The organism is Halorussus salinisoli, assembly GCA_005239435.1.
In the GTDB taxonomy this organism is placed as follows: Archaea; Halobacteriota; Halobacteria; order Halobacteriales; family Haladaptataceae; genus Halorussus; species Halorussus salinisoli.
The window spans coordinates 839,713-894,402 of the sequence record ML241305.1; the positions used below are offsets into that span (position 1 = coordinate 839,713).

Consider the following 54,690-nt stretch of genomic DNA (forward strand, 5'->3'; position numbering starts at 1 on the left):
TCGTAGAGGTCGGGGTGGTCTCCGTCCACGCCCGAGTCGATGACGACCGAGTGGACGCTCGACCCGGTGTGGCCGAAGTCGGCGTGGACGTGGTCCGAGCGGGTCGTCTCCTGTGCGTCGTCGTTGAAGTACTCCAGTTCGACGTTCTTCTGGACGTAGCGGACCTCCGCCCAGTCACCGACCGTCTCGATCTGGTCGTTGGTGAGTTCGGTGTACCCGATAGGAAGTACGTCGAACCTGTGGTAGCCGCTTTCGAGGTCGAGGTGCCGAAGCCTATCTACCTGACCGTTGCTCTCGAAGACGACCAGCGCCTCCTTCAGGCCGGAGGAGGTGAGGTCGAAGGTGTCGTCGATGGTGTCTCCAGTGCTCGTGGTCGCGGCGGTGGCGCTGAAGGGGAGCATCGTGGCGACGCCGGCCGCGCCGGTCGTTTTCAAAACGTCTCGCCTGTTGAAATTTCGACGTTCGGGCATGCAGACTTCGGTTCACCGCCGCAAGCAACTAAAACCGTATCTCTGTTTCAGTGGTCGAAATCGAATCGGCGGAAATTTTAAGGGGTGAAACGGTTGGAAGTGTACAACTTCCGCGAAGGCCGACGAACCTCGAGACCGAGTCCGACGCTCAAAACTCGTCCAGTCCGACGTTCTCGCCCTGGTACGACCCGGCGTAGGTGCCCTCGTGGTCTGCCTCGGCGAGAACGAGTTGCGCGATGCGCGCGCCCGTCTCGATTTCGATGTCGCGGTGGACTTCGAGGAGACCCTCACCTTTGCCCTCGTATCCGGCGTCCCAGACCGCCGTGTTCAGCATGCAGGAGTTCCGGAGGAGCGACGACCGGGGGTAGATGTAGCCCACGTGCCCCTCGGGAATCCGGACGGTTTCGGCGTACTGGACGACGTAGCCGCCGGGCGTCAGGTAGTAGGTCTCGGGGGCGTCGTCGGCGACCTGCTCGGTTTCGAGACGTCGTCGTTCGCCTATCTCCTTGCCGTCCTGTCCGATTCGGCCGGGTTCGCGCTGTTCGTACACCGCCTCCAGCGTGAGGTCCACGCCGTTGGGTTGAACCTGATCGTCGTCGGTTTCGGAAACGTGTTCGGCCACGAAGGGACCGCTCTCGAACATGTACGTCCGGTTTCACTGGGAGAATATAGCGTTGGCGGAGTCGATTCCGGAGTGCCACGGACCGGTAATTCCCGCAGTTTTTGCCACACAGCGTCGGGATTTACGATCGGCCGAAAGAACGGAAACACGCGGGATTTATACCCTTGGAGGGTCGATATTCGCTCGATATGGGACAGACATTAACGGAGAAAATCCTCGAGGACCACCTCGTCGAGGGAGACCTCACGACCGGCGAGGAGATCGGAATCGAGATCGATCAAGTTCTCACGCAGGACACGACAGGGACGCTCGTCTGGCTCCAGTTCGAGGCGCTGGGCCTCGACGAAGTACAGACGGAACTGGCGGCTCAGTACTGTGACCACCAGACCTACCAGTTCGACTTCAAGAACACCGACGACCACCGCTTCCTCCGGTCGGCCGCAGGGACGTACGGTGCGCACTTCTCCCGGCCCGGAAACGGTATCTGTCACAACGTCCACAAGGAGAACTTCGCCGCGCCCGGTAAGACGATGCTCGGGTCGGACTCCCACACGCCGACCCCCGGCGGACTGGGCGAACTCGCCATCGGTTCCGGCGGTCTCGACGTTACTGTCGCCATGGGCGGCGGTGCCTACTACATCGAGATGCCCGAAGTCGTCAGCGTCCGCCTCGAAGGCGAACTCCCCGAGTGGGCCACCGCCAAGGACGTCATCCTCGAGATGCTCCGACGCCTCAGCGTGAAGGGCGGCGTCGGCAAAATCTTCGAGTACACCGGTCCGGGCGTCGAGAGTCTCTCGGTTCCCGAGCGGACGACCATCACCAACATGGGTACCGAACTCGGTGCCACGTCCTCGATCTTCCCGACCGACGAGAACACGAAGGACTACCTCGAACGCCTCGGTCGCGGCGAGGACTACGTCGAACTCTCGGCCGACGAGGACGCCGAGTACGACGACGAGATCGTCATCGACCTCTCGGACATCGAACCGCTCATCGCCAAGCCGTCGATGCCCGACAACGTCGTGCCCGTCAGCGAAGTCGAGGGCACGGAAGTCGATCAGGTCATGATCGGTTCCTGTACCAACGGCGCGTACGAGGACATCCTCCCGGCCGCCAAGATGCTGGAAGGCCGCGAGACCAACAAGACGACCGAGATGATCGTCGCGCCCGGTTCCAAGCAGGCCTCCGAGATGCTGGCCCGCGAGGGCTGGGTCTCCGAGATGATGGCCGCAGGCGTCAACTTCTCCGAGGCGACGTGCGGTGCCTGTATCGGCATCGGTCACGTTCCGGCCAGCGACTCGGTGTCGCTCCGGACCTTCAACCGCAACTTCGAGGGTCGCTCCGGTATCGAAGACGACAACGTCTACCTCTGCTCGCCCGAAGTCGCCACCGCGGCCGCCATCAAGGGCGAAATCGTGGACCCGCGCAACCTCGCCGACGAACTCGGCGACCTGGAGGACCCCGGCTTCGAGATGCCCGACGAGTACACGGGTAGCAAGGCCGACCTCATCGCACCCGACGAGGCCCCCGACGACGAACTCATCAAGGGCCCGAACATCGGCGACGTGCCCCTGAAGGACGAACTCGGCGCCAAACTCGAAGGCCCGAACCTCCTGAAGATGGAGGACAACATCACGACCGACCACATCATCCCGGCGACCAGCGACATCCTGAAGTTCCGGTCGAACATCCCGAAGCTCTCGGAGTTCACCCTCTCGCGAGTCGACCAGGACTTCGCCCAGCGCGCGCTGGACGCCGACGGCGGCTTCCTCGTGGCTGGCGAGAACTACGGTCAGGGTAGCTCCCGCGAGCACGCGGCACTCTGTCCGATGTACCTCGGCGTCGAGGGCGTCCTCGCCCAGAGCTTCGCCCGCATCCACAAGGCGAACCTCTTCAACTTCGGTCTCATCCCGCTGACCATCGACGAGGAGACCTACGAGAAGATCGACCAGGGCGACAACATCGAAATCGTGGACGACGTGGCCGAAGCAGTTCGCTCCGGCCAGGAAGAGTTCACGGTCCGTGTCAACGACGAGTGGGAAGCGACGGCCCACCTCGACGCCTCCGCCCGGGAGCGCGAGATTCTCGCCGACGGTGGCAAGCTCTCGCACACGAAGAAGCAGGCCGAAGGCGGTAGCTCCGGCGCGACCCCGGCAGACGACTAATCGACGCAATCTTCTCCCTTTTTTCGCGTCTCCATCGGCGGTAGCTGTGTCGAAATCACCGAATTGCTCCGAAGATGGCGGGGTTACCCTCGGCCGTCCGAACGATTACGACGGTTATAGCGACCAACTCGCTGACCGACGCGGACGACGTTCGCGTCGGGGGCTCCGGTCGATGCTCTGCAAGCGAATCACCGCCGCTAGCGGTGCTGAGTGGTTGAAACGGTCGTATCGTGGCTCGCAAAAGGTGGGGGGTGGGTGGGGGAGATTTCGGGAGCTTGCACCTCCGGCCGGAGAGTGCAATTCATTCTTATGATTCGTCCTACTAAAGAATTACGGGGTAGGCGTCGGGCATGACACTCTTAAGCGTCGGGCGAGAAACCGCGGGCAGTGACAACGACTCACGCGGAAGACGACGGCGACGTGCGGGTTCGGCAGGCGGTGCAGGCCGACTTGCTCGCCGTGCTACGCATCGAACGAGCCTCGTTCGACCAGCCGTGGCCGTTCTCCGCGTTCGAGCGATATCTGGGCGACCCCGGCTTTCTGGTAGCAGTCACCGGCGGGGAGTCGACGGGGACGCTGGCCGACGAGCAGGGCGAACCGCGAGCGGACGAGAGCGTCGTCGGCTACGTCGTCGCCAACCTCGTCCCGAACCACGGGCGGTCGTTCGGACACATCAAAGACATCGCCGTGCATCCCGACCACCGCGGTGAGGGCGTCGGGGCGGAACTACTGGAGCGTGCGCTCCACGTGCTGGAGGTCCGAGGCGCGCAGAGCGTGAAGTTGGAAGTGCGGGCGAGCAACGACCGCGCGCTGTCGCTGTATCGGAGCTTCGATTTCCAGTACCTCCGGACCATCCCCCGGTACTACGACGACGGCGAAGACGCGCTAATTCTGGTCGTGGACGTTGACGAGTAGGAACTCTGCGGTTCGTAGTCGAGCGACTTCGCCACGACCTCGAGCGTGGTGCTTTTCGGCGCGGGCGACCTACGCCCGAGTATGGGATACGCCTGTCCGGTCTGCGAGACGCCCCAGTCCGACGCCGAACACCTCGCCAACCACCTCGCGTTCACGGCGATGCTCGGCGACGACGACCACGAGGCGTGGCTGGACGACCACGCGCCCGGATGGCAAGAACAGGGCGAAGACGAACTCGCGGCCCGCGTCGAGGAGTACGCCAAGGAGGTCGGCTTCCCGCAGGTCTTCGAGGATACCACGGGTCACGACCACAGCCACGGCGACGAACCCCGCGGTGGCGACCTCTTCGAGGACGAAATCGAACGCGCCAACACGCAGGGCCGAGGGTCGATGGCCAGCGACGCGGACGGCCGCGGCGGCGCGGGTGCGGGCGCGCTCGGCGGCGAGGCACAGGAGATTCTTCAGGAAGCCCAGGAGATGACCGAGGAGATGCTGGACGACGAGGAGAGCGACGATGAGACGACCGGCGATAGCGAGGAGTGAGACGGACCACCGGTAAACGCTCGACTGACCAAGCCACCGGCAAACGCTCGGCGACACAACCCACCGGAAACGCTCAGCCAATTTTCTTCCGGGTGGGATGAAGGGGCCGCGCGGTCGCGTACAGTTCAGTCGCTGAGTGGCCCCTATCCGACGCAACTACGTCCGTCGGATATGTCGCTCAGCGACCGCGAGCGCGCGGGGCTTCAAAAGACGACACTCCAACTCGGTTCGCTGCGGTTCGGCTCACGTTTTCCCAAAGCGGATCAACTCGTAACGCACCGAGGACGAAAAGGAATAGTCCCCGGCCTGCCAACTCCCGAGTATGAACACGCACGGCTTTCTCGCACCCGAGACCGAGACCGACGCCCGCGACCGATACGAAGCGGTCGGTCCCGCGGCCCAGACCGTCGTCAAGGAGGCCGCGAAAGCGATGGCGTTCGACGCCGACGAGTACGACGAGCGCGTGACCGGCGACGTGGTCGAGACGGCCCGAGACGCCCTCTTCGCCTCGCTCCTCGAAGTCCGGACCGGCAGTCGGGCGGAGTACGACGAGTGGCTGGCCGACCGCGACCGCGAGGTCATCGTACACGGCAACGAGAACGTCTCGCAGGTGGCGTGGCACGACGCACTCGGTGACACCGTCGTGGCCGCGACCTACGAGAGCGAACGGCGCGCGGCGGTGGCGACCCTCCGACGGCAGGCGTTCGGTCGCGTCTACCGCGACCTCCTGTGAGCCTCGAGAACGATTTTTGTTTCTCTAGTAATTATATTCGATTCCCTAGGAAACGTTTTCGGTTCTCTTCCGAACGAGAATATTTCTCCAGTACTCCTTTCCGAGTATCGCCTCCGTCGAGCGGTCGCTACGATTCGGCGTCGGCGTCCCCGGGCGTCTCCCGCACGTCGTCGATACACGAGTCGTACTCGGCGCTCGGGCCGCTACACTTCCCGTCGCAGGGGTGGTCCACGAGGTCCTTGAGTCGGTGGACCGCCTCGTCGGAGAGCGCCTGTCCGATGGCGAGGGGGTCGTCCGCGACGTCGTCGTCCCGTAGCACCGCCAGGTCGAGACCGAGGTCGTCTTCGAGGAAGTTCTCGGTAACGCACCGCCGCCACGTGAACTCGCGGGCCGCCTCGGTCCCGTCGTCGGTGAGCCTGACGCCCTCGTACTTCTCGTAGGTCACGAGGCCCCGGTCGTCCAGCGACGTGACCATCCCGGTGACGCTCGCGGCGCTCACGTCGAGGAGTTCGGCGAGTTCGCTGGTCTGGGCCCGCCGGTCTGCGTCGGCTGTCAGCAGGTAGATGGTGCTGAGGTAGCGCCCGACGCTCTCGGATACCTCGGTCATGCTACGTGAGTGGTCGGTGTGGGCGAGTATAAGCTTGTTCCCAGTCATCTTCGGCGTTCTCTCCGGGTACCTGCGACGTTCTGCGGTACCGAAAAGTGGACGGCGTGGAGCGAAGTTGGAAGGTCAGCCGATAGCTAGCTACTGCCGACACCGAGAGGTCACCGCTCCGCACAGCACCGCAACCGCACTGCGAGGGCCTCACGCCTCCCCAACCGCCTGCGTTGCTCGGTCGTCGCTCCCTTCGGTCGCTTCTTCGTGCGCTACTCGTCCCTCGCGCGCATGGGCGCGACCTCGAACAGCGAGGTCGCGCCAGCACGCGCCGACCGCAGGTAGTGAAGGTAGGAGTCGCCCACCGAATCCGATTCCACGTCCGAGTAGCCACGTTTTAGCTTCCAGACGGCGACCGACCCCACATGAGCGACGACTGGCGCGTCATCGAGTCGGTCGCGGAGTACGAAACCGGGTGGTACACCGGGGGCTACGACCTCGTGGAGCAACCCGACGGCTCCACGAAGAAGTACTACTGGGCCGAACTCCCGCCCGCGGTCGTGATTCTGGCCGTCACCGACGGACAGGTCGTCTTCGTCGAGCAGTACCGACCCGTCATCGGCGAGGAGTGTCTGGAGTGTCCCGCCGGAATCGTGGAGGACGGCGAGTCCTACACGCAGGCCGGAGCGCGCGAACTCCGGGAGGAGACCGGCTTCGACCCCGCGGGCGTCAGCCTGCTCGAGGACTTCTACTGCGCGACCGGCGTCCTGCGGCACGAGCGCGGTATCGTCTTCGCCGAGGGCCTGACGCCCGTCGAGCGGGACCTCGACGGCAACGAGTTCCTCTCGGTCCGACCGATGCCGGTCGAGGACGCCCTCGACGCCGCCCGCGAGGACCCCGCCAACGACGCCACCATCGAGGCGCTGCTGCTCGCCGAGGAGGACGGCCTGCTCTGAGTCGCTCGGCGGTCTCTCAGGTGTCGGTGACGAGCGTCCGAGTGATGAGTTTCGCCTCGGCGCGACGCATCCGACCGGAGACCGCCGTCGGCGAGAGTCCGAGACGCTCGGAGAGTTCTTCGAGCGTGATGTCGCGGGGTTCCTCGAAGTAGCCGTGTTCGAGCGCGGTCAGCAGGGTGTCGCGTTGCTCGGACGTCAGGTCGTACTTGTCGTCGGTGTCGATTTCGGTCAGCGAGTGGAGTCGCCGGAGTTCCAGCGAGATGTCGTGGTCGGTGCAGTCGGCCTGAAACGACCGCACCCTCTCGTTGGACGCGAACCGGAGTTCGAACTGCCACGTGTCGGACTGTCCGCTGGCTTCCAGCACGGTGGCGTCGGTCTGCCGGATGATGCGCCCGAGGTCGGTCATCACGTCGGACCACTCCACTCGGTAGAGTATCTGGTCGTCCACGCCGTCTACGACCTCCAGCGACTCCACGAGCGACTGGTCGCGGACCGTCTCGGCGAACGCGTCGAGGTCGTTGCCCCACGCCCAGAAGAAGGGGAGAATCTGCTTTCGCGTCGGAACGACTTTCTCCAGTTCGACCCGCACGTCCGGATGAGCGGCGAGTGCGTCACCCAGCGCGAACTCTCCCGCGGGCGTCGTAAACTCCGCGATGATACTCATTACATCGCATATGAACGCGCTTCGTTAAAAAGAAACCCGCCATATATTGAAACAGATGTCCGAGCCCTCAGCGCCGCGCCGCCACGACCGCTCGAATCTCGGCGACGTACTCCTCGCGGGAGAGTCTGATTCGGGGCAACCAGACGTTCTGATAGGACGGGTGCAACAACGGGAGGACGGTCGCCTCGAACCCCGTGACCTCCCGCGGTTCGAGGACCGAATCGAGGAAGCCACCGGGTAGTTCACCCGACAGCGCCAACGTGGCGTGCTTGCCGGTCGTCGCCACCACCGCAGGGGAGACCTGCTCGATCTCGGCCGCGAGGTGGTCTCGGCAGTTCGCGCGCTCCCCCGCAGTCGGTTCGCGGTTGGACGGTGACTCGTCACCGTCTGTTCGGCCGCCGTCTTCGCCCGCTACCGCCGGGAAGCACTTCACCGCGTTCGTGAAGTAGAGTTCCTCGTCGGCGAGCCCGGCGTCCGCGAACAGGTCTCGTACCGTCCGGCCGGAGTGTCGGGAGGTGTAGGCCATCCCGGTCCAGTTACCGCCCTGCCAGCGGTCGGCGTCGGGGTTGCCGAAGGCGGGCGCTTCGCCCACGACCACGACGTCGGCGTCGAGCGACCCGTTTCCCCACGAGATGCACTCGCGGGACTCGACCAGCGCGGGACACCGCGAACACCCCGGTTCGAGGACGTTCCGCGAGTCGGGGTCGGGATACTCGGTCACGTCTCGACCGTGGCGACGGACGGTACTCAATCCCACGCTCGCGGAAGCTATTTGCCGCCGGTCGTACAGCCACGAACCATGGACGAGGTGAGCGTTCGACCGGCGACGCCCGGCGACGTGGCCGACGTTCGGCGCGTCGCCCGCGAGTCGTGGCACGCCGCATACGACGACGTTCTGGGCGCGAAAACGGTCGAGTCGGTCGTGAGCGACTGGTACGACCTCTTCGACCTGCGCCAGTCGGTCGAGCGCGAGGACGGCGTGTTTCTGGTCGCGGAGCGCGAAGTGGACGACGACGCGGGAACGGAACTACTCGGATTCGGACAGGGCGTCCTCGACGACGAGGACGCGGCGGCCCAACTCCCTCGAATTTACGTCCACCCCGACCACTGGGGCGAGGGCGTCGGCTCCGCGATTATCGACCGGATCGAGACGTGGGTGGCCGAGCGCGGGGCCGAGCGACTCCGCCTCGTCGTGCTGGCCGACAACGAGGTCGGCAACGCCTTCTACGAGAGGCGAGGCTATCGGACGGTCGGCTCCCGCGAATCGGAGTTCGCGGGAGAGACCGTCACCGACTACGTCCGCGAGAAAGAGCTGTAGTTACTTTTCGACCACTTCCAGACCACGGTTGTTGACGGCGGCGGCGTCGAGACCGACCTCTTCGAGGAACTTCTTGTACTCGCGCTCGCAGGCCTCTGCGTCGGCCTGCTTGTCGCTGGCGCGGTCGCAGAGCGCCACGAGGTCCTCGGGCACGTCGTTGGTGTAGACTATCCAGTGGTTGATGAGGTCCGAGAGGCGTCGGATGGGGCTGGTGAAGTGGCCGTAAATCTCGAAGTTGAGCGCGTGGTGGCCGCCGAAGGGGTCGTTCATGTACCGAGCGCGGGGCATCACCTTCATCACGGCCCACTGGATCTTGTCGAGTTGACGGTCGGGGGCCTCTTCGAGCGTGGCGTTGACCGCCTGCCGGGGGTCGTCCCACTTCGAGCCGGGAATCGAGACGCCGTCGAGGTCCTGAATCTCCTGGAGGGCTTCGCTCCACTCGTCGGGACTCGGTTGCGGGTGGACCCGATACATGGCTTCGACGCCGCGGTCCCACATGAGGGTGTGCGTGACGGCCTTGTTGGCCTTCAGCATGCACTCCTCGATGATGGTGTGGGCCCGGTCACGCCGGGGGTTGAGGACGAGACTCCCCTCCTCCTTGCGCTGTTCGTGCATCTTGTCGGCCAACTCGAACGCGAGTTGGTTCTCCTCGTGGAGGTCGGCGTCCTCGTCGTCGATGCGCTTCTCGGCCTGCGTGTAGGTGAGTCGCTCGTCGCTGTTGATGACCGACTTGTAGATCTCGATGTCCTCGTAGCCCAAATTCTCCTTGTCGAGGTGCATCTCGACGGTGTGGGCCAGTCGGTCCTCGTTGGGCACAAGCGAACAGACCGTCTCCGCGAGGACCGGCGGGAGCATGTGGATGGTGTAGGCGGGCAGGTAGACCGTGTTGGCGCGTTCGACCGCCTCCTCCCACATGTTGGTCTCGGGGTTGACGTAGTGGGTCACGTCGGCGATGTGGACCCAGAGGACGTACTCGTCGTCGCGCTCCTCGATGGAGAGGGCGTCGTCGAAGTCCTGAGCGTCGATGGGGTCGGTGGTCCACGTCGTCATGTCCCGGAGGTCCCGGCGCTCGTCGACCTCGTCCTGAATCTCCTGTTGGATGTCCTCGGTGCGTTTCTCGGCTTCGGTCAACACCGCCTGGGGAAACTCGTCACGAATCTCGAACTTCTCGAAGAGTTCCTCGCGCTTCTCTTCGAGTCGGTCGGCCAGTTCCGGCGAAATCTCGACCGGGCCTTGCCCCTCGGGAGTGCCAGCCTCGGCCTGCGCGTCGCTCGTCATGCTGTTGACTAACGGAGTCGAGTAGTTAGGCGTATCGGAGGAATCCGGACGCCGTCTTCGGCCCGCAGTCTACCGCCACGGACGGGAGCGATGCCTCCGGACGGCGGCAGTGCCTCCGGATGGGGCAGTCGCTCAGCGTTCGTGGTCGAGTGGCCCGTACCGCTCCTCTACGGCCCGACAGTACCGGTCCAGAAACTCGACTTCGGTCAGTCCCCCGGCGTCGATGTCTACCAGCAGGTCTTCGAGTTCGTCACGTGGTTGGTGGCAGAGGTCGGTGTGACACTCCTTGCAGAGGTGTTCGAATTTCTTACCTTTCCGGTCCCAACGGTCGCCCTCCTTGTCGTACTCGCGGGCGTCGGCGCGACGGATAGTCTCGCCGCACGCGATGCAGTCGACCGAGTCGTTCCCCCGGTTACTCCGGGAACCCCACATACTCGTACCCACGGGACACGATTACTTGCGGTTTTTGGTCAACACACCGGTAAGTTCGGGCGGTTTCCGGCGAAAGTAACGGGGGCTTAACTCCGACCGCCTCTCGCGACAGTCTCGCCGGTCCACCACCGCGACCCGCGGCCCAACCGTTCCGCGACTGCCCGGCTGTCTCGACCCCGAACGTCCACTCTCGAAGCACCGCGGGGCTTATTCGGCCGGAAAGCCAAAGGGGAGTCGATGGACGCCGAAATCTCCCCCGAGGAGGTAGACGAACTCCTCGACGCGGACGAAGCGGTCCGCGTCGTGGACATCCGTTCGGAAGCAGAGTTCGACCGCGGGCACATCCCCGGTAGCGAGAACATCCCGTTCCACGCGCTCGCCGACGAAATCGAGCGGCTCGACGGTGCCGAGCGCGTCGTCACCGTCTGCCCGCACGGCAAAGCCAGCGTGCAGGCCGCTCGACTCGTCGCCTCCTACGAAGGCGTGCCCGACGACGCGCGCGTCGAGAGCATGGAAGGCGGACTCTCCGAGTGGGAGTACGAACTGGAGCGGTCCGGCGCGAGCGGAGGCGAAGCGGACGGAGACGGCGCGGGCGGAGACGACGAAGAAGTCGCCGACGGTCCCGGCGCGCCGTTCTGAGCGGCGAGCGTTTCGAGTCGCCGACGTTTCGAGCGGGAAACGCACCAATAAATGCGTTTCTAAGACATGCCTATTTATTTCGTAGCGATTGCAATACACTCGTTAGAGAAATAAAAATAGTTCTTTCGTTCGGATTCCGAAGCTCCGAGACGAGCGCGCGTGTCTCCCGAACTCGGGGCCGATTCGAGCCGCAGAAGTCACTCAGTGACCCTCTACGACATCACAAAACCGACGTGAGATTAGGCTACGTTGAACCCTTTGTCACGGAGGAAATCCTCGACGCGCCCGGTGTGATTGCCCTGGAGCTCTATTTGGCCATCCTCGACAGTCCCGCCGCAGGCGAACTTGGACTTGAGGTCTGAGGACAAACTGTCCAGATCCACGTCCTTGGGGTCGAATCCTTCGATTATCGTTACCTCTTTACCGTAGCGTCGCTCGTCGATGCGGATATTGATCTGCTGGGACTCTTTGGCAACGTCTTCGCAGACGCAGAGCTCCTGAGGCAGCCCGCACGTCGAGCACACTTCCGACATTACAATTCGGGAATTGGTCGTAGGGGTACAAAACTGTGTCGCTAATTAACCGCGTTGGCCCACGATAGAAACCGAACGCGACCGCCAACCGCGATTCCGAACGCGATTTCGACGGCGAACGACCGAAGCAACCGGGAGGTCGGTCCGACGGAGGCCTGTCGTCACCGGTCGCCGCGGAGGCCCGGGCGTTCGCGGACCAACTCGTCCACCAGCGAGACCGCCTCCTCGGCCAGACCGTCTTCGACCTCTCCGGCGTAGCGGACGCGCTCGTAGATGGTCCCGACGCGTTCGGCTCGGTCGTCCAAGTCGTCGGTCGTCGCCAGCGCCGCGAGGTACTCGCGCGGCGTCTCGCCCGGCCGACGCTCGCGGTACTCCCGACCGAGCAGGTGTTCGAGCCGGTCGAACGCTCTCGTCACGTCGGTCTCGGGGTCCTGCCGGGGCTGCCATCGCAACCAGACCGCGCGGCGAAGGCGGACGAGTAGCCCGGCCCGGCGCGCGGCCGCGAGCAGGCCCACGACCACGAGCGCGCCCAGAACCGCCTGTTCGCGCGACGGCGTACCGACCGGGAGTCCGCCGCTCCCGTCGCCGGACTCCCCGCCGACCGTGCCGTTTCCGGCGGTGGTGAACCCGTCGACCGTTCCGTCGAGTTCGTCCTCGCCGGGGTCGATGGGCTGTGAGTCGCCGAGTCCCGGCGGGGACGTGCTCGGCCCGGTCGTCTCGTTCTCGTCGGGACCGGACGTCTCGTTCTCGTCGGGAGTAGTCGTCGCCGTGGTCGTCGGCGTCCACGTCCCCTCGTCGCTCTCGTCGGTGTCCACGTCCGAGACGTTCCCCTCGCGGGCCTGGTCGACCTGCGAGCGTTCGGCCTGTTCGCGCGGACCGCCCGGCGTCGGGTCGAACTTCACCCACCCGACCTCCGGGAAGTAGACCTCGACCCACGCGTGGGAGTCGAGTCCGCGGACGACCCACTCGTTCCGGTCGACTCGCTGGCCGGGGGTGTAGCCGACCACGAACCGGGCCGGAACCCCCTGCGACCGGAGCATCGTGACCATCGAGGTGGCGTAGTAGGTGCAGTAGCCCGACTCCATCTCGAAGATGAAGCTCTCGGCGACGTTGCCGTCGGGTCGCGACACGTCGAGCGAGTAGCTCTTGTTGCCTTCGAGCCACCCTTCGATGGCCTTCGCCTTGGCGTAAGGCGTTTCGGCACCCGCCGCACTGGTAATCCGGTTCGTCCGCGTCCGAATGCGCTCGGCCGAACTCCCCGGTAGTTGGAGGTAGCGACTCTCGACGCGGTCGGGGTAGTCGGTCCCGGCGCTCCGGAGTTGGCTCGTGGAGGGGTCCGGAACCCGGCTGACGACCGTGTAACTCTCGCCCTCGCGGAGCGAGCCAACCGGCTCGAACGCCCCGAGCGAGGTGACGCGAGTGTTGGCGCGGTCGCCGGACTTCAACCGAGTCGGTTTCCACGCCGCGGGCATCGCGCCCATCCGCTCGGCTTCGACCTCGACGGTCTGTTCCACGGTCTTCGTCTGCCCCGGTGGCGCGGACTGAGAACGGTAATCTCTGCCTTCGCCGGTTCGAATCCAACCGTCGCCGTCGTAGCGGTCGTAGGCCGCGACCCGCCAGTAGTCGGATTCGGTCGACTCGACGGTGAACCGGACCTTGGGCGAGAGCCGAATCGACCCGACGATAGACACCCGGTCGCCGCTACTGACGAACGCCTGTTCGACGGTCGGCGTGCCCGCGCCGCTGCCGGGAAGGATGGGACTCGCGCCGCCGCCAGGCACGACGCTGGCGGTCGAGGCGAGGACGATCATCGCCACCAGCACGACCGCCAAGGTGTCGACCTGCGCGGACGTACCGCCTCGGCGCGCGAGCGTACCGAAGCCGAGGGTCGCCGTGGCTCCGAGCATCCCGACCAGCGTGGCGAAGTTACCGAGGTCGCCGGTCAGGACGAAGAAGCCGAACGCCGCGCCGGCCGCGCCGACCGCCAACGCGTAGCGCCGCCGGAGGACGAGATACCACGGCGCGAACACCATGGCTGGTGCGACCCCGAGCGCCCACGCGCCGACCTCGGTCATCCGGAGGACCGACAGGCCGGTCAGCAGGGCCACGTTGTCGGCCACGACCTTACCGAGCGACACCGCGACGAGGTAGGCGCTCGGTACCGCGAGATAGTAGGCCACGAGACCGACCGCGAGCAGGCCGACCGCGAGCACGGCGGCCTGGAGCGGCCGGAGCCGACGAGCGGTCGCCGTGGCCGCGAGCAGAGTCGCGGCGACCAGCGCCAGCAGTGCGGTCGTCCCGCCCACGATGTCGGTGACGTGATGGAGGACCCAGAGGTAGGTGGCCATCATGACCGCGAGCGACCCGACCGCGAGCCAGTGGTACGACACCTCGACGTCGCCGAGGTCGAGTTCGTGGCCGACCCGACCACCTGCGCCCACGCCGTCCGCACTCGCACCGTCTGCGCTCATCGGCGCTCGCCTCCCGCACGTCGGTAATCGTCGAACGCTCCGTCTCGGTCACCGTCGAGGTCCCCGCCGCGGCCGCCGTCCGCGAGCGCGGTTCGCCCGTCGGCGTCGGTCGTCGATCCGCCGGAGCGGTCGGCGTCGCCGGACAACTGCCCGAAGGTGACGGTGCGGTCGCCGACGGTGACCCGAACGTCGTCCTCGTCGGTTCGGCCCTGCACGAGCACGTCGGCTCCCTCCCGGCGCCTCTCGCCCACCGTTCCGGGGTTGGTCCGGGCCAGCAGGGTCAGCAGGTCGGTCCGATGGTCGGGTCCAGCGCCGGGTTCGACCCGGCCGCCGGGGACGGTCAGTCCGACCGCGAACCCGGCGTCGAGCAGGTAGCTCAGGATGCTGGCGGCGGCCTCGGCCACGTCGTCCATCCGGCCGCTGTCGGCCTCCGCGAGGAGTTCGACCTGCTCGCGCTCCTCGTTGGCCTCGAACTCCATCACCACGAGGTCCTCGTTCGGTCGCTTGGCGCTGGACTTCCAGTGAACGTCCCGAAGCGGGTCGCCGCGCTCGTACTCCCTGAGTTGGTCGAACCGGTCGCGGCCGCCGACGCCGAACCGCTGGTGGAGCGCCGCGAGGTCGCTGGCGTCGTTCAGCCGGTGAATCTCGGGGAAGACGACGATTTCGCGCGCCACGGGGTAGGTGTAGGTCTCCTCCCAGACGCCCAGCACGTCCTCGGCGACGACCTCGACCGGGCCGACCGACTGGAACCCCCGGTCGCGAAGCGTCACGTCGAAGGTGACCGATTCGTCGGCCACGGTCGTCTCGACCTCGGCGTCTGCGATTTCCAGACCGTCGCCAGCGTCGAGACGGACCGTCGCGGCCAGCGGTGGCGTCGCGTCGAAGTCGAGCGAGACCGTCGCCGTCTCGCCAGCGAAGCCGTAGTCGGGCGTCTCGGTCCGGAGTTCCGGCTGTCCGGCCCGTCTGACTTGCAACCATCCGGCCGCGAGCGCGACGAGCGCCGGGCCGACCACCGCGTTCAACGAGCGGGCGCTGAACCACGCGGCCATCAGAAACGCGCCGACCGCGACGGCCGCGAGCGCCCATCCGCGTCGCGTCAGCATCTCACTCCACCGGAACCGAGTCGAGCGCCTCGGCTATCAGGGCGCGGCCCGACTCGCCGCCCGACTCCGCGCCGGTTCGGACGCGGTGAGCGAGGACCCCCTCGGCCTCGGTCTGCACGTCGTCGGGAATCACGTAGTCCCGGCCGTCGAGGACGGCTCTGGCCTGGGCCGACCTGAGGAGCGCGATGGACCCGCGGGGGCTGACGCCGAGGTCGGCGTGGTCGCGGGTGTAGTTGGCCAGTCGGGTCACGTACGCCCGGACCGGTTCCTCGGCGGTCACGTCGGCGACCGTCTCGCGGGCCGCGAGTATCTCCTCGGCGGTCGCCACGGGTTCGAGTTCGTCGATGGGGTGACCGCCCGTGACCCGGCGGAGGACCTCCGACTCGTCCTCGGGCGAGGGGTAGCCGAGCGTGAGGCGCTTGGCGAATCGGTCCACCTCGGCGATGGGGAGTTCGTAGGTCCGGTCGGCTTCCACGTCGTTCTGGGTGGCGATGACGGTGAAGGGTTGGTCGAGCTCGTAGGTCTGACCGTCTACGGTGACCTGGGCCTCCTCCATCGCTTCGAGCAGGGCCGACTGGGTCTTCGGCGGTGCGCGGTTGATTTCGTCTGCGAGGACCACGTTGCCGAAGACGGGACCGGGCCGGAACTCGAACTCGCGGGTTCGCTCGTCGAAGACGTTCACGCCGGTCACGTCGGACGGCATCAGATCGGGCGTGAACTGGACCCTGGAGAACTCGCAGTCGATGGACCGGGCCAGCGACCGGGCGAGCATCGTCTTGCCGACGCCGGGCACGTCGTCCAGCAGGAGGTGACCGCGCGCGAGGATGGCGGTCACGATGTGTTCGGTCACGTCGTGGTGGCCCACGATGACCCGCTCGACGTTCTCGACCACTCGCTCGGCCACGTTCGCGGCTTCGTCTACCGGCAAGGGGTCTGGTGACGCATCGGTTCGGCGCTGAGAGGGGTTGGCTTCCGTCATGGGTAGCTCTGTCTGCACGCGGAGGGCGAGAAAGTCGGCGAACGGAGGGTCGGCCGCCGGAGGCGTGCGTGTGCTATCGTGTACCTTTCGCGTCCACCTTTGAAACTTTTGTCCCGACGAGAATCGGTCCTCGGCGTCGCCGACTACCTCGCCGTCGCGGAAACCGTCGGTTTCTCGCAGATATCGTGACAGTCAGATTATAGGTATGTGGTCGGGAAAGACCGAGATTTAATACGTTGGTTGGTCGTACGTAGATATCGAACCACATGCCGCCCGAGGGTCTTTTCGAAGAATCGGCCGACGACACCCGCACGGCCATCATGGAAGCCACGTACCGGGCGTTGACCGACTACGGGTACGCCGACCTCTCGATTCAGCGCATCGCCGACGAGTTCGACAAGAGCAACTCCCTGCTCTATCACCACTACGACGGCAAGGACGACCTGTTGGTCGATTTCCTCGAATTCACGCTCGACCACTTCGAGGGCGGCGTCTCGCTCGGCGACGGAGACAGCGCCGACGAGCGACTCCGCACACTCGTCACCGCGCTCGTCTCCGCGAACGCCGAATCGGACGAGGAGTTCGTCGGTATCGTCGTGGAACTCCGAGCGCAGGCGGTCAACGACCCCGATTACCGGGACTACTTCACCCGGAGCGACCAGTTCTTACGCGACCGAATCGCGGCGGTCGTCGCGGAGGGAATCGAGACGGGGTCCTTCCGGGAGGTAGACCCCGAGCAGACCGCCTCGTTCCTGGTCACGCTGGCCAACGGCGCGATGACCGAGCGCATCACGACCGACGCCGAGGCGGTTCGACGGGTGCAGGCGGAACTCGACGAGTACCTCGACGCTCGACTGCTCGCCGACTGACGCCGGAACACCGACCGACGCGAGGGAGTCCCGATGCGGGGAGAATCCCGACGCGAGGCGAATCCAGATGCGGAGAGCGACCGCTACGCACTCGAATCGCCGAAATCGAAACCCGCGTCACCACTCCTTGCACTCGGGACAGACCAGCGCGCCGCCTCGCTCGCCGTCCGACCGCCAGCGGCGCTCGCCCGATTCGCCGCAGGCGGCGCACTCGCCGCCCGCGGGCGACCACTCGAAGGTGGAGACGGCGGGGTCGGCAGACGCCGGTTCCGAAGTCGCCGCGTCGGGAATCTCCCCGTCGGCGCTTTCCGAACTGTCGGTCCCCGAGTCGTCGGACCTCGGAGCCTCGGCGGCCGAATCGTCGGAACCGGACGCCGACGAGTCGGCGTCCGGTCCGGCGTCGTCGCTCTCGGACGCGTCCGTCGAAGCGAACGTATCGAGCGATGCGTCTTCGGTCACGCGCCGGACTACGGAGGCCCCCGTGGTAAGCGTGCCGGAGCGTCGTCTCGATAGCGCCGGCCACGCTTGGGAAGGCAGGTCGTGCGTTCGCCCACTCGGACAACGGAAGACGTGTTTGGGATAGAAATATGATTTCTAAACTACTTCACTTACGTTTTATAGACGGGTATACAATTCTCGCTCCCTCGAGACCCATTCACGACCGCAGCGATAGCCGGAACGAAGTCGAGGAACTCGACTGGCGAAGTTGCGCGACTGTGGGGAGCGAAGTGGAGGTACGACTCCGAATCGCGGGTCCCGACTCGCCCGCAGACGGAGCAAACAAGTATCCCCGCTACACACGTCTACGCATGGCAAGTATCATCCAGGACGTCGTGGACATGGTCGGCTACTTCACCGACGCCGCGTTCGCGTTCCCGACCTCGATACTCCTCTTGGCGGTGGGGTTCGTGCTGGTCGTCGGGTCGTCGCTCGTGATGGCGTATCTCACCGCGGGCGCGGTCGTGGACCTCATCACTCCCGAGTCGCTCGGTCGCAGGCCTCAGCAACGAGGCTGACCGCTCGTTTCGGGTCGGGCCCGAGCGGCGACCCGGCGACGAAGCTATCGGCGTACTCCAGCACTCCCGAAATCTTTTCCGCGGCGGCGTCCGGCGTGCCAGCGATGCAGAAGGCGTCTATCATCCCGGGCGTGACCGCCTCGAACGCCGTCGAGAAGTCGCCCGACTCGATGGCTTCGCCGATCTCCTCCGCGCGTGCGTGGTCGATGCCGTGTCTGTCGAGGACCGGCGGTGCGGCCCCGCCCGCGATAAAGGCCACTGGAGGCCGTGCGGCCTCGCGTGCGGCGTCGGCGTCCTCGGCCACGCTGACACTGGCGAAGGCCGCGAAGTCGAACGCCTCTCGGTCGCCGCGAGAGGCGGGCCTCTCGGCCAGTCCCTTCTCGACCTGCTCGTCGGCCCACGCGAAGTCGTCGGGATGCGAGGCGTTGACCAGCACGCCGTCGGCGTGCTTCGCGGACATCCGAATCATGTGTGGGCCCTGCGCGCCGACGTAGACCGGGATGTCGCCCTCGCCGTCCTCGCCGACCTCGTAGTTCAGACCGGCGTCGGTCGCTCGGAAGGTGCCGTCGTGGTCCACGCGCTCGCCCGCCCAGAGCTTCTGGGAGACCTTCATCGTCTCCAGCACGCGCCGGAGGGGCTTGTCGCGGTCGAATCCGAGATTCCGGAGCGTCGAGCGGTCGCCCGCGCCGAGTCCGCAGACCGCCCGGCCGTCGCTGGTCTCGTCCAGCGTCGCCACGCGCGAGGCGAGCGAGACCGGGTGGCTCTCGTAGGGGTTGGCCACGCCCGGGCCGACCAGCAGGTCGTCGGTCGCGGCGGCCACTCTGTCGAGGACGACGAACGGGTCGCGGTTGTTGTAGTGGCAACTGGCGAACAGCGCGTCGAAGCCCGATTCCTCGACCCGCTCGCCGATTTCCACGAGGTCCGCTATCGGATGCTCGGGCGTGAGTTCAATCCCGCGCAAACTCCCACCCCCTCAGAGCCTGTCGCACGAAGTCGCCGTCCACGTCGCGGTAGAGGTTGTCGCTTCCCTCGTGGTTGCCGAACTCCCAGTCGCGCACGACCGCCACGGGAAGGCCGTCGTCGCCCTCGCCGGTCACGAGGTTCGCCGCGGCCGCGAGTTCGTCCACGACCGCCTCGACCGTGACTTCGAGTTCGTGGCCGTCGCGGTCGGTCTCGCCGCGCCAGTCCCGGGAGGCCGGGATGCCCGACCACCCGATGGCGACTCCGCGCTGGCCGTGCCGGAACGGCCGGCCGGAGGTGTCGGTCACGACCACTGCGGGGTCGGCCGAGAGGTTCCGACGAATCCGGTCGGCGCTCTCGCTCGGGCGCTCGGGCAGGAGCAGTAAATCTGCCCCGCCGTCTCCGACGTTCGACCGGTCGATGCCCGCGTTGACGCCGACGTGGCCGAACTTGGTGGCGGTGAGCAGGAACGGGGCTTCCATGATAATCTCGGTGCTCTCCTCCAGGACGGCCTGCGCGAATCGGGGGTCTTTCTCCTCGCCGGAGATATCGGCGAGTCGCTCGGCTATCTCCTTCGCTCTGGGTCCGGCCGGGAAGTCGTCGAGGTCGGCGCGTCGGCCCTCGGCCTTCGAGACGACGGTGCTGGCGACCAGCAGTACGTCGTCGTCCCGGAGGTCGGCCCGCGATTCGATTAGGGCCGCGAGGTCGTCGCCCGGCCGCACCTCGGGCAGTCCCGGCACTGCGAACACGTCCATACACGGAGATTGACCCGTCGGAGGTAAAAACCCGCCCGAAACGGGCAAGCGAGACGACACTCGGTCCCGCCGAGAATAGACTGTTTGTTTGAGAACGAATGTCGTCTCCGGCAGAACACCTAGTCCCCGCCAGAGCGCTCGAGGAGTAGCTCTCCCTCCTCCGCCAAGTCCGACGAAAGGACCTACTTCCCCGGGTACTCGTCCGGGTTCTCGACCCGCTCGTCGTCCGCGTGTATCTCGACGTTCACCTGCCCCTCGACGATTTCGACGGTCATCATCGTCGGCGTCACGGCGGGGTCGGCCCCGGTCGCGCTCCCCGGATTCAAAAACCGGATTCCCTCGATGTCGTCGTCCACGACAGCGTGGGTGTGCCCGGCGACGGCGATGCCCGGCCCGTCGAGTTCCTCGCTGACCGCCTCGGCGATGGTCGCCTCGTACTCCTCCTGGGTGGGGGCGGTGCCGTGAGTCACGACGAAGGTGGTCCCGCGAATCTCGGCGGTGGCGACCGTCGGCAGGTCGAGCGACCCGGGGTCCATGTTCCCGGCGACGGCGGTGAAGTTCTCGCCCGCGAGGTCCGCGACCGTCTCGTAGGCCTCGGGGCTGTCGAAGTCGCCCGCGTGGATGGTGTGGTCGGCCTCGCGGACGCGCTCGGCTACCCAGTCGGGGATTCGCTCTGCGCGCGAGGGAACGTGCGTGTCGCTGATGATGGCAATCTCGACCATGCCGACTCGTTAGACGCCATTCGGCAAAAGCGTGGAGGTGAGTGTGCGACTTCGACCACGATGCTTCCGAGCGGTGACCTTTTGCCGAATCGGTCCGTGGCTATCCACGGGGGACTGCGGGAGATGCTATCAGAGGGCAAAGAATCGACAGCGATACTACTCACAGTCGTACTGCTCGCGTCGGGAATCGCCGGGGCGACCCTCGGCGGAACGTCGGCCGAAACGGCTCCAGTCGAACCGAACCCGGTCGAACCGAACCCGGTCGAACCGAACCCGGTCGAAACGAACCCGGCCGCGAGCGCGCAGGACGGACAGGAGAGCGCCGAGACGGAGTGTGCGGCGACGCCGCCCGAAGACGGGGCGGACCCCGGCTCCGACGTGAAGGGATGGGAGAACGGAATTTGGTACGACGAGTCCATCGACGTGAACCAGGACGACGGGGTGCAAGAAGACGAACGCGAGCGAATCGTCTCGCGCACGATGGCCCGGGTCGAGGCGGTCCGGTGCATCGAGTTCGACCAGTCGGTCCCCGTCTCGGTCATCAGTCGCCAGGAGTTCCGCGAACAGCAACTGAACCGGAATACCTCCGAGGGACTTCGGAAGTTCGACAACGTGAAGTTCGAAGCGTTGCTCCTCATCGGCGAAGACGAAGACTCCATCGAAGTCCAGAACGAGAACCGCGGAGTTGGCGTCCTCGGGTACTACAGTCCACAGCAGGACGAAATCGTGGTCGTCGCCGAGAGTGCCGAGGACCTCCGCATCGACGAGTTGACGCTGGCTCACGAACTCGTCCACGCCTGGCAGGACGAGCAGTTCAACCTCTCGGGGGCCGAACTGGATTCGGACTTCCGCGACGAAGTGAACGCCATCAGCGGACTCGTTGAGGGTGACGCCAGCTACACCGATACGCTCTACGAGGAGAACTGCGGCGTGGAGTGGGAGTGTCTCGACGCACCGGAGCGTGACGGTGGCGGCGACCAACTCGCCAACATCGGCGTCTACCTCCTGAAGTTCCAGCCGTACAGCGACGGTCCGGCGTTCGTCCGGATGGTGCGCGACGTCGGCGGGTGGAGCGCGGTCGACGCGATGTACGAGAACCCGCCGGCCAGCACCGAGCAGGTCATCCACCCGCTCCGGTATCGGAGCGACCCGCCGACGAACGTGACCTTCGACGACACCGCGACCGACGACTGGGAGCGAGTGCGAGCGCCCGATCGGGCCGGATACGGTCGACTCGGCGAGGCCGCGGTGATGATGATGTTCGTCTACCCGTACTACGACAGTCAGGGCCAGACGGAGTTAGTTCCGCCCGAGGAGTGGTTCAACTACAACCGGTCGGGCAACCTCAGTGACGTCGACCCGCTGAACTACGAGTCGGACTACTCCACGGGGTGGGACGGCGACCGACTCCACGTCTACGAGAACGACGCCGGAGAGTTCGGCTACGTCTGGAAGTTGGCGTGGGACTCGCCGCAGAACGCCCAGCAGTTCGTCGATGGCTACCAGCAGGTCCTCGAATACTGGGGCGGCGAGCAGGTCGAAGAGAACGTCTGGCGAATCGAGCGAGGTGGCTTCGCCGACGCCTTCTACGTCGATATCGACGGCAGGAACGTGACCATCGTGAACGCGCCGACCGTCGGGCAGTTGTCCGAGGTCCGGTCCGGCGTCGAGGTCGCCGCGACCGGGCAGGCGACCGAGACGACTACGGGTGAGGCGACCACGGAGGAGACGGCTACGACCGAGACGACCGGACTCGCGGCGACTGCGACCGTCGAGGTGGAAGCGAACGAAACCACCACGACTGCGTAGGTCGGGAAAACTGCTCTTTCTTCGGTCCGAACCCGAGTTTCAAGCCGTTCGGGGCTGACGTGTCCGGTATGGACGAAACCCACGTCGTCACCTGCTTTCTCCGGAATCGAGGCGAGGTGCTGTTGCTCCGGCGCTCCGAGGAGGTCGGCTCCTACGCCGGGCAGTGGGGCGGCGTCGCCGGCCACGCCGAGGGCGACCCCGACGCCGCGGCCCGCGAGGAAATCGAGGAAGAGACCGGGCTGCTCGACGCCTGCACGCTGGCTCGAGCCGGTGTCACCTTCGAGTTCGAAGACGCGGACCTGGGAACTCGGTGGGTCGTCCACCCCTACCTCTTCGACTGCGAGCGCCGGGACGCCGAGATCAACTGGGAGACCGCCGAAACCGAGTGGGTCCACGCGCCCGAAATCCTCCGGCGCGACACCGTTCCGAAGCTCTGGGCCTCCTACTCGCGGGTCGGTCCGACCGTCCAGCAGGTCGCCGAGGACTCCGACCACGGGTCGGCGTACCTCTCGGTCCGGGCGCTCGAACTCCTGCGCGATCGAGCGGGGTCGTTCAGGGAACGGGGAGGCGGCGATTGGCCCGAGTTGACGAGGATGGCGGAAGCACTCCTCGACGCCCGGCCGAGCATGGCCGTGGTCGGAAACCGCGTGAATCGCGCGATGGCCGACGCCAGCGACGACGCCAGCGCGGAGGCCGTCGAGCAAGCCGCCCGCGAGAACGTCGAGCGCGCGTTCCGGGTGGACGAGCAGGCCGCCGAGAACGCGGCCGCCGAGATTCGAGGCGACCGCGTCCTGACGCTCTCGCGCTCGGGGACCGCGCTGGACGCACTCCCCGCGACCCGGGCGGTGTTCGTCGCCGAGTCGCGCCCGGCCCGCGAGGGCGTCGGAGTCGCGGAGGAACTGGCCGCCGACCCCGGCGAGTCGGGGGAGGACGGACCCGACGTGACGCTCCACACCGACGCCGCGATCGCGGACGTGCTGGCGTCCGAGGACGTGGACGCGGTGGTCGTCGGCGCGGACGCCGTGCTTCCGGACGGTCGCGTGGTCAACAAGACCGGGACTCGCGGGGCCGCGCTGGCCGCGAGTCGGGAAGGCGTCCCCGTCTACGCCGTCGCCGCCAGCGACAAGATTCGGACCGACGACGCGGTGTCTCTGGAGGAGGGTGACTCGGAGGCGATCTACGACGGCGAGGCCGACGTCGAGGTGCTGAACCCGACCTTCGACGTGACGCCCGCCGAGTCCGTTTCGAGCGTGATTACCGAGCGTGGCGTGCTGGACGACGACGGAATTTCGGAAGTCGCGGTCGAACTTCGGGCACTCTCGACGTGGCGCGACGGGGCGTAATCGGCCAAATACTCAACACGTCGTCGCCCGAAGTTCTACCGATGCCGGTACCCGCCGAGGAACTCTACGACCAGCACGCGGACGACTTCGACGCTCACACGGCCCTCGAAGAGCTACCCGAGGAGTTCAACGCACTCCTCGAGTCGTTCGTCGATGGCCTCACCGGTCCGGACGTTCTCGACGCGGGATGTGGTCCCGGCCGCGACACCGAGTACTTCCACACCTGCGGCCTCGACCCGGTCGGCATCGATTTCGCACGCGGCATGGTCGAGTACGCTCGGGCGCATCGCCCGGGTCAGTATCTCGAAATGGACATCCGAAATCTGGCGTTCGAGAGCGACCAGTTCGACGGACTCTGGTGTCCGGCGACCATCTTCTTCGTGCCGACCGAAGAGATGGAGACCGCACTGAACGAGTTTGCCCGCGTGCTTCGGCCGAGTGGGGTCGCCCGAATCGGATTCAAACTGGGCGAGGGACCGGTCGAAGTCGAGAAGTGGGGTGCGACGACGATGGAGTATCACGTCTCCGAGGAGCAGGCACGGGCGTTGCTCGACGCGGCCGGGTTTCGCGTCGAGTCGGTGTCGGTGAACACGGTGTCGCCGGAACGAACGTTCGCGAACTTCTACTGCCAGCGCGCAGACTCGGCATAGGATTACCGCCTCGAACCCCGACTGCGGGACTTCGAAACACAAGGATGGATTCTTCTTGCTCCGGAGTGTAGACCGACCCGGTGGCAGTGACGAAAGTTACCCCCTCTGAGCCCTTTGTGATGAGGTATTTATACCGAGCCACCATTTCCGAACGTACAACACACTGAATTCATTATCAGTAGTTGGCAAGACGATTCTTTATTCAGTCTGAAACCTGTAATTGGTTCGGCGATTTTGCTCAGTACGTGGTGCGAGTTTAGCAGTGAATCTGAAACTATTTCTGTACCTTGACGTTGTCTTTCCGTCGTAAGAGAACGTGCTGAAGGAAGTGTTTCGGAAAAGTGTGCGTTCACACGTTCAGTCGTGAGCGGCGGTTTCCGTGTAGCTGTCGATATGTGCCATGTGCTTGACGAATTTATCAATCTGGCCTGTTTCTTTGAGTTCGATGGAGTCCGCGTTCGTGTCGAACAGAATGATGCCGGCGTCGGCAAGCTTCGGGAGGTGGATATGTCGAAGGGAGGCCTCCACATCTTTGCTCTTGGCACCCCAATCTGCCTTCGTCTCGTCTCTATCCCACTTGTATATCGCGGTTGCGAGGGTGTCGATTGTGACCACCTCGGATTCGTGGGTAAGATAATACAGCACGTACCGCCGGTACGGATGTACCAAGAGATCGAATACGTCGCCCAGTCGTGCCGTGGTCAGTTCTGCCATCACGTATTGATTGGGTTAGACCGTCTTAACCTCTTTTTTACGATACCATTATGTATTTTACAATCCTGTGCGGAGACGGTTTGTTGTTTGACTTTCCCAAACAAAAGGAGGTGCACTGACCAGCGGATTGGTGGTGTCAGTTCAAGAATCTAAATCGCTGGCGGTTCAGGTAGGTCATTCCTCCTCCGAGGAGCCAATTTCGGAGGGCGTGTCGGCATCCTCGCCAGCGAGCTCTTGGTGAAAGTGGTTCCACGGTTGGACGTGTTCCTCCGCCAGAATATTGCTACTTATGATTCGCAGGCCCAGGTCGTCTAACTGCTCGGTGCTTTCTTTGACGTCGGACGAGCCTTCGGCGACGACTTCAACGTGGAGGTTCTCTTCGCCAGCCAGCATCTCCCGGACGTTGACGACGCCCCGCACCTCAAGGGCCTTCTCCGCCATCTCCGACCGCTGGGAGAGGTCGGTCGAACAGATGAACAACACACGCATCGAATAGCCCGCCTGCTCGTAGTCGATTTCCGGATTGTATCCGAGAACGATTCCCTGCTCCTCCAGTTGTTTGATTCGATTGTGGATTGTCGTCCCAGTGACGTCCGTTTCCTCGGCAATGGACGTGTCGGTGGCATCACGGGCGTCCACTTGGAGCAAGTGCAGGATACGACGGTCAAGGTTGTTCAGTGGGTCATCAACCATGCCGTCCAATTCAGTATCGAATCAGTTGAATCGATTGCCCGAACAAGCTCGCGAAGAATTTAGGAATGGAGCCGATTAGTGGTCTATCAAATACAACTCTACGCCCCAAACAATACCACATTGGCTCAAACTCAAGAATGATACCGTCGCCGGAGATGAGAGGCGATTGGTAAGTATACGCTCTGCATTGCTCAATACGTGGTGCAAATTGCTCATTCTACCTCCTTGTGTTGGGCATGGTCGACCCATTCTTCAAGTGCGGAATTGCCTGTAAACCGAATGGTACCTTGACGTTGGTCGTAATCAATAACATCTGCATCTCCAAGTTGAGGCAATAGGGAGTGATGGAGTTCGATTCGGATTTTCTCTTGGTTGACCTGATTGCCAGTCTCTTTTCCAGCCGCTTTGTACTTGCTTATGCCTTCCACAGCGTCATCAAATTCAGCGACTTTCCCTTCCATCGTAAACAGGTAATAAAGAAGACAGCGACAATGAGAGTTACTCAATAGGCTAAAGACCGTATCAAGATTGTCGGTAACGCTTGGATAGCGATTCCCTACAGAAGGATGATTGTCTCCCCCCTTTACTTCCCCGTCCTCTACTTGGAAATCATCGTCAGACATCTATCTGCAATTCTAACAGTCCTCACCTAAACCGTGATGCCTAATTCTTGAGGTTCGCTATACACTCGACTGGAACTGGCCACCAGCACTACGAAAATGATCATCCACCCACAGCTGAGTTTGCATTCATTTTTGGCCAGCAATATACGCACATCGTCCACAAAGTTCAAGTCCGTTTAGTTCAGCCGATTCTTGCGATAACACCGCTGAGACATCAGCGGCGAACTGACTCTCCTCATTTATTGAACCACACAAACTTGCGGTCTCTACCTCATTCAGGAGGTGATACAATCCTGAATTTTCCCTTTGGTTTCATGTGCGGTGATAGCTTTCACCCCAATCCCTCCATTACTCGTTTACGGAAGAACCTAAACCCGTACCGGTTACTTTCTCTCTTCGTCAGCACATCCGGTACGGTAAATATACCAACTTGTATCTGATAGGGTTAGTGGCGGGGTTGCTTCGATAAGTACACGCTCTGTATTGCGCGACGGTTCCGCCAACGATTCTGGATAAAGAAACCGTAGTACAAATTACTATTATTAGTAGTTCCTGTCTTACCCCCTCCGAGCCCCTTGTGACGAGGACCTTCCACCGAGCCACCGTTCGAAACGACCGAGCCGTCGCTCCGAGCGAACCCGACGTTCTCGGTGTAACGACGCCTTCTCTCCAGAGTAACGACGCACGCGGACACATACACAATCAGTAAAGAAATGTATATGATTTCTTAGTAAAGGTAGATGTTTCTATCGTCGCCGCACAGCGACCGCTACTGAAACCGACGCGTTCCGCCACCCGAAGATTCAACCACCGAGACTCCGGACGTTCAGCCATGCAGGTACGACGCATCGGTATCCACGAGTCCGTGAGCGCCGTCTTCCCGCCCGAGCGACTCCGCGACGAACTGTCGGACCTCGGTCCGGCAGTCGCCGTCGTCGGCGACGACGAACTCGGGGACTGTGACGCACTCGTCACCTTCGCACACTCCGACGCCTTCCTCGACGCCGACCTCCACTGGATTCACTCGATTCAGGCCGGATACGACCGCTTCCCCCTCGACGATTTCGAGAAGCAGGGCGTCGTGCTGACCAACAGCACCGGCATCCACGACACCAGCGTCGGCGAGTTCGCGGTCGGCCTGATGCTCTCGTTCGCGCGCCGCCTCCACACCTACGTCCGCGCGCAGGACGACCACGAGTGGAGCCATCCCGCGTGGGACGAACCCTTCACGCTCGACGGCGAGCGACTCTGCGTCGTCGGTCTCGGCACTCTGGGCCGGGGCATCGCCGAGCGCGCCGACGCGCTCGGCATGGAGGTCGTCGGAGTCCGGCGCTCGGGCGACCCGACGCCACACACCGAGACGGTGTACACGCCCGACCGTCTCCACGGAGCCGTCGCCGACGCCAAGTTCGTCGCCTTGGCGGTCCCGCTGACCGACGAGACCGAAGGACTCGTCGGTACCGAGGAGCTGTCGGCGATGCGCGAGGACGCCTACCTCGTCAACGTCGCCCGCGGGCCGGTCGTCGAGCAGGACGAACTCGTCGCCGCGCTTCGGAGCGGGGACGTCGCTGGCGCGGGCCTCGACGTGTTCGAGGAGGAACCGCTCCCCGAGGAGTCGCCGCTCTGGGAGATGGACGAGGTTCTCGTGACGCCGCACCGCGCCGCGGCCGAGCGCGACTACTACCGACACATCGCGGAACTGGTCCGACAGAACGTCGAGCGAGCGGAGTCGGGGGAGGAGATGACGAATCGAGTCGTCTGAAACTCAGGACAGCAGTTCTGTCGCCGCTTCCGTGACGATTTCCGCAATCTCGACCACCTCGTCGGCGTAGACGAACTCGCCCGCGCCGTGGATGTTCTCGCCGTCCGGGCCGAGGATGACAGTCGGCAGGTCCGCCCGGTCGCCCAGATAGTTGAAGTCGCCGACGCTGGCGAAGTAGCCGATTGCGGGTTCGACGCCCGCGACGTCGCGGGTCGCGACCTGCAAGGCCCCGACGAGTTCGTGGTCCTCGTCGGTGACGTAGGGACCGTACTCGATGCCGGGGACGGGGGCCTCCCGGAAGCTGATTTCGACCTCGCTCTCGAGGTCGAGGTCCGCGACGACCGCCTCGGCGTCCCGGCGAACGTCTTCTTGGCTCTCGCCGATGACGACGTGGCGGTCCACCATCAGGCGGGCGCGCTCGGGCACCGAGAGGGTCTGGCTGCCGGAGTTCAGCATGAGGGGGCAGACCGACCCGTCGCCCAACTTCTCGTGGCTCCCGACCTCGATTTCGGTCAGGGCCTCGGCGAGTCGTCCGGCGTCCACCAGCGCGCTGACGCCCTCGTGGGGTTGCGAGCCGTGGGCCGCCTTCCCCTTGACCGTGACGTCGTAGAGATACCGACCCCTTGCGCCGAGCAGGAGCGCGGGGTTGTCGAGGTCTTCTTGGGCGAGGACAGGGCCGGGTTCTGTCACGATGGCGGCGTCGCAGTCGTCGGTGAGACCGTCCCGAACGAGTCGGTCGGTCCCGAGACCGTAGGGCCCCTCCTCGTCTACGACCGCGGTCAGGAGTACGTCGCCTCGGAGGTCCGTCTCGCGTTCGGCGAGCGCCTCGAACGCCTTCATCACCGCTGCGAGACCGCCCTTCATGTCGCAGGCACCCTGTCCGTAGAGTTTCCCGTCCTCGATGCGGCCCGAACAGGGGTCCTCGTCCCAGTCCTCGACCAGTTTCACGGTGTCCATGTGGGCGTTGAGCAGGAGCGTGGGTGCGTCCGGGTCGCTCCCCTCCAGTCGGGCGATCACGTTGTCGCCCTCGTACTCCGTGATTTCCGGCTCGCTGACGTGGTGGTACTCGGGGTCGAGGTTCCTGTCGTCCAACCACTCGTAGACGAACTCCGCGAGGTCGTGTTCCTCGAAGTACGGACTCGGAATCCGGACCATTCGCTGGAGCAGGTCGATGGTCTCGTCGGGGTCGATGTCGAATGCGGGGTCGGCTTTCGTCTCGCTCTCAGTCATCGCTCGCACCTCCGACGTTCTCGTCCATCCCGACGCTCGGGTCGTACTCGTCGGAGGCGACCCCCGGCAAGGTGTCGAGGATAGCCTCCACGTCGGTTCCCTTCTGCTGGCCGCGGTACCAGTAGATGCTGAAGATGACGATACCGACGGCCAGCCACGGCAGATAGATGGCGAGCGTCGAGAGGGCCGCAAAGTCGAGCGAGACGAGCGCGCTCCAGTTGGCCGCCTGCGTGAGGAGGCCGAGAGAGCCGAGACCACCGACGACCACCGGAAGGTAGAGCCACGCGCCGGGGTCGAACCCTGCCGTCGCGGCTTTCTCGGGGTTGGTCGTGTAGAGATAGCCCGCGGCGATTGCGACCGAAGCGTACGCGATGAGGTAGCTGAACGTGGCGATGGCCAGCGCCTGATTCAGGCCCGCGCTCCAGAACGTCAGGCTGGCAGCGACGACGTACAGCGTGACCAGCGACCAGTGAGGCGTGCCGAACCGGTCGCTGACCGCGGAGAACTGCTCGGGGAAGACCTCGTCCCACGACCACGAGTAGGGCATCTTGATGCCCGCGGCCATCACCGCGTGGACCGAGGAGGCCGTGGCGAGCAGGCCGCCGAAGGCGACGACCGCGGTGCCGGCGTCGCCGAGGAACGCCTCGGCGGCGGTGGCCAGCGGACGCGCCGAGTTAGCGAGCGTGGTGTAGTCGCCGACGACGCCGTAGATGACCGCCGCGGTCCAGACGTACAGCAAGATGAGGACGAGCGTCCCGCCGGCCATCGCCAGCGGGAGGTTCCGGGACGGGTTCTTGACCTCGGCACCCATTTGCCCGGCGACGGCGATACCGATATAGGCGTAGAACAGCGGGACGGCGGCGGCGACGAACCCGTCGAGGCCGCCCGTGAAGAATGGTTGGTAGTTCGCCATGTCGACGTTAGCCGACCCCGGAATCACCAGCACCAGAATCGACATCATCAGTACGCCGAAGATGGCGTTCTGCGAGAGGCTGTATCCCTTCGTTCCGACCAGATTTACGAGGAAGAGGACAGTCAACAGGCCGAAGCCCGCGAGTGCGGGGTCTACCGAGGGGTAGAACACCTGCAGGTAGCTCCCGAACCCGATGGCCAGCACGGCGTCGGCCGCCATATAGCCGAGCCACTTCGACCACGTGACCAGAAAGCCGGGGAGTCGAGAACCGAAGGTTCTGGAGACGTAGGCGTACGACCCGGCGGCGGCCGGGAAGATGGTGGCCATCCAACTGTAGTTGATCGCAATACTCATCGCTAGGAGACCCGAGAGGACGACCACGAGGATGACGCTCGGCCCCGTGGTCGCGCTGGCCGTGCCCAAGGTGACGAACAGTCCCGCGCCGAGGGTACCCGCCACGACGGTACTCATCGCGCCGAGCGGTCCCATGTCCCGCGAGAGACTCCGGTCGTCTCTGGATTGGTCTGACATACGATATCATATCTCTAAATACTCGTGCAAATCCCCCGTCCCTAGAATGGAAGGGTCGGACACGGGGGAAATCGTCGCGTTCTGGGCGGGAAATCCGAGAAACGGGGACGGTGGGAGAGAAGTTGTGTAGAAAGCCCGCACGCGCTCGCGTCGCCTGGGGGCATATTTCGGGCGCGCAGTTCTGCGCACTCGAAATAGTGGCCGCGCACAGGCAAGCGCGAGCAAGAGGTGCGGTCAGGCCTCGCCGAGCAGTTTGACCTCGGCTTTCCGGAGGTGTTCGAGGAGTGTCGCCTTCGACACGTCGAGGTCGTCGGCGAGTTCGGTCGCCGACACCTCGCGGGGCCACGTGTAGTAGCCCCGCTGGCGGGCGAGTTCGAACACCTCGCGCTGGCGGGCCGAGAGGTCGTCGGTCCGGAACATCCCGCTTCCGGCCTTCGGCGCGGTGATGAGTTCGACCGCAACGTCGGCGTCCATCTCCTCGCGGAGCGCGTCGATGCGCTCGTGGACCGCGTTGCGACTCTCGTTGACGATGACCGTCCAGTACTCCCGGCCGTCGTACATCCGGACCGGTTCGTCAGGGATGAACCCCCGCGAGACCAACGCGTCGTTGATGCTCTTGTCGATGTCGTACTGGACCACGATGCCCCGACTCGCGTTCCCCGGGACCTGCGTGTCCGCCTCGGCGTGGGGGCTCGCCGTCTCCCAGACGGACTCGGTGTGCTCCGACGCCCGGACGGCTTCGACCAGTTCGTCCACCTCCTCGGTCGCGTCGCCGTAGGCGGTGAACCGACCGTTGGCCATCCCGTCGATTCGGTGGACGCCGTGGCCGAGCAACCCCCCATCAGTTCGCTCGGTCACTTCCAGCGTCCAGCAGTCGGGATGCCAGATGTCGAGCGTGAGTCGTAGTCCACCCGTGGTATTAGCTGCCATTCCCCTCGGCCCTATCGATGGAACCACCGCCTAAATAGCTGTCTCTCGGCCCCTCTCATGAACGGTGGTACCGTTTTGCTCGGGTCGTCCGTGGGTCCTCGGCATGGACCTCTACGAGGCCTTCGACGCACCGGTCCCGGCGGTCGTCCTCGCCGAGGGCGAGTTCGGGACCACCGAGGGGAAGACCGCGAACGGAGTCGTCATGCACAGCGAACTGTTCGAGGCGAGAGCGGTGGTCGATTCGACGCAGGCCGGGAAGACCGCCGACGAGGTACTCGACCGCGACGGTGTGCCGGACGCTCCCGTCGTCGCCTCGACCGAGGACGCCCTCCGAGAAGCCCCCGACGCCGAGGCGCTGGTCGTCGGGGTCGCGCCCGCGGGCGGCGAACTTCCCGACGAGTGGGTCGAAGACATCAGGCAGGCGATGCAAGCCGGTTGCGACGTGGTTTCGGGTCTCCACACGTTCCTCTCCGAGGACTGTCAGTGGCGCGAACTCGTCGAGGAGTTCGGCGTCCGACTCTTCGACGTGCGCAAGCCGCCGGCCGAGGACGACCTGCGAGTCGCCGACGGTCGAGTGGACGACGCGGACGCCGACGTGGTGCTGACGATGGGCACCGACTGCGCCGTGGGCAAGCGCACGACCACCTTCGAACTCTACCGGGCGGCGAGGGCCGCCGGTCTCGACGCCGGGTGGGTCGCCACCGGCCAGACAGGCATCATGGTCGGCGCGCACCGCGGCGTCGTCGTAGACCGCGTGCCCGCGGACTTCACCGCGGGCGTGGTCGAAGACCTCGTCTGTGCGGTCGCCGAGGAACACGACCTCGTGCTCGTGGAGGGGCAGGCCGCGCTCTCGCATCGGGCCTACTCGGGCGTGACGCTCTCGCTCCTCCACGGGGCGAACCCGGACGCGGTAGTGCTGGTTGACGACCCCGACCGAAAGGGGCGGGCCGACTTCGACCGCTTCTCGGTCGCGGGCGTCGAGCGCGAAGTCGCCGCCATCGAGTCGGTGGCCGACGCCGAGACGACGGTCGCCGCGCTCTCGACGTGGGGCGACGCCGGCGCGCAGTCGGCCGAGTGGGGAATTCCGGCGGCCAACGTCTACGACGAGAGCGGTCCGACCGACCTGCTCGACGCCGTGCGGGACGCGCTGTAGGTCGTCGCTCGCGGCTACTCCGGGTCCTCGGGCGTCATCCCGGCGTGTTCGTCGGCGTCCCGCACGCGCCACATCCGAGCGCGGAGGTCGTCGGCCATCGCGGGCACCCCGAGGTCGTCGAGGCGGTCGAGGTCGTCGGGCGCGACCGGGAACTGCCGGAGGTCCTTGTGGAGCGCGATGCCGGCGTAGGCTCCGTCGCCGATGGCGATGGGCGTCTGGTTCTGGCCGTGGGTCACGTCGCCGACCGCGTAGGCTCCATCGACGCTGGTCTCGCGGTCGTCGTCCACCGCGATGGCACCGTCGTCGCGGAGTTCACACCCGAGGTCGGCGGCGAGGTCGTTGTTGAACTCCTTGCCGTAGACGGCGAAGCCGCCGCCGTACTCGCGGGTGTGGCCGTCGGCGAACTCCAAGCCGCCGAGCCACGGGTCGTCGCTGTCGCCTCCGTTACCGTCGTCTCCGTGGCCGGAGTCCGTCTCGGCGAAGGCGTGGTCCACGCGGTCCTCGACCACCTCGACGGGGTGAGCGCGGACCTGTTCGTCCGCGGCGTCGTCCCACTCGGGAGTCTCGTCGTTCAGCAGGAGGTCCACGTCGTCGGTGAAGTTGAGGAGCATCATCGCCATCTGGGCCGCGTGGTCGTCGCGGCCGAGGACGAACACGGGTTCGTCGCCGAGGGTGTAGGCGTCGCAGTGGAGACAGTAGTGGAGGCCCCGGCCGGTGAACTGCCGGAGGTTGCGGACGTTCGGCGGAACGTCGGTGAAGCCGGTGGCGAAGACGACGCGGTCGGTCCGGAGCGCGACGCTCTCGCAAGTCACGCGAAACTGGACGTCGTCGCTCTCGTTCTCGAAGTCGGCGTCGTCGCGGTCGGTCCGCTCGACCTCGCGCACGTCGTCCCGATAGTAGTCCGCGCCGTACTCTTCGAGTTGGTCGATAGCGAGTTCCGTGACCTCGCCGCCGGACGTGTCCTCGGAGACGCCGACGAGGTTGTGGACCGACGCGACCGACTCGTACCGGCCGCCTTCGCGGTCGACGACCGCGGTCCGGTGACCGAGGCGGGTCGCGTAGAGCGCGGTCGTGAGTCCCGCTGGTCCACCACCGACGACGACCACCTCGTAGGCGGGGGTCTGAGCCATTACCCCGGATACGGGCGTGGGATAGTTCGGACTTTGGGCCGCGGTTCGCGGTACGTATAGCAATATAAAACACTATCCAACACGTATTTACATATATCTGTCAACTTTTCTCCGTTCCTATCACTAACTTATTAATGCCGTCCGACACCCCATCTCGGCGCGCGCTGGTGCGACCCGCGGTTTGGGTCGCACCAACTGCGCGAGGTCGTCGGGAACGGACGTGACCGACGGCTCGGAAGTCGCAGCCCGCACAGCGAAGCGAGCGAGGAGGTTGGGGAGGTTCGGGGCTGTCGCGGTCGTCTGGGTGGATTGAAAGGGGCCGCCCGGTCGCGTTTACGTAGTCGTCGCTGCGGGCCACTATTCGAGGTTCGGGCGGTGCGGAGAGAACCGCGAACATCCCGCAGAGCGACCGCGACCGGGCGGGGGCTTTCTGAGTCTCTCTACTCCGAACAATCCGTCCCCTCGATTCCCTTTGCCAAGGCGTAGCGACTCAGAGCCCCGGTACCCAAGACCAGAACCGACGACTAGGAGAAGAACTTCATCAGGTCGTCGCGCTTCTGCTCGTGGAGTTCCGTCTTCACGGCCTCGTTCAGCGCGTCGATGTTGCCCCGCTTGGCGCTAATCGGAGCAATCGTGTCGCGCCACTGCTTCCACGGCGGGTGCAGACCCAGCCTATCGCAGAGTTCGTTCAGGCGCTCGTCCTCGTCGTCTACCTTGTCCATCTTGTTGACCGCGACCACGACCGGGATGCCCACGTCCCGGAGGAAGTAGAACATCTCCACGTCGTAGGGAATCTCGTCCTCGCCGGAGTGTCGGTCGATGATGTCCACGGCGCTCTTGCCGTCCACGACGAGTACGCCCACCAGAATGTCGTCGGCGTGGTCCTCGATGTAGTGCACGATGTTGGTCTTTATCTGCTCGCGTTGCTCCTCGGGCACGCCGGACATGAAGCCGAACCCCGGCAGGTCGGTGAGCATGAAGTCGTCGCTGGCCCAGTCGTAGTGGTTGGGCGACCGAGTGACGCCCGGCTTGCTCCCCGTGTCGAAGCTATGGCCGGTGATTTCGCGCATCAGCGTCGATTTCCCGACGTTCGACCGGCCGACGAAGATGATCTCGTCGGCCCGGCCCGGGCGGTTCTCGAACATACGCTGTCTAGCCGGTGACGAGGTTTAACGGGCGTGGTCTGTGGTTTCGGGCGCGTCCGTGATCTGCGAGGCCGAGCGCGTCCGAAACCGTCCCGTCGCCGTGCCGCGACTTATTTACACCTCCCGTGCCATTCCGCAGGTATGCGGCTCGTGCAGGTTTCGATTCCGGCAGGTAAGCGAGAGTTAGTCTCCGACGTGCTCGAATCCGAGGGCGTCGACTACATGCTGACCGACGAGACCAGCGGCCGGGAGTACACCGCCATCGCCTACTTTTCACTACCGACCAACGCCGTCCAGCCGATTCTCGACAAGTTGCAGGACGCCGGACTGGGCGACGACCCCCACGCGGTCGTCATCGACGCCGAGACCGACACCTCCCGCCAGTACGAAGAGTTAGAGAAGCGATTCTCCGAGGAGAACGACGACCCCTCCACCATCGCCCGCGAGGAGATACGTACCGAGGCCCGCGAGATGACCCCCGAGTTTCCCACCTTCGTGACGATGACCGTCATCAGTTCGGTCGTCGCCACCGCGGGGATGCTCCTCGACTCCCCGGCGGTCGTCGTGGGGTCGATGGTCATCGCGCCGCTCATCGGGCCCGCGATGGGGACGAGCGTCGGCACCGTCCTCGGCGACCGACAGCTGTTCCGTCGCGGCGTGAAGTACCAGTTCATCGGCGGATTCGCGGCCATCGCGGCCGCCACCCTGTTCTCGGTCGGGGTTCGGTACGGCTTCCTCCTCCCACCGGGGACGGACGTCCTCGGCATCTCGCAGGTCAGCGGCAGACTGACGCCCGACTTCCTCTCGCTGGCCGTCGCGCTCGGAGCGGGCGCGGCGGGCGCGCTGAGCCTCGCGTCGGGCGTCTCGGTCGCCATCGTCGGCGTGATGATCGCCGCGGCGCTCGTCCCGCCCGCCGCCGCCGTCGGCATCGGAATCGCGTGGCAACAGCCACTCGCGGCGGTGAGTTCGCTCGTCCTCGTGCTGGTCAACATCCTCTCGATCAACCTCTCGGGACTGGTCGTTCTCTGGTATCTCGACTACGGGCCGAAGGACTGGTTCGAACTCAACCAGACCCGGTCGGTACTGTTCAAGCGCGCTGGCGTCCTCGTGGTCGCCATCGCCCTCCTCTCGCTGTTCCTCGGTGGGGTGACGTTCGCCACCATCGAGAACGCGACGTTCCAGAATCGGGCCCAGGAGAAGGCTCACACCGTCCTCACCGAGGAGGAGTACGAGGGAGCGAGGCTCTTCGACATGGAGTTCGTCGGGAGTAGTAATCTCCCGTTCGACCAGTCCGAGCGCGTCGTCATCACGGTCGGTCGTCCACCCGGCGTCGAGTACCCGGACCTCCCCAGACGCCTGAGCCAGCGCATCAATCGCAACACCGCCCAGGAGATCGTCGTGGACGTCCGGTTCGTCGAGTACGAGCGCGTCGAACCGTGAGTCAAGTCGCCGTTTCACTTATGCGGGGATTTTTGCCGGGAGCTGTCGTATCCGACGTGCGATGCACAGCAGAATACTCACGACGGTGGGGGTCGCCTTCCTACTGCTGACTGCCGGATGCGTCGGGAGTCTCGCGCCGACCTCCGACGCGACCGCACAGACACAGCAAGCCGACCGCGGCGGCGAGACGATCAGCGTCTCCGCGACCGGGCAGGCCGAAGCAGAGCCGGATCAGGCAGTCCTGCAGGTCGCGGTCCTCGCGCGCGGTGACGACGCGAACGCGGTCCGAACCCAACTCGCCGAGAACGCCACGCAGATGCGCGAGGCGCTCCGACGAGTCGGAATCGCCGACGACCAGATTCGGACCGTCTCGTTCCGCATCGACCAGGAGTACCGCGAGGAGGAGGGCGAGCGACGACCCGCCGGTTTCCAGGGAGTCCACGCCTTCGAGATCACGCTGTCGAACGTGAGCAGGGCGGGAGCCGTCGTCGATACCGCGGTGGCGAACGGGGCCGACCGCGTGGACAACATCGAACTCACGCTGTCGGAAGAGCGCAGACGACAGATTCGGGCCGAGGCGCTCCGGGACGCGATGGAGAACGCACGGACTAACGCCGACGTCATCGCCGAGAGCGCGAATCTGACGATCGCTGGCGTCCACAGCGCCGCGACCGGCGACCAGAGTTTCAGACCCGTCCGGGCCGAGGCTCTCACGGCCGACGCCGAAGGGAAGGCCGGGACGAGCATCGAGTCCGGGCCGGTGACCGTCTCCGCGCAAGTGTCGGTGACGTACAACGCCAGCGCGTAACGCCGCCGACCGCGGTCCACGGCGGCCTGAATCCTTTTGCGTCGGTACGCCGTGACTTCGTTGTGCGCCTGATACACGTCCTGATTTCGGACGAACGGCGTGGCCCAGTTCTGGGCGCGCTCGACGAGAAGGAGATCGACTACGCCGTCCTCGAAACCGACGAGCGAACCAGCCAGGAGGTACTCGTGGAGTTTCCGCTCCCAAGCGACGGGGTCGGAGACGTGATGAGTGCGCTCCGAGACGCCGGACTCGAAGAAGACGAGTACACCGTCATGGGGAACGCCGAGACCGCCTCCACGCCCAACATGGAGATGCTGGAGAACCGATACGCCGACGACTTCGACCCGCTGACCCGGAAGGAACTCCGGTCGAAGGCCCGCGACATGGCCCACGACACGACCTCGTTCGTCTGGATGATTTTCCTGAGCGCCATCATCGCCACCGCGGGCCTGCTGGTCGACTCTCCGGCCGTCGTCGTCGGGTCGATGGTCATCGCGCCGTTCGTGGGGCCGGTTCTCACCGCTGGCGTCGGCGGGGTCACGGGCGACCGAGAGATGCTTCGAGACAGCATCTGGTTGCAGGCGGTCGGGATAGTCGTCGCCATCGTGAGTTCGCTGGCGTTCGGCTATCTCCTCAGGACGTTCTCGCTCGTCCCCCAGTTGCAGATCACGGCGCTCGGCCAGATCAGTTCCCGAGTCGCGCCGAGTCTGCTCACCGTGGCGGTCGGGTTGGCGGCGGGGAGCGCCTCGGCGTTCGGACTATCGACGAAGGGACCGACCTCGCTAATCGGCGTGATGATCGCCGCGGCCCTGATTCCGGCCGCCGCGACCACCGGCATCGCCACCATCTGGGGGTATCCGGTCATCGCGGTCGGGTCGCTGATACTCCTGCTGATATCGATAATCGGTATCAACGTCGCGGCGTTCGTCACGCTCTGGTACCTCGGCTACCGGCCGAACGGGTTCGACCGAAAGCTCTGGAACCCCCGCGATTCGACGGGAACCGCGGTGTTCGTCGTCTCGGTGGTGGCACTGCTTCTCGTCGTCGGCGGCGCGGTGTTCGCCACCTACCAGCAGGTCACCTACGAGCGCAGTATCAATCAGGGAGTCAGTTCCATCCTCGACGACTCGGAGTACGCGAACCTCACGTTCGTCCAGACCAGCGTCGAGTACGGATTCACCGGTAATCTATTCGAACCGGAGACCGTCACCGTCACCATCAGTCGCACGTCGGACCGGGAGTATCCGAACCTGCCGAATAGACTCCAGCGGCAGGTCGTCGACCGGACGAATCAGAACCCGGAGGTCCGCGTCCACTTCGTGGACTACGAAGTTGCGAACTCTTCGCAGGAGTCGCTCGGAGTTCCGCACTCGAGTGCGGCCGCGTGACGATTCACTCGTCCTCGAAGGGTAGTTCCGGTTCGTAACCGACCGCCTCGACCGTGGCGTCCAGAACCTCGTCGACGTTCTCGCCGCTCTCGATGCTCATGTAGGCGTCGGCGTCGACGTCGGTCGAGAGGTCCGACTTGTTGCAGACCGTCAGGACCGGCACGTCCTCGAATCGCTCGGCGAGGGCGTCCCGAAGTTCGAGTTGGGCGTCGAGGGGGTAGCCGCAGTAGCCGCTCGCGTCCACGACGAAGAGGATGGCGTCCGCGAGGTGGGTGAGTGCCGAGACCGCCTGGTTCTCGATGTCGTTGCGCTCGTCCTCCGGCCGGTCGAGCAGGCCGGGCGTGTCCACGATTTGATACCGGATGTGGTCCTGCTCGAAGTGGCCGACCCGCACGCCCTTGGTCGTGAAGGGGTACTCGGCGATCTCGTTCCGGGCGTTCGTGACCTCGTTGACGAACGACGACTTGCCGACGTTGGGATAGCCAGCCACGACGATGGTGGGTTCGTCGGGGTCGATGTCGGGGAGTCGACGGAGGTCCTGATGGGCCTCGCCGACGCGCAGGAGGTCGTCTTCGACCTCCTCCACGACGTCCGCGAGGCGGGCGAACCCCTGCTTGCGGAACTTCCGGTCGGCGTCGGCGTCGCCCGTGAGTTTGCCCTGATACTCCCGGCCGATGTCGTGGGTCTTCCTGCTGGCCCACTGAATTTCGGAGAGGCTCTGGCGCAACTCGTCTACGTCCACGATGGCGTCGGCGAGTTCGTAGTAGAAGGGGTCTACCTCGTCGAAGTCCGGCCACTCCGCGGCGACGTTCTGCAAGTTGTCGCTCAGGATGTTGGAGGCGGTCTGGAGCATCGACTGTTGGGCCTCCGCGCCGTTCTTGGCCCGGCCTGCCCGTGCGGCCCGCGAGAAGGCCTTGTCGATGAGTTCCTCCGACGTTGGGGTCGTCGGCAGGTTCTCGAAAATCATGCACGTAGATAGGTCTCGCGACATTAAAAGGGCGTCCATACGAGCGTAGGAGCGCTTCGAGGAGTCGGTAGTTCGATAGGGGTGGCAACGTCGGTGGGAGTCGGCGGGTACCGACTCACCACCTACCACCCACCTCTAAGTACCACTCTGTTTTACCACTTGGTAAATGGGCGACCAGCAGCCTACACCCACGACCGACACCCGACGACCTGCACCGGTACAGAGGCCCGTCGCGCTCACCATCGCGGGCAGCGACTCCGGCGGCGGCGCGGGCGTGCAGGCCGACCTCAAGACCATCGAAGCCCACGACGCTTTCGGGACGAGTGCAGTCACCGCGGTCACGGCCCAGCACACCCGCGGGGTCGAATCGACACACGTCCTGCCCGCCGAGGAGGTCGCGGCCCAGATCGACGCCGTGACCGGCGACTTCGACGTACGGGCCGCCAAAACCGGGATGCTCGCCACCGAGGAAATCGTGGAGACCGTAACCGACCGCGCCGCGAGCGCGGAGTTTCCCTTCGTCGTGGACCCGGTGATGGTCGCCGCGTCGGGCGACCGCCTGCTCGCGCCCGAGGCCGAGCGAGCGTACGAGGAGTTGGTAGCCGAGACCGCGCTCGTGACGCCCAACGCCGACGAGGCGGAGGTGCTGACCGACGTGACAGTCGAAGACCGCGAGTCGGCGACCGAGGCGGGCGAGCGACTAGTGGCGATGGGTGCCGACGCCGCCCTCGTCAAGGGCGGGCACGTCCCCGGCGAGTCGGTCCGAGACGTGCTGGTGACTGCCGAGGAGACGCGGGCGTTCGAGCATCCCCGCGTCGAGACCGACGCGACTCACGGCTCCGGATGCGCGCTCTCGGCGGCCGTCGCGGCCCAACTCGCGCGCGGGAACGACCTAAGTGATGCAGTCGAGTCGGGCGTCGAGTTCGTGACTCGCGCGGTTCGCTACCCCCTCGACGTGGGCGAGGGACCGGGCGCGGTCCACCACGGCGTCGAGCGCCGGAATCGCGCGGCCCGCGAACCCACCGCCGAGGAGGTCCATGAGGTCGTCCGGGAGTTCGTCGCCGAAGACGTGTCGGCGCTCGTGCCGGAGGTCGGTACGAACGTGGTCGGTGCGACTCCCTACGCCGAGACGGTGGACGAAACCGCCGCGGTGGAGGGGCGAATCGCTCGGACGTTCTCCGGCGTCGAGCCCAACCGCGGCGTGCGCTTCGGCGCGTCGAGCCACGTCGCGCGCTTCCTGCTGGCCTGCCGGGAGTTCGACCCCGACCTGCGATTCGCCGCGAACTGCCGGTTCGACGCCGACGTGGAGGCCGCATTGGAGTCGCTGGACTGGGCGGTCGCGGAGTACGACAGGGGGTCGGAACCCGACGAGGTGAAGGAGCGGGAGGGGTCCACGATGCAGTGGGGTGCGCGGCGGGCGTTCGAGTCGGTCGAGGGGACGCCCGTGGCCGTGGTCGATAGGGGCGAAGTCGGCAAGGAAGCGATGACGAAGGTGGTCGCCGAGAGTGGCGAGGAGTTGACCGAGCGAGTGGTGGCCCTGTCGGAAACCCTTTAGGGGTCCGTCGGGTCGTCTATCCAGTTGTAACACCGGTACTCTCCATCCCCGTCGCCGTCCTCGGTCAGCGCCTTGACCGGGACGAACCCCTTTCCGCCGCGAGCGCCGACCTTCTCGCCGTCAGGGTCGTCGGCGACGAACATCGCCTTCACGCGCATCTCGACAGTGACCTCGAAGTCGCCCACGCCCGACTCGTCGGGGTCGAAGGACATCCGCACGCCGTCCGGAGCGACCCCCAACGTGACGTAGCCATCGGGCGATTCGACCGCGACGTCGTGGCTCGCCAGCCCTCCGGTGAGGTCTTCGACCCACTCGCGCAACTCCTCGCGGTCGAGATCGGCGTCGAGGTCGAAACTCCCGTCGTCGGCGATACCGCCGTCCTCGAAGACGAACTCGGGGTACCGGAGGTCTTCGGGCGGGAGGGCGTGGTCGTCGGCGTCTTCGCTCTCCTCGGCCCCGTCGGTGTCCTCGTCGCTCATACCATCAGGGGCTTGCTACGACCGCATTACTGTTACGAGAGCGCGACGAAGGGCGGGTATGACCGATTCGAGCGCCTGCTCGGACCTCGCAGACCTCGTCGCCGACCTGCACGACCACCTCGAAGCGACCGCGGAGTTGCCGGTCGAGGCCCGGGCGAGCCAGTGGCTCGGCGAAGCCGAGGCGGTCTGCGAGGACGCCGCGAGACCGAACGTATCGGAAGCGGTCGTGAAGAAGCGCGTCGGGCAGGTCCGGATGCTGCTCTCGAGCGTCGAGGATACCGGAAGCGAAACCGCGGACGAACACGTCGCCGCGGCGCGCGAACTGGTCGAAGAAATCGAGTCGCGACTTTAGGCGGCCTGCATCATCTCGCGACACGACTCGGCGCACCGCTCGACCACGTCGGCGCAGACCTGACAGTGGTCGTGGTCGTGACGCCGACACTCCTCGGCGCACTCCTCGCAGGCCCCGGCGCAGGCCTCCGCGAGTTCGGCGCTGTAGTTCGAGTTGCGCGCCATGAACCGCGCGTGTTCGCTAGCGAGGTCGGCCACGTCCCGGCAGAGCCGGATGCACTTGGCCATGTCCTCGTCCTCGTCGAGGCACTCGTCGGCGCACCACTCGCAGGCCTGCATCGCTTCGAGGCAGTTGTCCATGCACTCGTCCGCGGTGTCGCTCAGTTCGAGTTCTGCTAATGCCATGACACAGGAAGAACGGTAGAAACACGGAAGATGGTTGTGGCCACGCGTCCCAAAACTACGGCTATGTTCCCATCTCGGTCCCCATCTTCGCGGGGTTCATCATCCCCTCCTTGACGCCGACGTAGATGAGCGCGAGGTTGACCGGGTACGCCGCCAGCAGGCCGAGGGTCAGCGAGAACACGAGCGAGGTCCAGAACAGCACGTCGCCCAGTCCGGCCTCGCCCGCGAGCCAGACGTCGGTGCTGATGGCGACGATTTCCATCACGGTGATGCTCGCCGTCTCCGAGTAGAAGGCGTCCCAGAGGGCCTCTCGGAGACCGATACCCTCCTGCATCAGCGGTCCGACCGTCATCAGGTAGCCGAAGAGGTACGCCAGCGCGAAGGTGAGGACGACCGTTCCGGTCGTCTTGAACGCGAAGAGACCGACCGCCATCGAGACGCCGAGGACCTCGCCGGTCCCACACCCCGAGTAGCAGTGGCTGACCGACCGGAATCCTTTACGCCAGAACGAGTCGTGGTCGATCTGGGTCCGCCCCGAGTACCAGTAGCCGACGAGACCGAGCGGCCCGGAGTACAGCACCGTGAACGCCCAGACGAACTGCATCAGGCTCTTTAGCTCCGAGTTGTTCCTCCGGAGGTCCCGGACGAGGACCGCGAGCGAGACGGCGACCAGTCCGCCCCACGCCGCGAGGTAGGTGGGGTTCGTCAGCACGTTCTGGAGCGCCTGCTGGATTCCCATGTCCGAGGGTACGGGATTCAGGCTTTACGGGATTGCGGCTAAGATACAATCCCGTCGCGGACGCTCTCCAGGAGATTCTTCGGGATTTCTCGGCAGCGACTTTGGTTTCCGAAGTGAATCCGGGCGAGAGTAGCGAAATCACAGGGGAAAGTCGGAAAAAGGACGCTACCGAAGTAACGGACATGGCGAAACAGATTACCGTCGAAGGCATGAGCTGTGGCGGCTGCGAGGAGAACGTCGAGAACGCACTGCGCGACCTGCCGGGCGTGACCGACGCCGAAGCCGACAACGAAACCGACAGCGTGACCATCGAAGGCGAGGCGTCGGACGAGGACATCGTAACCGCGGTCGAGGACGCGGGTTACACGGCGAAGGCCTAATCAGGGAACGATATTCGTTTTCTTCAGCAATAATATTGTTTCTTTAGAGGACGTATAGCGGGTTCTCTGGAGGACTGTCTACTGCTCGAACGGAGACGGCAACGCTAGCTACTGCGGGTGCAAGGGAGTTTCCGCACGGCTCCGCGACCGCATCGCGCCCCGTGCCACCCCGAGCAGTTCGCGCCTGCGGCGCTCACGGCCCGCATTCCGTGGATTGCGACATCTGTGATTCCGTGGATTGCGACAATCCGTGGTTTCGGAGACTGCGACAGTCCGCGGTTCCGTGGATTGTCGCAATCGTTCGCTCGTCACGAGGCCCGGCCTCGATTCGCACCCGAACCCGCACCGTTTTAGTCGCCGAGGCCCCTCCAACTCGACTATGAATTCGCTCGCGCGCTCGTCCCTCCGGGGAGGTGGTCGCCGTGTCCCGACCTGACGCCGAGGTGGGCGGCATCGTCGGGGAGTTCCTCTCGCTCAAGGCCGAGACCGACGCAGACTATCTCGTGATGCAGGTCGGGGACTTCTACGAGTTCTTCGGCGACGACGCCGAAGAAGTCGCGGACCTCCTCGACCTGAAGGTCTCCCAGAAGTCGTCTCACGGCTCGAACTATCCGATGGCCGGGGTGCCGGTGGACAAACTCACGCCGCATCTCAAGCAGTTGGTCGAGCGCGGCTACCGGGTCGCGGTCGCCGACCAGCACGAGACCGCCGACGGCCACGCCCGCGAGATTACCCGGGTCGTGACGCCCGGCACCCTGCTCGAAACGACCGACGCCGACGCCCAGTACCTCGCCGGAGTCGTCCGGGCCGACGACGACCGCTACGGTCTCGCCTTCGCCGACGTGACCACGGGGAGATTCCTCGTGACCGAAGTCACGGGAGCGGACGCCGACGCGACTGCCGACAGCGTGTTCACCGAACTCTACCGCTTCGACCCCGTGGAGGTGCTTCCCGGCCCGGAGGTCCGCAACGACGACGCCTTCCTGGAGCGAGTCCGCGAGCGCACCGACGCGACGCTCACGCTCCACCGCGCCGACGCGTTCGCGCCCGGTCGAGCGACCCACGAGACGAAGGCGCAGTTCGGCCAGGAGACCCTCACCAGCCTCGGCCTGGCGGGCGAGAGCGCAAGCAATCGGGACGAACGGCCGCGAGTGCAGGCCGCGGGCGCGCTCCTCTCGTACGTCGAGGAGACCGGTACCGGCGTCAAAGCCTCGATGACCCGACTCCAGTCCTACGAGGGCGACGACCACGTGTCGCTCGACGCGACGACCCAGCGCAACCTCGAACTCACCGAGACGATGCAGGGCGACCGCGACGGGTCGCTGTTCGCCACCATCGACCACACCGTGACGAGTCCGGGCAAGCGCCTCCTGAAGGAGTGGCTCCAGCGCCCGCGCCAAGACCTGCCGACGCTCCGCGAGCGAGCGGACTCCGTGGCCGCCTTCGCCGACTCCGCGCTCGCCCGCGAGACCGTCCGCGAGACCCTCGGCGGAGCCTACGACCTCGAACGACTGGCGAGCAAGGCGGCCCACGGGAGCGCGGACGCTCGCGACCTCCTGCGGGTACGAGAGACGCTGGCGCTCCTGCCGGAGGTCGCCGACGCCATCGCTTCGAATCCCGCGCTGTCGAGTTCGCCGCTCGCCGAAATCGCCGGTCGGCCCGACCGCGAGGCGGCCGCCGCGCTCCGCGAGGAGCTAGGCGCTATCGTCGAAGACCCGCCCGGTACCGTCACCGAGGGCGGTCTGTTCCGGCGAGGCCACGACGACGAACTCGACGACCTCATCGACCAGCACGAGGAGACTCGGGAGTGGATAGCCACGCTGGACGACCGCGAGAAGCGGAAGACGGGCATCACCCACCTGCAGGTGGACCGCAACAAGACCGACGGCTACTACATCCAGGTCGGCAACTCCGACACCGGGAAGGTCCCGGACCGCTACGACCGCCTCAAGAGCCTGAAGAACTCCGAGCGATACACCACCGACGAGTTGGACGAGCGCGAGCGCCGGATATTCCGCCTCGAAGAGCGCCGCGGCGAACTGGAGTACGAACTGTTCTCGGAACTGCGCGAGTCGGTCGCCGCCCGCGCCGACCTCCTCCAGTCGGTGGGTCGCACTCTCGCGGAACTCGACGCCCTCGCCAGCCTCGCGGTCCACGCGGTCGAGAACGACTGGGTTCGCCCCGAGTTGCGGGAGTCGGGCGACCTCCGCATCGAGGCCGGACGACATCCCGTCGTCGAGCGCACGACCGAGTTCGTCCCCAACGACCTCCGGATGGGCGAGTCAGCCTCGTTGCCGGACCGGGAGAGTGGCGGTGGGCACGCCGACGAGCGACAGTTCCTGATAGTCACGGGGCCGAACATGTCGGGGAAGTCGACCTACATGCGACAGGCCGCCCTGATAACCCTGCTCGCCCAGATCGGGAGTTTCGTACCGGCCGACGCCGCCGAGGTCGGCGTCGTGGACGGCATCTACACCCGGGTCGGCGCGCTGGACGAACTCGCGCAGGGTCGCTCTACGTTCATGGTCGAGATGCAAGAGCTATCGAACATCCTCCACTCCGCCAGCGAGGACTCGCTGGTGATTCTGGACGAAGTGGGCCGGGGCACCGCGACCTACGACGGAATCTCCATCGCGTGGGCCGCCAGCGAGTACATCGCCAACGAAATCAATTCGAAAACGCTCTTCGCCACACACTACCACGAGTTGACGACGCTCGGCGACGAGCTTCCGGCGGTCGAGAACGTCCACGTCGCGGCCGACGAACACGACGGCGAGGTGACGTTCCTCCGAACCATCGAAGACGGACCGACCGACCGCTCCTACGGTATCCACGTCGCGGACCTCGCAGGCGTTCCCGAACCCGTAGTCGACCGGTCGCGCGAAGTCCTCGACCGACTCCGAGACGACGAAGCCATCGAGGTGCGTGGAGGCGACACGGAGGGAGGGACGAAGCAGGTCGTTTTCGACGTCGGGTCCGGTCGGCTCAGAACCGACAGTCGTTCGGATACCGACGAGTCCGGGGCGTCCGGAGGAACGGAGAGACAGTCTACTCCGGAGCAAGCGACCGGTAGTGACGACCGGACCCTCGATTCGGACACGGAAGCCGTCCTCGACGAGTTAGAAGACCTCGAGGTCCACGAGACGTCGCCCGTGGAGTTGATGAACCGAGTCCAAGAGTGGAAGGAGCAGTTGAACAGCGAGTGAGTTAGCTCGAGCAGACACGACTTGTTCTAGTAGTTCAGTACCCACGTTGAACCCGCGGTACTAACCTTCGCGTACACGCGCAGGCGAAGCGCGCGTGTTCGCCCTCGAGCGTGCGTAGCGCGGCCGTATGCGCAAGGGAAAGTAACAGCTATCTAGAGGGAGTCAAGCCGACCACCGAACCGACCACTCTCCGGTTCCGTCCCGGTCACTCCAAGCGACGGTCAAATCGGTCTTCGAGAGGTCGTTCGGAATCTCGTACGCGAGCCACCCTTTTCGGACGATACCGGCTTCGACTTCGCCGCCCTCGTAGCGGTTCTCCTCTTTATTGACGTACTTCTGATCGTACTGGCTGTTTCTTGCGATGAGGTTCACGTCCGTCTCGAGCGGGATGAAGTTCGATTGACCGGCAGTGTTCTCGGCTTTCAGATAGACGAAAGCCCACCGTTTTCCGTCTCCGGCCCGCTTTTGTTCGGTGCTTCCGTCGTAGCCCTCGTATTCGTAGTAACTCTTCAGGTCGAACCTCTGCACCGAGACGACGACTCCCTCGGGCGTAGTGAACGACTCACCGAGCGACAGTTTCCGACTGACCGCTTGAATCGTGAACTCCTGCTCTAGTTTCTCGATTCGGTACGTAACCCGCATTAGATACTCGAACGTAACGGTTTCGCTGGTCCAGGTTGCCGTTTCGCCAGGCTCGATTTCCTCCGTCTCTGCATCACCGGCCTGCTGCCAATCGCTACTGGCGGTTTTCGCGCTGATGGCAGAATCGAACTCCCCAGGGGCAGAACCGACGTTTTTGATTTCGGCCGAAATCGCGAATTCCTCCCCGAGTTCGACCTTCTCGGGAACGTCCGAGGAGACCAGTTCGAATTCGGCTTCCCCTTCCTCAGTTGTACGTTCTCGTGTAGACGTCGTCTCCGTCGAACCTTCTTGCTCGGTCTCCGTCTCCGCAGTCGTCTGGCTAGATTGGGAGGAGTCGTTCCCACCACCCGTACAACCGGCGAGGGCGCTCAAAGAGAGGGTAGTCGCGGTGATGAAGTGACGTCTATTCATCTACCACCGACTCCACGTGACGTTCCATTGTTATAGAGGGCCTGTGAATGCGGTCCTGACGACAGGATGCGCTTGAGGTCCGAGTAATCTGCACGAAACTCGATCGGCGATAACTCGATTCGCGACCACGAACCGCTAAACCAGTCCGCGCTCGCGCAGCGGTCCGCGGAGGAACCGGGCGTACGCGGCGAAGTACGGAACCAACAGGACGGCCGTGACGACTATCAGCAGGAGAAATCGACCGAACCCGTCCGCGAAGGCGCCCGCACCGTAGGCCGGAGTAATCGGGTCGAGTCCAGCGGCCGAGAGCGCGTCGTCGAACACGAGTCGAAAGGACGCCCACACCGCCGTGAGCAGGAGGATACCGGGGACGAAGAGGCTGACGAGAAACTCGTTGATGACCGTGCCGGGGTCGTCGGCGTCGAACAGATCGCTCCGTGTTCACGACGAGCGTTTCAATTTTCCCCCGAGTCGGCGGGAAGCGGATTGCTGGTCGCCCGGCCAGCAGTATCGAGTTACCGATTCGGGAGTCTGAGTCGTCCCTGAGAGCAGTCCGAGGTCGTCCGGCGAGGCGAACGATTTTTCCCTATTTGCCCGAAATCCGAAACGGATGGTCCACAGTAGCGGAGACGAGACGACCCGCGAGCGCGAGTGGGTGTCGCCGCCGGAGTCGTTCGTCGAGGGAGCGAACGTCACGGCGGCCGACCGCGAAGCGTTCCGCGAGGCCGGATGGCCCGAGTGTTGGGAGCGGCCCGCCGACCTGTTGGACTGGGACCGCCGATTCGACTCGATGCTGGACGACGAGGGGACGACTCGCTGGTTCCCCGGCGGGCAACTGAACGCCTCGTACAACTGCGTCGACCGCCACGTCGAGGCCGGTCGCGGCGACGAGACGGCGGTGACGTGGGAGGGAAAACTCGGGGAGACCCGGACGTACAGCTATCGGGAACTCGCCGACGAGGTGAACGCGTTCGCCGCGGCCCTGCGCGAGTTGGGCGTCGGCGAGGGCGACGTGGTGACGCTCTACCTGCCGATGATCCCCGAGTTGCCGGTCGCCATGCTGGCGTGCGCCCGCATCGGTGCACCCCACAGCGTCGTCTTCGCCGGTTTCTCGGCCGACGCGCTGGCGACTCGGCTCGCGGGGGCAGAATCCCGGTTTCTCGTGACCTGCGACGGCTACTACCGGCGCGGGGCCGCGCTCGACCTGAAGCGCAGGGCGGACAACGCCTGCGTCTCGGTGGACCACGCGGTCGAACCGGTCGTGGTGAACCGCCTCGAAGACGACCGGCCAGCGGGCGACCACCACGCCTACGCCGACCTCGTGGCCGACCACGCGGGCGCGGAAGTCGACCCCGTCTCCCGCGCGGCCGACGACCTGCTCTTTCTCATCTACACCTCCGGAACGACCGGCGAACCCACGCTGGTCCGACACACGACCGGCGGCTATCTCACCCACGTCGCGTGGACGAGTCACGCGGTCCTCGATTTGGTCCCCGGCGACACACACTGGTGTTCGGCCGACGTGGGATGGATCACCGGCCACTCCTACGCCGTCTACGGCCCGCTCGCGCTCGGGGCGACCACCGTCCTGTACGAGGGGACGCCCGACCACCCCGAGACCGACCGCCTCTGGGAGATTATCGAGCGCAACGAAGTCGACGTGTTCTACACGGCACCCACGTCCATCCGGGCGTTCATGAAGTGGGGCGAAGAGCATCCCGAGAGCCACGACCTGTCGAGTCTGCGCCTGCTCGGGACGGTCGGCGAACCCATCGACGAGACGGCGTGGCACTGGTACCGCGACCACGTCGGCGACGGCGAGTGTCCGGTGGTGGACACGTGGTGGCAGACCGAGACCGGCGGCATCGTCCTCTCGACGCTCCCCGGCGTCGACCGGATGCGACCCGGCGCAGTAGGCAAGAGTCTGCCGGGCATCGAGACGGCCGTGGTGGACGAGATGGGCGAGGAGGTCGCCGCCGGAGCGGCGGGGCAACTGGTCCTCACTCGCCCGTGGCCGGGGATGGCCCGGTCGCTCTGCGAGGAGACCGACTGGGGCGAGCGCCGGACTCGGACCGTCGACGGCGAGTGGCAGTACGCCACGGGCGACAACGCCGTCCGGGACGAGGACGGCTATCTTCACCTCCTCGGCCGGGCCGACGACGTGCTCAAGGTCTCGGACCGACGGCTGAGTACCACGGAAATCGAGTCGGCCATCGTCGGCGTCGAGGGGGTCGCGGAGGCCGCGGTCGTCGTCGGCGAGGACGCCAACGCCGTGCGGAAGTCGGAGATACACGCCTTCGTCAGTCCCGAGTCGAACGTCGCGGGCGACGACGCGCTCCGCGGGCGAGTCCGCGCGGCGGTCGAGGAGGCCATCGGCCCCATCGCGGCACCCGACGTAGTGACGTTCGCGCCGTCGCTCCCCAAGACGCGCTCGGGCAAGGTCGTCCGCCGGTATCTCGCGGCCATCGCCAACGGCGAGGACCTCGGCGACACGAGCGCGCTCCGGAATCCGGAGGTCGTCGGCGAACTGGAGTCGCTTCTCGACAGGTAGCGTTCGGACGATTTTCGTGTTTTTCTGAGAAGGTGAAATCCACCAGGGAGATATAGGATTCCTAATTGTATAGAATTATATTATTGTATTTAAGACATATATAGGAACCCGAGGGCAATTGAAATGCGATTTTCGTCGGTATCACGCTCGGGGACGACCTGCGGGAATCAGTCACCGGTGTACAGCACCGCAAATACGGAAGGACGGGAGAAGCGAACGACTACTCGAGCCAATCGGACCGCACTCGCACCGCCCTGTACCGCGATTACAGGCCTCACACCTCCCCAACCTCTTCCCTCACTTCGTTCGGTCGTCCCTCGCACGGTTGGCGCGACACGGGGTCGCGCCAGCGCACGCCGGGTGAAGACTTCCACCGAGCCACGATCGGCCGACCAAATCACCCTCGGGCGGAGGCTTTCGAGAACGTCATCACGTCTCAGAGTCGTGCGGTTCCTAGCGAACAGGGATTTCCTGAACCAATACCGTCTCTCCGACCCCTGCGAAATCTCCTCAAATCGACGACCGCTCCACCAACTCGAAGCTCGTTACCGAAGATTTATTCGCCTTCCTTCGAGAAGGCGAAACGAAATGGGTGGCGAGGCACGCGACGACTTTCTGACGACTGCGGAGTACGAGCGACTCCGGCGGCGAACCGAGACCTACCGCGAGGACCTCGTGGTGGAACTGGCCGGGCGCGTCGGCCTCCGAGCGTCGGAAATAGTCCGTGTTCGGCCCGCGGACCTCCGAGAGCTCGAACGCGGCGGCGAGGTTCACCATCTCCTCACGGTGCCCGACGGCGCGGAGCGCGAACGCAACGGCGACGCCCGCGAGGCGTACGTGCCGTCGCCGGTCGTCCACGACCTCCGGAAGTTCGCCAACGTCAACGACGTGGACCGCCACGACCCCCTCGTCGACGTGTCGGCCCGGCGCGTCCAGATGCTGGTCCGCGACGTGGCCGACCGGACCGACGACCTCCGAGACGTGACGTGCCGGGACCTCCGCCAGCACTTCGCGTGGCGACTCCTCGCCGAGGAAAAGGTCGCTCCCCGGGTCGTCCAGAGCGTCGGCGGGTGGCAGAGCCTCCAGAGCCTCGCGGCGTACCTCGACGAACCGACCACGGCCGAGGTCGTGGACGCCTTCGCCGACCGGTCCCCGGGGCGCGGTCGTCCGCGGACCGACCCATCGCGACCTGCGCGACCGTCTCGTAATCCCGACGCGCGAAGCGACACCCACGACCTCCTCGCGTGTGCGGGCGCGCTGGGCGAGGCGCTCGCGGACGCGTCCACGAGCGAGGACGTGGAACGGGCCGCGTGCGACCGCCTCGCCGACACGTACCGCGCCGTCTGGGTCTGTGACGAGCGCGGTGCGACCCGGGCGAGCGCCGCGCCGGAGCGAGCAGACGACGTTCCCGGCGAGGTTCTCGACGCGGCGGACGTGCCGGACGACGCACCCGACGTGCCCGACGTGACCCTCGTCGAAGCACCGGCCGACGGGGTGCTGTCGGAGTGTTCGTTCGCCGTCGCGCCGCTCCGGTCGAGCGAAACCGTCCACGGCCTGCTCTGGATCGCCCACGAGACGTTCTCGACGGCCGACCGGACCTTCCTCGCGGACGTGGGGCGGCGCGTCGGCCGGACCCTCACCGCCATCGCGCGCAAGCAGTTGCTCTTGGCCGACACGGGCGTCGCCCTCTCGCTTCGGACCACCGACGAGGGCGTGTTCCTCGTGGCCGCCTCGGCCGACCTCGACTGCCGGTTCGAACTCGAAGGCGTCGTCCCGGTCGAGGACCACTCGCTGCTCTACTTCGTCACCGCGAGCGGGGCCGCGGTCGGGGACGTTCTCGAACGAGTGTCCGGCGCGGACGCCGTGGACGACGCCCGCCTCATCCGCGACTACGGCGACGGCGCGCTCTTCGAGTTCGCCGTCTCGGGCGAGTCCGTCGCGCCGATTCTGGTCGAGCGCGGCGGCACCGTCCGCGAGCTGTCGGTCGAAGGCGGCGTTGCCGACGTGTCGGGCGTCTTCTCACAGCGCGTGGACGTTCGCCGGGTCGTGGAGGCCGTCGAGGCGGCGTTCCCCGAGACCCACCTGCGCTCGAAGCGCGAGGTCGAGGAACCGGTTCGGAGCGCGGCCAACGTCCAGCAGACGGTCCACGACCGCGTGACCGAGCGCCAGCGAACCGTCCTCCGGGCCGCCTACCTCGCCGGGTACTTCGAGTGGCCCCGCGGGAGTACCGCCGAGGAACTCGCGGCCTCGATGGGCGTCTCGTCGCCGACGCTCCACAACCACCTCCGGAAGGCCCAGCAGAAGGTGTTGGACGCCGTGTTCGAGGGGCCGGACCACCGAGTCGTGGACGCCGACCAACACTAACTGTCTAGCGTCACGGACGAGTTCGGGTCGGTGAAACGCCTACCGAACAGTGGAAAAACTTACCAGTACTCCTTGCGAAGCCTCTACGGCCATATTTTCGGGTCTTGGGATAGTTAGTTCCCCCACTTATAGGGGAGTGATTGGATTGTGAATGTGGCTCATGCAGGAAGAACAAGACGTGGAACTCGAAGCCCGACTCGAAGACCAAGAGCGATTCGAACCCCCCGAATCGTTCGTGGAAGGCGCGAACGTCTCGGACGACTCCGTCTACGAGACGTTCGAGGAGGAGTGGCCCGAGTGCTGGGAGCAGGCCGCGGACCTGCTCGATTGGAACGAGGAGTACGAGACGGTGCTGGACGACTCGAACCCGCCGTTCTACGAGTGGTTCACCGGCGGCGAACTCAACGCCTCGGCGAACTGCCTCGACCGGCATCTGGACGAGCGCGGCGACGAGGCCGCAATCGAGTGGATCGGCGAGCCGACCGACGAGGAGAATCGGACCTACACTTACGAGGAACTCCACCGCGAAGTCAACGAGTTCGCGGCGGCCCTGCACGAGATGGGAGTCGGCGAGGACGACGTGGTGACGATGTACATGCCGATGGTTCCCGAGTTACCCATCGCCATGCTGGCGTGCGCCCGCATCGGTGCACCCCACAGCGTCGTCTTCGCCGGGTTCTCGGCCGACGCGCTGGCGACTCGGATGAACGCGGCCGACTCCGAATACCTCGTGACCTGCGACGGCTACTACCGGCGCGGCGACCCCCTCGAACACAAGGCCAAGGCCGACGAGGGACTCGACGGCGTCGAACACGAGGTGTCGGACGTGGTGGTCGTGGACCGACTCGGCGACGCCTACGACCACCCGATGGCGGAGAGTCATCACGCCTACGCCGACCTCGTAGAAGCGCAGTCGGGCGCGGAGGTCGAACCGGTGTCGCGGGACGCCGAGGACATGCTGTTCCTGATGTACACGTCGGGGACGACCGGGCAACCGAAGGGCGTCAAGCACACGACCGGCGGCTATCTCGCGTGGACCGCCTGGACTTCGCAGGCAGTCCTCGACGTCAAGCCCGAGGACACGTACTTCTGCTCGGCCGACATCGGCTGGATTACCGGCCACTCCTACATCGTCTACGGCCCCCTGTCGCTCGGGACGACCACGATGATGTACGAGGGCACGCCCGACTATCCGGAGAAAGACCGCCTCTGGGAGATTATCGAGGAGTACGAGGCCGACCAACTCTACACCGCGCCGACCGCCATCCGGGCGTTCATGAAGTGGGGGAGCGACTACCCCGACCAGCACGACCTGTCGAGTCTGCGCCTGCTCGGCACCGTCGGCGAACCCATCAACCCCCGGGCGTGGAAGTGGTACTACAAGCACATCGGCGACGAGAACTGCCCGATCATCGACACGTGGTGGCAGACCGAGACCGGCGGCATGATGGTCACGACCCTCCCGGGCGTGAGGGACATGAAACCCGGAAGCGCGGGGCCGCCGCTTCCGGGCGTGGACGCGCAGGTGGTCGACACCCACGGTGACGAGGTCGAACCGGGGAAGGCTGGCCACCTCACGGTCCAGAAGCCGTGGCCGGGGATGCTGCGTACCCTCTACAACAACGACGAGCGGTACGTCGACGAGTACTGGGCGGAGTACTCCGACACCGACTCCGACGACCCCGACGATTGGGTCTACT

Annotated in this window: 53 protein-coding genes (1 of these 53 only partly in view); 24 read left to right on the top strand and 29 right to left on the bottom strand. The window is 65.3% G+C overall.

The genetic code is table 11. From position 1 onward, the window contains the following. Window positions 1-470, bottom strand: the 5' portion of a protein-coding gene (locus tag E2484_RS24765; RefSeq protein ID WP_170977236.1) for a S8 family serine peptidase. The gene continues 1,303 nt to the left of window position 1, outside the view; 470 of the gene's 1,773 nt are visible here — the first part of the coding sequence; it begins with the start codon at window positions 468-470; the stop codon falls past the left edge of the window. 148 nt (window positions 471-618) lie between these two features. After that, complete coding sequence (locus E2484_RS04265) at window positions 619-1,113, bottom strand: deoxyuridine 5'-triphosphate nucleotidohydrolase (RefSeq protein WP_137283969.1); 495 nt, start codon at window positions 1,111-1,113, stop codon at window positions 619-621. A 167-nt stretch (window positions 1,114-1,280) separates the two neighbouring features. Here E2484_RS04265 and E2484_RS04270 point away from each other — a divergent pair, with 167 nt between their 5' ends. From E2484_RS04270 to E2484_RS04285, 4 genes are all read left to right on the top strand, one after another. Continuing rightward, the gene (locus E2484_RS04270; RefSeq protein ID WP_137283970.1) at window positions 1,281-3,257 is read left to right on the top strand and encodes an aconitate hydratase; all 1,977 of its coding nucleotides are present in this window, start codon (window positions 1,281-1,283) and stop codon (window positions 3,255-3,257) included. Window positions 3,258-3,644: 387 nt separating this feature from the next. Beyond that, complete coding sequence (locus E2484_RS04275) at window positions 3,645-4,172, top strand: GNAT family N-acetyltransferase (protein ID WP_137283971.1); 528 nt, start codon at window positions 3,645-3,647, stop codon at window positions 4,170-4,172. A gap of 81 nt (window positions 4,173-4,253) precedes the next feature. Continuing rightward, the gene (locus E2484_RS04280) at window positions 4,254-4,715 is read left to right on the top strand and encodes a DUF5810 domain-containing protein (RefSeq protein ID WP_137283972.1); all 462 of its coding nucleotides are present in this window, start codon (window positions 4,254-4,256) and stop codon (window positions 4,713-4,715) included. A 322-nt stretch (window positions 4,716-5,037) separates the two neighbouring features. Continuing rightward, window positions 5,038-5,448, top strand: coding sequence for a DUF5809 family protein (locus E2484_RS04285; RefSeq protein ID WP_137283973.1), 411 nt, complete (start codon window positions 5,038-5,040; stop codon window positions 5,446-5,448). A 127-nt stretch (window positions 5,449-5,575) separates the two neighbouring features. On the opposite strand, the gene E2484_RS04290 is transcribed toward E2484_RS04285, so the two are convergent. After that, complete coding sequence (locus E2484_RS04290) at window positions 5,576-6,055, bottom strand: metal-dependent transcriptional regulator (RefSeq protein ID WP_137283974.1); 480 nt, start codon at window positions 6,053-6,055, stop codon at window positions 5,576-5,578. Window positions 6,056-6,468: 413 nt separating this feature from the next. Between E2484_RS04290 and E2484_RS04295 the strand changes: the two genes are divergently transcribed. After that, window positions 6,469-6,999, top strand: a complete 531-nt coding sequence (locus E2484_RS04295; protein ID WP_137283975.1) for an NUDIX hydrolase — start codon at window positions 6,469-6,471, stop codon at window positions 6,997-6,999. A 16-nt stretch (window positions 7,000-7,015) separates the two neighbouring features. Here E2484_RS04295 and E2484_RS04300 read toward each other — a convergent pair whose 3' ends face one another. Continuing rightward, window positions 7,016-7,663, bottom strand: a complete 648-nt coding sequence (locus E2484_RS04300) for a helix-turn-helix domain-containing protein (protein WP_137283976.1) — start codon at window positions 7,661-7,663, stop codon at window positions 7,016-7,018. A gap of 67 nt (window positions 7,664-7,730) precedes the next feature. Then, window positions 7,731-8,384 carry a uracil-DNA glycosylase gene (locus E2484_RS04305; protein ID WP_137283977.1) on the bottom strand — a complete coding sequence of 218 codons (654 nt, stop codon included), beginning with the start codon at window positions 8,382-8,384 and terminating at the stop codon, window positions 7,731-7,733. A 78-nt stretch (window positions 8,385-8,462) separates the two neighbouring features. Between E2484_RS04305 and E2484_RS04310 the strand changes: the two genes are divergently transcribed. Then, window positions 8,463-8,981, top strand: coding sequence for a GNAT family N-acetyltransferase (locus E2484_RS04310; RefSeq protein WP_137283978.1), 519 nt, complete (start codon window positions 8,463-8,465; stop codon window positions 8,979-8,981). On the opposite strand, the gene E2484_RS04315 is transcribed toward E2484_RS04310, so the two are convergent. Together E2484_RS04315 and E2484_RS04320 are read right to left on the bottom strand one after the other, a co-directional pair. After that, window positions 8,982-10,259, bottom strand: coding sequence for a ribonuclease catalytic domain-containing protein (locus E2484_RS04315; protein ID WP_137283979.1), 1,278 nt, complete (start codon window positions 10,257-10,259; stop codon window positions 8,982-8,984). A gap of 132 nt (window positions 10,260-10,391) precedes the next feature. After that, window positions 10,392-10,691: a DUF7562 family protein gene (locus tag E2484_RS04320; protein ID WP_137283980.1), complete on the bottom strand. Its 300-nt coding sequence runs from the start codon at window positions 10,689-10,691 to the stop codon at window positions 10,392-10,394. A 237-nt stretch (window positions 10,692-10,928) separates the two neighbouring features. Here E2484_RS04320 and E2484_RS04325 point away from each other — a divergent pair, with 237 nt between their 5' ends. Beyond that, complete coding sequence (locus E2484_RS04325; protein ID WP_137283981.1) at window positions 10,929-11,330, top strand: rhodanese-like domain-containing protein; 402 nt, start codon at window positions 10,929-10,931, stop codon at window positions 11,328-11,330. Between the two features lie 239 nt (window positions 11,331-11,569). On the opposite strand, the gene yciH is transcribed toward E2484_RS04325, so the two are convergent. The 4 genes from yciH to E2484_RS04345 all read right to left on the bottom strand — a co-directional run bounded on the left by yciH (window position 11,570) and on the right by E2484_RS04345 (window position 16,416). Continuing rightward, window positions 11,570-11,863: a stress response translation initiation inhibitor YciH gene (yciH, locus tag E2484_RS04330; RefSeq protein WP_128477306.1), complete on the bottom strand. Its 294-nt coding sequence runs from the start codon at window positions 11,861-11,863 to the stop codon at window positions 11,570-11,572. 161 nt (window positions 11,864-12,024) lie between these two features. Further along, window positions 12,025-14,334 carry a transglutaminase TgpA family protein gene (locus tag E2484_RS04335; protein ID WP_137283982.1) on the bottom strand — a complete coding sequence of 770 codons (2,310 nt, stop codon included), beginning with the start codon at window positions 14,332-14,334 and terminating at the stop codon, window positions 12,025-12,027. Continuing rightward, window positions 14,331-15,437: a DUF58 domain-containing protein gene (locus E2484_RS04340; RefSeq protein ID WP_137283983.1), complete on the bottom strand. Its 1,107-nt coding sequence runs from the start codon at window positions 15,435-15,437 to the stop codon at window positions 14,331-14,333. The genes E2484_RS04335 and E2484_RS04340 overlap by 4 nt, the downstream gene beginning before the upstream one ends. A 1-nt stretch (window position 15,438) precedes the next feature. Further along, a complete protein-coding gene (locus E2484_RS04345; RefSeq protein ID WP_137283984.1) occupies window positions 15,439-16,416 on the bottom strand; it encodes an AAA family ATPase in 978 nt (325 codons plus the stop codon). 266 nt (window positions 16,417-16,682) lie between these two features. Here E2484_RS04345 and E2484_RS04350 point away from each other — a divergent pair, with 266 nt between their 5' ends. Further along, window positions 16,683-17,285 carry a TetR/AcrR family transcriptional regulator gene (locus E2484_RS04350; RefSeq protein ID WP_137283985.1) on the top strand — a complete coding sequence of 201 codons (603 nt, stop codon included), beginning with the start codon at window positions 16,683-16,685 and terminating at the stop codon, window positions 17,283-17,285. Window positions 17,286-17,402: 117 nt separating this feature from the next. Here E2484_RS04350 and E2484_RS04355 read toward each other — a convergent pair whose 3' ends face one another. After that, window positions 17,403-17,744, bottom strand: a complete 342-nt coding sequence (locus tag E2484_RS04355) for a DUF7573 domain-containing protein (protein WP_137283986.1) — start codon at window positions 17,742-17,744, stop codon at window positions 17,403-17,405. A gap of 350 nt (window positions 17,745-18,094) precedes the next feature. On the opposite strand from E2484_RS04355, the gene E2484_RS04360 reads away from it, so the two are divergent. Continuing rightward, window positions 18,095-18,301, top strand: coding sequence for a hypothetical protein (locus E2484_RS04360; RefSeq protein WP_137283987.1), 207 nt, complete (start codon window positions 18,095-18,097; stop codon window positions 18,299-18,301). Here the strand turns inward: E2484_RS04360 and E2484_RS04365 are convergent. The 3 genes from E2484_RS04365 to E2484_RS04375 form a co-directional block, all read right to left on the bottom strand. Further along, on the bottom strand, window positions 18,258-19,262 hold the full coding sequence (locus E2484_RS04365; protein ID WP_137283988.1) for a 5,10-methylenetetrahydromethanopterin reductase: 1,005 nt from the start codon (window positions 19,260-19,262) through the stop codon (window positions 18,258-18,260). The genes E2484_RS04360 and E2484_RS04365 overlap by 44 nt on opposite strands. Continuing rightward, a complete protein-coding gene (locus E2484_RS04370) occupies window positions 19,249-20,016 on the bottom strand; it encodes a coenzyme F420-0:L-glutamate ligase (RefSeq protein WP_137283989.1) in 768 nt (255 codons plus the stop codon). The genes E2484_RS04365 and E2484_RS04370 overlap by 14 nt, the downstream gene beginning before the upstream one ends. 182 nt (window positions 20,017-20,198) lie before the next feature. Next, on the bottom strand, window positions 20,199-20,738 hold the full coding sequence (locus tag E2484_RS04375; protein WP_137283990.1) for a metallophosphoesterase family protein: 540 nt from the start codon (window positions 20,736-20,738) through the stop codon (window positions 20,199-20,201). A gap of 123 nt (window positions 20,739-20,861) precedes the next feature. On the opposite strand from E2484_RS04375, the gene E2484_RS24770 reads away from it, so the two are divergent. The 3 genes from E2484_RS24770 to E2484_RS04390 all read left to right on the top strand — a co-directional run bounded on the left by E2484_RS24770 (window position 20,862) and on the right by E2484_RS04390 (window position 24,540). Then, window positions 20,862-22,547, top strand: coding sequence for an Hvo_1808 family surface protein (locus E2484_RS24770; RefSeq protein ID WP_170977237.1), 1,686 nt, complete (start codon window positions 20,862-20,864; stop codon window positions 22,545-22,547). A gap of 68 nt (window positions 22,548-22,615) precedes the next feature. Next, window positions 22,616-23,890 (top strand): NUDIX domain-containing protein, encoded by a 1,275-nt coding sequence (locus tag E2484_RS04385; protein WP_137283991.1) that lies wholly within the window; start codon window positions 22,616-22,618, stop codon window positions 23,888-23,890. A 41-nt stretch (window positions 23,891-23,931) separates the two neighbouring features. Continuing rightward, window positions 23,932-24,540 carry a class I SAM-dependent DNA methyltransferase gene (locus E2484_RS04390; protein ID WP_137283992.1) on the top strand — a complete coding sequence of 203 codons (609 nt, stop codon included), beginning with the start codon at window positions 23,932-23,934 and terminating at the stop codon, window positions 24,538-24,540. 357 nt (window positions 24,541-24,897) lie between these two features. Here the strand turns inward: E2484_RS04390 and E2484_RS04395 are convergent, their stop codons facing one another. The 3 genes from E2484_RS04395 to E2484_RS04405 all read right to left on the bottom strand — a co-directional run bounded on the left by E2484_RS04395 (window position 24,898) and on the right by E2484_RS04405 (window position 26,570). Then, a complete protein-coding gene (locus tag E2484_RS04395) occupies window positions 24,898-25,254 on the bottom strand; it encodes a DUF7344 domain-containing protein (protein WP_137283993.1) in 357 nt (118 codons plus the stop codon). A 174-nt stretch (window positions 25,255-25,428) separates the two neighbouring features. Continuing rightward, the gene (locus tag E2484_RS04400) at window positions 25,429-25,947 is read right to left on the bottom strand and encodes an Lrp/AsnC family transcriptional regulator (RefSeq protein ID WP_137283994.1); all 519 of its coding nucleotides are present in this window, start codon (window positions 25,945-25,947) and stop codon (window positions 25,429-25,431) included. 212 nt (window positions 25,948-26,159) lie between these two features. After that, window positions 26,160-26,570 carry a DUF7344 domain-containing protein gene (locus E2484_RS04405; RefSeq protein WP_137283995.1) on the bottom strand — a complete coding sequence of 137 codons (411 nt, stop codon included), beginning with the start codon at window positions 26,568-26,570 and terminating at the stop codon, window positions 26,160-26,162. A gap of 832 nt (window positions 26,571-27,402) precedes the next feature. Here E2484_RS04405 and ddh point away from each other — a divergent pair. Then, a complete protein-coding gene (gene ddh, locus E2484_RS04410; protein WP_137283996.1) occupies window positions 27,403-28,332 on the top strand; it encodes a D-2-hydroxyacid dehydrogenase in 930 nt (309 codons plus the stop codon). Between the two features lie 3 nt (window positions 28,333-28,335). Here ddh and E2484_RS04415 read toward each other — a convergent pair whose 3' ends face one another. From E2484_RS04415 to E2484_RS04425, 3 genes are all read right to left on the bottom strand, one after another. Next, window positions 28,336-29,562, bottom strand: a complete 1,227-nt coding sequence (locus tag E2484_RS04415) for a M20 family metallopeptidase (protein ID WP_137283997.1) — start codon at window positions 29,560-29,562, stop codon at window positions 28,336-28,338. Next, on the bottom strand, window positions 29,555-31,006 hold the full coding sequence (locus E2484_RS04420) for an APC family permease (RefSeq protein ID WP_137283998.1): 1,452 nt from the start codon (window positions 31,004-31,006) through the stop codon (window positions 29,555-29,557). The genes E2484_RS04415 and E2484_RS04420 overlap by 8 nt, the downstream gene beginning before the upstream one ends. 234 nt (window positions 31,007-31,240) lie before the next feature. Continuing rightward, window positions 31,241-31,936 carry a helix-turn-helix domain-containing protein gene (locus E2484_RS04425; RefSeq protein WP_137283999.1) on the bottom strand — a complete coding sequence of 232 codons (696 nt, stop codon included), beginning with the start codon at window positions 31,934-31,936 and terminating at the stop codon, window positions 31,241-31,243. Between the two features lie 103 nt (window positions 31,937-32,039). Here E2484_RS04425 and E2484_RS04430 point away from each other — a divergent pair, with 103 nt between their 5' ends. Beyond that, window positions 32,040-33,089 (top strand): DUF1611 domain-containing protein, encoded by a 1,050-nt coding sequence (locus E2484_RS04430; protein ID WP_137284000.1) that lies wholly within the window; start codon window positions 32,040-32,042, stop codon window positions 33,087-33,089. Window positions 33,090-33,103: 14 nt separating this feature from the next. Here E2484_RS04430 and E2484_RS04435 read toward each other — a convergent pair whose 3' ends face one another. Together E2484_RS04435 and engB are read right to left on the bottom strand one after the other, a co-directional pair. Continuing rightward, window positions 33,104-34,219 carry an NAD(P)/FAD-dependent oxidoreductase gene (locus tag E2484_RS04435; RefSeq protein ID WP_137284001.1) on the bottom strand — a complete coding sequence of 372 codons (1,116 nt, stop codon included), beginning with the start codon at window positions 34,217-34,219 and terminating at the stop codon, window positions 33,104-33,106. Window positions 34,220-34,743: 524 nt separating this feature from the next. Next, window positions 34,744-35,364 (bottom strand): GTP-binding protein EngB, encoded by a 621-nt coding sequence (gene engB / locus E2484_RS04440; protein ID WP_137284002.1) that lies wholly within the window; start codon window positions 35,362-35,364, stop codon window positions 34,744-34,746. Window positions 35,365-35,505: 141 nt separating this feature from the next. On the opposite strand from engB, the gene E2484_RS04445 reads away from it, so the two are divergent. The 3 genes from E2484_RS04445 to E2484_RS04455 all read left to right on the top strand — a co-directional run bounded on the left by E2484_RS04445 (window position 35,506) and on the right by E2484_RS04455 (window position 39,000). Beyond that, window positions 35,506-36,804 (top strand): TIGR00341 family protein, encoded by a 1,299-nt coding sequence (locus tag E2484_RS04445; RefSeq protein WP_137284003.1) that lies wholly within the window; start codon window positions 35,506-35,508, stop codon window positions 36,802-36,804. Between the two features lie 61 nt (window positions 36,805-36,865). After that, window positions 36,866-37,612 carry an SIMPL domain-containing protein gene (locus tag E2484_RS04450; RefSeq protein WP_137284004.1) on the top strand — a complete coding sequence of 249 codons (747 nt, stop codon included), beginning with the start codon at window positions 36,866-36,868 and terminating at the stop codon, window positions 37,610-37,612. A gap of 62 nt (window positions 37,613-37,674) precedes the next feature. Continuing rightward, complete coding sequence (locus E2484_RS04455; RefSeq protein WP_137284005.1) at window positions 37,675-39,000, top strand: TIGR00341 family protein; 1,326 nt, start codon at window positions 37,675-37,677, stop codon at window positions 38,998-39,000. A gap of 4 nt (window positions 39,001-39,004) precedes the next feature. On the opposite strand, the gene E2484_RS04460 is transcribed toward E2484_RS04455, so the two are convergent. Further along, on the bottom strand, window positions 39,005-39,967 hold the full coding sequence (locus tag E2484_RS04460) for an NOG1 family protein (RefSeq protein WP_137284006.1): 963 nt from the start codon (window positions 39,965-39,967) through the stop codon (window positions 39,005-39,007). A gap of 166 nt (window positions 39,968-40,133) precedes the next feature. Here E2484_RS04460 and thiD point away from each other — a divergent pair, with 166 nt between their 5' ends. Continuing rightward, window positions 40,134-41,522: a bifunctional hydroxymethylpyrimidine kinase/phosphomethylpyrimidine kinase gene (gene thiD / locus E2484_RS04465; RefSeq protein ID WP_137284007.1), complete on the top strand. Its 1,389-nt coding sequence runs from the start codon at window positions 40,134-40,136 to the stop codon at window positions 41,520-41,522. Here thiD and E2484_RS04470 read toward each other — a convergent pair. Beyond that, window positions 41,519-42,001, bottom strand: a complete 483-nt coding sequence (locus tag E2484_RS04470; RefSeq protein WP_137284008.1) for a hypothetical protein — start codon at window positions 41,999-42,001, stop codon at window positions 41,519-41,521. The genes thiD and E2484_RS04470 overlap by 4 nt on opposite strands. A gap of 58 nt (window positions 42,002-42,059) precedes the next feature. On the opposite strand from E2484_RS04470, the gene E2484_RS04475 reads away from it, so the two are divergent. After that, window positions 42,060-42,353, top strand: a complete 294-nt coding sequence (locus tag E2484_RS04475; RefSeq protein WP_137284009.1) for a hypothetical protein — start codon at window positions 42,060-42,062, stop codon at window positions 42,351-42,353. Here the strand turns inward: E2484_RS04475 and E2484_RS04480 are convergent. Both E2484_RS04480 and E2484_RS04485 read right to left on the bottom strand, forming a co-directional pair. Then, complete coding sequence (locus E2484_RS04480; protein ID WP_137284010.1) at window positions 42,350-42,697, bottom strand: four-helix bundle copper-binding protein; 348 nt, start codon at window positions 42,695-42,697, stop codon at window positions 42,350-42,352. The genes E2484_RS04475 and E2484_RS04480 overlap by 4 nt on opposite strands. 61 nt (window positions 42,698-42,758) lie before the next feature. Continuing rightward, entirely contained in the window at window positions 42,759-43,436 is a 678-nt protein-coding gene (locus E2484_RS04485) for a DUF4396 domain-containing protein (protein ID WP_137284011.1), read from the bottom strand. A gap of 182 nt (window positions 43,437-43,618) precedes the next feature. Here E2484_RS04485 and E2484_RS04490 point away from each other — a divergent pair, with 182 nt between their 5' ends. After that, window positions 43,619-43,816, top strand: coding sequence for a heavy-metal-associated domain-containing protein (locus E2484_RS04490; protein ID WP_137284012.1), 198 nt, complete (start codon window positions 43,619-43,621; stop codon window positions 43,814-43,816). A 422-nt stretch (window positions 43,817-44,238) separates the two neighbouring features. Beyond that, window positions 44,239-47,022 carry a DNA mismatch repair protein MutS gene (gene mutS, locus E2484_RS04495; protein WP_321111789.1) on the top strand — a complete coding sequence of 928 codons (2,784 nt, stop codon included), beginning with the start codon at window positions 44,239-44,241 and terminating at the stop codon, window positions 47,020-47,022. 162 nt (window positions 47,023-47,184) lie between these two features. On the opposite strand, the gene E2484_RS04500 is transcribed toward mutS, so the two are convergent. Both E2484_RS04500 and E2484_RS04505 read right to left on the bottom strand, forming a co-directional pair. Further along, on the bottom strand, window positions 47,185-48,075 hold the full coding sequence (locus tag E2484_RS04500) for a COG1361 family protein (protein WP_137284013.1): 891 nt from the start codon (window positions 48,073-48,075) through the stop codon (window positions 47,185-47,187). A 135-nt stretch (window positions 48,076-48,210) separates the two neighbouring features. Further along, window positions 48,211-48,420, bottom strand: coding sequence for a hypothetical protein (locus E2484_RS04505; protein ID WP_321111791.1), 210 nt, complete (start codon window positions 48,418-48,420; stop codon window positions 48,211-48,213). A 265-nt stretch (window positions 48,421-48,685) separates the two neighbouring features. On the opposite strand from E2484_RS04505, the gene E2484_RS04510 reads away from it, so the two are divergent. The 3 genes from E2484_RS04510 to E2484_RS04520 form a co-directional block, all read left to right on the top strand. Beyond that, window positions 48,686-50,626, top strand: coding sequence for an acetate--CoA ligase (locus E2484_RS04510; protein WP_137284015.1), 1,941 nt, complete (start codon window positions 48,686-48,688; stop codon window positions 50,624-50,626). A gap of 588 nt (window positions 50,627-51,214) precedes the next feature. Next, the gene (locus tag E2484_RS04515) at window positions 51,215-52,990 is read left to right on the top strand and encodes a bacterio-opsin activator domain-containing protein (RefSeq protein WP_137284016.1); all 1,776 of its coding nucleotides are present in this window, start codon (window positions 51,215-51,217) and stop codon (window positions 52,988-52,990) included. A 160-nt stretch (window positions 52,991-53,150) separates the two neighbouring features. After that, window positions 53,151-54,690, top strand: a 1,540-nt coding sequence (locus E2484_RS04520) for an acetate--CoA ligase (protein ID WP_137284017.1), incomplete at its 3' end; no start/stop codon positions are given.

Coding starts and splice junctions, on each gene's coding strand:
- E2484_RS04280 (WP_137283972.1), top strand. CDS start 4,254: ATGGGATACGCCTGTCCGGTCTGCGAGACGCCCCAGTCCGACGCCGAA.
- E2484_RS04445 (WP_137284003.1), top strand. CDS start 35,506: ATGCGGCTCGTGCAGGTTTCGATTCCGGCAGGTAAGCGAGAGTTAGTC.
- E2484_RS04360 (WP_137283987.1), top strand. CDS start 18,095: ATGGCAAGTATCATCCAGGACGTCGTGGACATGGTCGGCTACTTCACC.
- E2484_RS04340 (WP_137283983.1), bottom strand. CDS start 15,437: ATGCTGACGCGACGCGGATGGGCGCTCGCGGCCGTCGCGGTCGGCGCG.
- E2484_RS04335 (WP_137283982.1), bottom strand. CDS start 14,334: ATGAGCGCAGACGGTGCGAGTGCGGACGGCGTGGGCGCAGGTGGTCGG.
- E2484_RS04285 (WP_137283973.1), top strand. CDS start 5,038: ATGAACACGCACGGCTTTCTCGCACCCGAGACCGAGACCGACGCCCGC.
- E2484_RS04390 (WP_137283992.1), top strand. CDS start 23,932: ATGCCGGTACCCGCCGAGGAACTCTACGACCAGCACGCGGACGACTTC.
- E2484_RS04385 (WP_137283991.1), top strand. CDS start 22,616: ATGGACGAAACCCACGTCGTCACCTGCTTTCTCCGGAATCGAGGCGAG.
- thiD (WP_137284007.1), top strand. CDS start 40,134: ATGGGCGACCAGCAGCCTACACCCACGACCGACACCCGACGACCTGCA.
- E2484_RS04295 (WP_137283975.1), top strand. CDS start 6,469: ATGAGCGACGACTGGCGCGTCATCGAGTCGGTCGCGGAGTACGAAACC.
- E2484_RS04500 (WP_137284013.1), bottom strand. CDS start 48,075: ATGAATAGACGTCACTTCATCACCGCGACTACCCTCTCTTTGAGCGCC.
- E2484_RS04300 (WP_137283976.1), bottom strand. CDS start 7,663: ATGAGTATCATCGCGGAGTTTACGACGCCCGCGGGAGAGTTCGCGCTG.
- E2484_RS04490 (WP_137284012.1), top strand. CDS start 43,619: ATGGCGAAACAGATTACCGTCGAAGGCATGAGCTGTGGCGGCTGCGAG.
- E2484_RS04405 (WP_137283995.1), bottom strand. CDS start 26,570: ATGTCTGACGATGATTTCCAAGTAGAGGACGGGGAAGTAAAGGGGGGA.
- E2484_RS04475 (WP_137284009.1), top strand. CDS start 42,060: ATGACCGATTCGAGCGCCTGCTCGGACCTCGCAGACCTCGTCGCCGAC.
- E2484_RS04510 (WP_137284015.1), top strand. CDS start 48,686: ATGGTCCACAGTAGCGGAGACGAGACGACCCGCGAGCGCGAGTGGGTG.
- E2484_RS04350 (WP_137283985.1), top strand. CDS start 16,683: ATGCCGCCCGAGGGTCTTTTCGAAGAATCGGCCGACGACACCCGCACG.
- E2484_RS04470 (WP_137284008.1), bottom strand. CDS start 42,001: ATGAGCGACGAGGACACCGACGGGGCCGAGGAGAGCGAAGACGCCGAC.
- E2484_RS04370 (WP_137283989.1), bottom strand. CDS start 20,016: ATGGACGTGTTCGCAGTGCCGGGACTGCCCGAGGTGCGGCCGGGCGAC.
- E2484_RS04400 (WP_137283994.1), bottom strand. CDS start 25,947: ATGGTTGATGACCCACTGAACAACCTTGACCGTCGTATCCTGCACTTG.
- E2484_RS04315 (WP_137283979.1), bottom strand. CDS start 10,259: ATGACGAGCGACGCGCAGGCCGAGGCTGGCACTCCCGAGGGGCAAGGC.
- E2484_RS04290 (WP_137283974.1), bottom strand. CDS start 6,055: ATGACCGAGGTATCCGAGAGCGTCGGGCGCTACCTCAGCACCATCTAC.
- E2484_RS04325 (WP_137283981.1), top strand. CDS start 10,929: ATGGACGCCGAAATCTCCCCCGAGGAGGTAGACGAACTCCTCGACGCG.
- E2484_RS04430 (WP_137284000.1), top strand. CDS start 32,040: ATGGACCTCTACGAGGCCTTCGACGCACCGGTCCCGGCGGTCGTCCTC.
- yciH (WP_128477306.1), bottom strand. CDS start 11,863: ATGTCGGAAGTGTGCTCGACGTGCGGGCTGCCTCAGGAGCTCTGCGTC.
- E2484_RS04395 (WP_137283993.1), bottom strand. CDS start 25,254: ATGGCAGAACTGACCACGGCACGACTGGGCGACGTATTCGATCTCTTG.
- E2484_RS04435 (WP_137284001.1), bottom strand. CDS start 34,219: ATGGCTCAGACCCCCGCCTACGAGGTGGTCGTCGTCGGTGGTGGACCA.
- E2484_RS04310 (WP_137283978.1), top strand. CDS start 8,463: ATGGACGAGGTGAGCGTTCGACCGGCGACGCCCGGCGACGTGGCCGAC.
- E2484_RS04460 (WP_137284006.1), bottom strand. CDS start 39,967: ATGATTTTCGAGAACCTGCCGACGACCCCAACGTCGGAGGAACTCATC.
- E2484_RS04485 (WP_137284011.1), bottom strand. CDS start 43,436: ATGGGAATCCAGCAGGCGCTCCAGAACGTGCTGACGAACCCCACCTAC.
- E2484_RS04420 (WP_137283998.1), bottom strand. CDS start 31,006: ATGTCAGACCAATCCAGAGACGACCGGAGTCTCTCGCGGGACATGGGA.
- E2484_RS04270 (WP_137283970.1), top strand. CDS start 1,281: ATGGGACAGACATTAACGGAGAAAATCCTCGAGGACCACCTCGTCGAG.
- E2484_RS04265 (WP_137283969.1), bottom strand. CDS start 1,113: ATGTTCGAGAGCGGTCCCTTCGTGGCCGAACACGTTTCCGAAACCGAC.
- E2484_RS04345 (WP_137283984.1), bottom strand. CDS start 16,416: ATGACGGAAGCCAACCCCTCTCAGCGCCGAACCGATGCGTCACCAGAC.
- E2484_RS24770 (WP_170977237.1), top strand. CDS start 20,862: ATGCTATCAGAGGGCAAAGAATCGACAGCGATACTACTCACAGTCGTA.
- engB (WP_137284002.1), bottom strand. CDS start 35,364: ATGTTCGAGAACCGCCCGGGCCGGGCCGACGAGATCATCTTCGTCGGC.
- E2484_RS04320 (WP_137283980.1), bottom strand. CDS start 10,691: ATGTGGGGTTCCCGGAGTAACCGGGGGAACGACTCGGTCGACTGCATC.
- E2484_RS04415 (WP_137283997.1), bottom strand. CDS start 29,562: ATGACTGAGAGCGAGACGAAAGCCGACCCCGCATTCGACATCGACCCC.
- E2484_RS04375 (WP_137283990.1), bottom strand. CDS start 20,738: ATGGTCGAGATTGCCATCATCAGCGACACGCACGTTCCCTCGCGCGCA.
- E2484_RS04450 (WP_137284004.1), top strand. CDS start 36,866: ATGCACAGCAGAATACTCACGACGGTGGGGGTCGCCTTCCTACTGCTG.
- ddh (WP_137283996.1), top strand. CDS start 27,403: ATGCAGGTACGACGCATCGGTATCCACGAGTCCGTGAGCGCCGTCTTC.
- E2484_RS04515 (WP_137284016.1), top strand. CDS start 51,215: ATGGGTGGCGAGGCACGCGACGACTTTCTGACGACTGCGGAGTACGAG.
- E2484_RS04425 (WP_137283999.1), bottom strand. CDS start 31,936: ATGGCAGCTAATACCACGGGTGGACTACGACTCACGCTCGACATCTGG.
- E2484_RS04480 (WP_137284010.1), bottom strand. CDS start 42,697: ATGGCATTAGCAGAACTCGAACTGAGCGACACCGCGGACGAGTGCATG.